Source organism: Planococcus sp. 1R117A (assembly GCF_051417975.1).
Lineage (GTDB): Bacteria > Bacillota > Bacilli > Bacillales_A > Planococcaceae > Planococcus > Planococcus shenhongbingii.
The window spans coordinates 1-57671 of the sequence record NZ_JBPRLO010000008.1; the positions used below are offsets into that span (position 1 = coordinate 1).

The following is a 57671-nucleotide window of genomic DNA, read 5'->3' on the forward strand; positions in this document are numbered from 1 at the left end:
TCTCTATTTCTTAAGGTAAAGCAACCAATTGGGTCTGTAAACAGCGTCAAATCAAGGTTTCTCTCTCATATAAGGTAGATATTTCTACTTTTCTACCTATGCGAGAATGAAGTCGAACTTCGCAAAGGTAGATATTTCTACTTTTCTACTTTTGTTAGAATGAACTTCATTTTTGCACGGGTAGATATTTCCACTTTTCCACTTTTGTTAGAATGAATCCTATTCTCGCAGAAGTAGATATTTCTACTTATCTACTTCTGTTATATTTACTTTCAATCTCGCATGGGTAGATATTTCTACTTTTCTACTCTCGTTAGAATGATTCTTATTCTCGCATAAGTAGATATTTCCACTTATCCACTTATGTTTATAGGAAGGTAGATTATAAAAATCATCTTCTCCTTCCAAAAGTTGATTTCTCAGTACTTTAGCTCATCTTATTTTTTAAAACATCTTCACAAAAGTAGATATTTCTACTTTCGTTCGGAAGAATTCTATTCTCGCAGAAGTAGATATTTCTACTTTTCTACTTTCGTTAGATTTAGTCATTCTCTCGCAAAGGTAGATATTTCTACTTTTCTACTTTTGTTAGATTGAGAGACATTCTCGCAGAAGTAGATATTTCCACTTTTCTACTTCTGTTATAACTATTTTCATCTTTGCAGAAGTAGATATTTCTACTTTTCTACTTCTGTTAGATTGGCTTCCGTTCTCGCACAGGTAGATATTTCTACTTTTCTACCTATGTATAGGAGAAGATGAAAATATTACAATTGTATTACATTTTATTTTTTATCCTCACCAACTTCTACTTATGTTATTATCGGATATATACACGGGTGGAAGTTTGTTAGGTAGAAAAGTGCGAAGTAGGAAAATTAAGGAGGAATTACAATGACAGCAAAAACAATTGTAGTAGGTAACTTTAAAGGTGGCGTGGGCAAGACAAAAGTTTCCGTAATGACCAGTTGGGAATATGCCACAGTACATAATAAAAAAGTCTTGTTAGTCGATATGGATCCTCAAGGAAATGCCAGCACATTAATTGCACGTTCTGCCGGGATTAATGAAATTGATAAAACGATTTTCGATGGATTCAAAGAAGGGGACCTAACAAGCGTAGTTTTACACGTTTCTGAAAATCTTGATTTAATTCCAGCAGCTGTGTCATTTAAAAACTTCTCTAAGTTTTTATATCAAAACTTTCAAAATGATATTGACCAAATAACATATCTCAAACAATTACTTGAACCCTTAAAAGCAAATTATGATTACATCTTTATTGATGTACCACCAACAATTAGTGATTACTCTGATAATGCAATGATGGCTTCAGATTACGTTTTAATCATCTTACAAGCACAAGAACTGTCCCTGGAAGGTGCAGAAACTTATGTATCGTATCTGCAGTTTATGGCTGATGAATATGATGCTGATATCCAAGTGCTTGGTGTATTGCCAGTGCTCTTAAGAGCTGGTGGACGAGTTGATCAAAGCACTGTAGAACGCGCCACAGAACTTTTTGGAGAAGACAATGTATTCAAAAACGTAATCAAACACTTAGAACGTTTAAAGGCATGGGATATGACAGGTATAAAAAATGACGATCATCACGATCGAAAAGCACATCAAATCTTCCTAGACGTTGTTGACGAAATGGAAGAAAAGCTAGCGCGCTTTGAGGAGGAAGGAGAATATGTCTGAAGCATCAAGAAAAGGACCCCTTATTCAAAAAAAACCTAAGTCCAAGACGTTGGAACGGCCTAAACCAATCATTGTCAACAATCAAAACGATTTCAAGTTTACGAATAATGAAGTAAAAAAAGAGACCCCAACGATTAAACCGCCTACTAATCAAACAAAGACTTCTAAAGTATCTGCTGAAGTGAAGGTGCCGGAAACGCAAACTTCAAAAGAAGTAAAAAAAGAGCAAGTACGAAAACCTAAGTCAGTAGTTGGCAAAAGTAATAATGTTAAGTCCATAAAAGTTCCGCTTGATCTTCATGTACAAATTGGGGTTCTAGGAAAATTCATGGATGAAAATAAAACATATGCGATTATATCTGAGTTAGTTGATTACTATGCCCGAAACGAATTGACTGATCGACAACGAAAACAATTTAACTTCATGACTGATTTTTTTAACGACACATCTGAATAATCAACAAAAGTAGAAATATCCACCTTTGCGAGGTGGATATTTCTACTTTTGCTGAATGGAACTTCAAAATTTACATAGGACGCTATTCTTTTTTACATCTGCATATGAGTATACGCGTATATGTGCATATGCTTTATGAAAAAATACAATTGAATTAGAGAATAAGAATGGATTCTATTCACCATAAGCTAGGAAGTGAGTGATTTGTCTATAACCATAGAGGAAGAAATCGTTTTTCTAAAAAAGATGCCCATTTCGAAACGTATTCAATTTGCTACGTCGATTGGCGGGATTAGTATGGGTTAGTCCTCTATGCTGTAGCTCATCGGAAACTTTGAGTTTTCATTCATGGAGTTTGGCTTATGTCTCCAATCACTGATTACAATCCTTTTATCCGCTGGCTTGATAAAGAATGGATTCTTCTGGTGCAACGCAGAAACAACATGCATGACGATAATGTGTTCATCATAGATCTGTCGGGAACGGTACTAGATTCCTTTGATGTTGGTGATGCAATAGAAGGAGTGGTTATTGGCACTGAGGGAATTTGGATCAGCTATTATTATGAAGGGTTCAAAGAAACTTTGCCGAATGAAAAGCTCTTATTGTTCAATTTGAAAGGAAAGCCAGTTTTCAGGTATGAATCCGACTTGCCAGAGAAACCAGACATTATGGAAGGGATGGCTCTGGTCAAAGGGAAAGGCTCGGCTATCTGGCTCGCAAACCGTTGGTCCAGATCTTTCCTGAATCCAAGAAGAACCCAGTTTAAGAGGAACCACAAGCATTAAATGGAGACATTTTGCCATCAACATCCTAAGGGATTTGGTGTACTTTGCTCTTGAAATAGATGGCCAAGTGTTCTGCTGTGAAATCAATCAAGCGCCTATCGGAAGACTTGAAGGCGTTTCGAGAGGGCTGTGGCCGCGAGAATCTAATCATTTTATTACGTTTTCCAGAACTGGAGAAGAAGTGAAGATCTACCGAATCCATAATGAAAAGGAATATTATCTCCTTTGATTATTTCTAATGCATTATTAGCATAAGCTAAAGGAATTCGGCATTCTATTTGATTACATGACTGCGTTCTTTAATGACAGTCAGATTAACACAAGTAGAAATATCTACTTTTGTTAGGTAGATATTTCTACTTTCGTTAGAATTAATCTTCCTCTTTGAAAGGGAACTTTAAACTATTTAGCATTTGCATACGTGCATACGCATATATGATTAACGAAAGATGGCAGCTGGCTTCCAAAAGGGAAGAGGCTGTTTTTTGCTATAACGCATCTGATTGGTCACTTTTATTCATAATCAAGCATGAGGCTGGAGGAATTCAAAGTAATTTAAGTTTAAAAATATGTATTTTTCTATAAAGGTGTAAGTGAAAATTTCACATGAGTTTTGAATTTAATATCGGTAGCAAGCCTTAGTGTATATCTCGACCAAGCAGAAGACAGACGCCAAGGTTTTTTCTACTTGGACCAGCAATCCAAGTACAACTTTATTACGGATACCTTTATCACAGCCGGGAATACCAGCGATTCCGTGCCGTACTTTGCGCGTTTGGCCGCCCAGCAGAAAAAATTCAACTTTCCAGTGGAAGCGGTCGCCTTGATCGCCGGTTATTTCACCGGACATATCTACAAAATACTCAATGAATAAGCGTTTTTGCGATCATGGGCTATATACGTTTCAAAAACGGGAGCACGAAGAAGCCCAAGCGGCTGGCTGTTTACGTATGTCGAATCGTTGGAAGCGTAAGCCTGCCCGGTGGGCTAAAAATTATCCTATACGACCACGGACCAGAAGGGCTACCGACAATATAAGAGCCGCCCAGAGGATTGTGCAGATTGCCGGCTGCGTCCCGAGTGCTTACCTGCCAAGAGCAACCAGCGAACCGTCACTCGCCACATCTGGGAAGCGGAAAAAGAAAAGGTCTGCCAGAACAAGCGGACGAAAAGCGGAAGCAAGCTTTACAAACTGCGCAGCCAAACCACCGACCGGAGCTTTGCAGATGCAAGGAACTTCATGGCTCCCGCTAAGCAACAAGGCGTCGGGGGCGCCCATCTGTCCAAGAACAGGCTTTCCTGACAACCGCCGCACAAAATATCAAAAAAACGGCCATCCTGTTGGCAAGGAGGGCCGAAAAAACCTAATTTGAGAATCGATCTTTCTCCTATAGAAAAATAGAGATTCTATAAAAATGGGTTACTCAGCAACCTGAAAAAGCTAAACTTAAAAATAAGTTTAGCTTTTTCGTTTTTTCTTTGCCAGCTTTTCTAATACTTCCTCTTTTTCTTTCAAAAAATCAATGCTTGGCTCAGAATCTGGTTGTACTTCTTCTGGTAGAGGCGTTTCGTCTGGCATAGTAAACCAGTCCGGTAAAAGTTCCTCCCGCTGAATACCTCGATGTTTGACTACCTGTAGATCAGCAAAGGTGATATTTCCACCCGCCTGATAAATTTTCCAAGCATCTCTAATTTTCGTCTTAATAAACCCAAGTGGATTCTTTATTGTTTTATCTTCATTTATATACCTGATCAGCAGTTCCAGTTCCTTTTCCACGTCTTCCTTCCAAATCAAATAGGCGCCTTCATATAATTGAGAAAAATAAACCACATCGAATTGATAGTCTACAGCTAGAGCATTTAATCTGATACGCATTTCTTCCACTTTTAGCTGATCCAACTCTTCGTCTGGAACCGGTAGAAGACTTTCTTTTTCAGCAGCACGTTGGATAGTAAATTCTATCCTTTCAACACTGCGTCCCTTTTTGATTTCTTTTATGACGATAGAAAGGTCGGTCTTCTCATTTACTTCATTAACTGCTTTTAAAAGCACCCGTGTTTTGAAATGATTATATCTGTTGTAAGAACCCTCAATTACTCCCAACTTCATCTTTAGCTCTTCAAGAGAAATCTCCCATCTTTTCAGTTGTTGCCACTTTTTCATTAATTCATATAATCGAATCGAGTAGGTGCTATTCAGCGACAAAATGTTGCTTAGGCGATAAGAAGTAAACTGTTTTTTCAGCTGTAACATATAAGGCTTTAGTTTAGGGGAAAAGGAAAGTTCTAAGACTCCTTCGCCATTAACGTATTTAGCACTTGAAATCCAATGGACCAATAACCAACCGCCATCTTCTTGCGGTATCTCTATCGTTTTGGACATGAGCGTTTTGGAAATTTCTTTGATCTCGCTATACTTCGTGCTGCCAGCAAGCCCAAGCATTTCACTGAACTCTTTTAATGATATCCGGTAATCTTTAAAGTCTTCATCAAATGGCTCAATCATGCTGGCCATTGTTAACACGATTTTCTGTTCTCTTGTTGTCAAAGGGTTATTATGTCTGGCTTCTAATAAGTTATTTGATTGAGTGACTAAGTATTTGCTTTTCATAATGGCCCACCTTTTAAAATTTTGTGGCTTTATTACTTTGAATCATACTATATAAAGCAGATAAAAGACCATAAAACCACTTGTTTTTATTTTTGTGGCTTTTCAAGATCGGAATTGGAATTTTCAAGACCGAAAGTGTGGTTTTTCAAGAGAATCGGCTCTTATCAAGAAAGAACACAAGATTCTAAGACCGAAAGTGTGGCTTTTTAAGCTATGTTACTGATTCAGACCTTAAAATCACCCATTTCAACGGATGCTTTAGGATACAAAGACCGAAAGTGTGGTTTATCAAACCGAAAGTGTGGCCTTGAAACCGTAAACGTGGCTTTAAGAACCGAAAGTGCGGCACTGGAAACCGAAACCGTGGCAGTTGGAATCGGATGTGTGGCTTTAAAACCCGAAACCGTGGCAGTTAGGACCGAAAGTGTGGCTTTTAAGTCCTTCAAAGCCAATGCTATCAAGGGTTTAGACCTCTCTAAAACAGTTTAAACAGTTAAAACAATAAAAACATTATTGTAAACACAACAACAATCGAAAAAGATGTTGGTTAAATAATGGAAGGAAAAAGGCTATAATTAAATCTCTAAAAGGATGGAGCGTTTTCTGCTGTTTCTAAATAATGAATGTATAATCTTTTGATTCTTTTTTTTAACAAACCTTGTGAAAAAGTATACTGAGGAAGAAAACAATAAAAATAAAATATCTCAATTTTTAAACCCTGATCATTCTTTTGAAATTGAAAATGTTTCTTCTAACATTTGCTATGATATTTGTGCAACGACAGTCGTATATCTGCCAAATGAAGGTTGGGATAAATACTTTGCGTTCATAAATGCAAAGTATAGGCCAAATACGTCTATTCATGGACAATTGCATTCGTTGTACACTGAAAACGAATTAGATTGTAAAATTCCTTTCATGCTGACGGTTTATCCCGGAACGCCGCAAGCCGCCACACTGAACTCGTATAATGATCATCGGGTGGAGATGTCCTTGGCATTGATCGGTTCCGGGATCCCGGGCATCCGCATCAACGATTCGGGCTGTGTTTCCAAGACCTGTCCCACGTACTTTGAATTGCTTCAGCAGCTGGGCGTTTCAGTTGAATATGTAATGTAGACCACAGTTACTTAACATATGACCGTATTATCAGAAGCTGCATGAATACAAAGGGAGAGAAGAGGCTAATTAAAGCTCATCTTCTCTCCCTTTTCGTTTATAAAATTGTATTTTTATAAATGGTTTATCTCCATCAGTAGCGAGATGTCCAAATCTTATTTTTTATACCATTTCGATTCAATCGCCACACCAGCATCGACAATTAGATTGTATACCGGACATCTTTTTTCCACTTCTTCTTTTAATTCTTCCAGCCGATCGTCGCTTTCATCTGTTGAAAATATCGCCTCAAAGCCAACACTTTGAAAATGAGGAGAAACTCCTTCAACTCCCATCATGCCACGCGCGTCTATTGTGCCGTTATTTTTAAATTCCACTCCTTGAAAAGAAAAGTTCTTCTCCTTCGCTATCAATCCGATCATTACGGATGTACAACCCGTCAATCCACCTAATACATACTCAATCGGATTCGGGCCTTCATTGGTGCCTCCCAAATATTCCGGTTCATCTACTATAAAAGGCGAAAAATCTCTAGCATAAATAGAAGTCTTTAGATTTCCATCCCAAGTTCCGTTCGTTTCGACTTTTGCTATTTGTTTTGTTGTCATTGTATCACTCCTAATTCTTAGTAAACTTATAAGATTTATTATAAATCAATAATTTTAAATTGCAAAACTATTCGATTAAAAGGATTGAAAAAGTGTAGAAGGTGATAAAAGAAAAGATGAAGCTGCATATGAAATGAACTTCAAATGGACAGAAAAATAGGGTACATATCGTCTTTCCTGCATTGAATTTTTATATGTTCGTAAAATACTTATTTTTAACGAAAATATTTAAAACCTAATTAAGCTTGAGAAAGAGAACTCCTCATTTCCATCTAAAATTATTAGTTTATGCTAAATGCATTATTAGCATAAGCTAAAAGAATATGGCTATCTGTTTGATTACATGACTGCATTCTTTAATGACAGCCAGATTAACACAAGTAGAAATATCTACTTGTGTTAGGTAGATATTTCTACTTGCGTTAGAATTAATCTTCCTCTTAGAAATGAAACTTTAAACTATTTAGCATCTGCATACGTATATGTCTGTATATGTGCATACGCATATATGATTAACGAAAAGATGACAGCTGGCTTCCAAAAGGGAAGAGGCCGGCTTCTTGCTATAACGCATCTGATTGGTCACTTTTATTCATAATCAAGTATGAGGCTGAAGGAATTCAAAGGAATCAAAATTTGAAAATATGTATTTTTCTTAAAAGGATATAAGTTAATAATTGCACTTGAGTTTTGAATTTATTCCTTAGCTTAGGAAGGAGAGGCATAAATGGAATATATCCGATTGCTTTATTCCTGGATAGCGGTAGCAGTTATTATAGTTTTCATTGTAATTGCTCTTGCAGCTTTTAGTAGAAGAAAACGAAACTAACATAATTCTCATACTCAAAATAAAACTAGTTTTGTAAAGAAGATTTATATCTTATGGAAAAAAGCAGGTTTTTTATGCTGCGTAAAATAACTGTAAGAGATAGTAGAGACAGTTCTAATTATTAGGGTAGTGGATAATGATCTACAAATGAATTACAGAATATAAACGTCTTCTAATTGCCGGTTCTATCGCTGCAGTCATTATCGGTTTCTATAGAACAAAAAAATGATTAGCTAGCTATTTAAAAACTTTGTAATATAGCGAAGTAAGTTGAAGTTCGTAAACAGATAGTGCAATACTTAGCGTACTTAGACCGAAGACTTAGAAGGAGGGGGCAAGGAATGTCATACCTACTTAGATCTTCAACCGGTGTTGTTTTGGTTGAAGAGAACACAGAAAAGATTTTCCAGACACAAGGAGAAGCGGAAGAGCACTTATCCCTTTTACGCCTAAATACAACTGAGGAATGGTTCATAATTGAAGTAAAGGAAGATTAAACTCGAATCTCATTACTCTAGTAAAACGAAAGGGGAGGAGCAAGGGAGTGAAGAAACTCCTATGAAAGAGAAGGGGAGGCGAGAGCTATGAGTGCAGAACGTGATGCAATGATAGAATCTTTAAAGAAATACGTGATACCACATCTAAGGGAAAAAGGGTTTAAAGGAACCTTTCCTCACTTTTATAGAAAATCTAAGCATCAACTTGAATTGCTCATGTTTCAATTTAGTATGTGGGGAGGCACTCTGTATGTAGAAATCTCAAAATGTTCACCAGAAGGATACAGAGATGATATTACCGGGGAACTCCGGCCACCTAACAGATTGAAAGTTTATCAAATTGGAGGAGGGTCTCCTTTTAACCGTACGCGAATCGGGAAAGAAACAAATGCTGCCTTTCAATTTAATAGAGAGAATAGTGATGAAGTTGCTCAACAAATCAAGCAATCTTTGAGCGAAGCAGAACAATGGTGGTTGTCATATCCAAATTGGTGGAGTAAGTAAAAAGAGCATTTTCCTCTTCATGGTTACTATTTCTATATCGAATTGACTGAACAGCAACAAAGGCAGAACACTTAAATGAATTGGAAGAGCCGGAAGCACATAACTATACATAAAAGAGCCATAGAAGCAGTGGTGAACCCATCACGTATTGCCATAAAACTATCTGCTAAGGAGACTTACTCGGTGAACGAAAAAGACCTGCTAGAGCTAATTAAACAAATGTCAGCAACAGACTTCATTGTTGATGAAAGAGATGGGAGTTATACAAGCGAAGATTCTCCTTCCTGGAAGGCTTATCGAAAAGCCGAGCAGTTGAATGACCCAACTGTCCTTCCTTTTCTCGATGCCTTGTTGGAAAGAAGCAAACACGCAGACCTCAGAAGGAACATTTATTTCATTCTTGAAAAAATCGGCGAAAACACAGGAGATGAACGCACAACCGCAATCCTTTTGAAATGGCTTGAAAAAGAAAGAGACAGATATGCTTTGGAGTCGATACTAAGAGGAATCGCAGAACAAAAAAACCTAATCGATTGTTCAACCGTATTGAAGTTTGTCCAAGATGAACGTGCGGGCATCAGGCATGCGGCAATCGAATCTCTACGAGGATGTAAAAGCCCTGTTGCAGAAGAGGCATTGATCCGTATCCTAAAGGATTCCGGGGATCCGTATGACCTTACGTATGCCAGTTCTGTTTTATCGGATATCGGTACAAATAAATCGATTCCTTATTTAATTCACCTTCTGGAGAACCCGAGTGGAGATGTGAAATGTTCGGCTATCTGGGCATTAAGTGAAATAGGTGACAATTCGTTACTGCCTGTTTTCTTGGAAGCATTACAAAGTCGTTCTGCCTCCGTGAAAGGTTACGCTATGTCAGCCATTAAAAAGCATGGAGATGAGACCGCCATCGTACCGGTATCTGAACGAATCAAAGTGATATTAAAACGGAAAAGAGTCACTGACAGCGAAGAACTGACAGATGCTTTAGCGTTTCTAATCCGCTTTGAGAATGAACGGGTTGAAATTCAAGAGCTATTCAATTGGATAATACAAAAAAAGTGGGACTTTCTTTTTGAAGAAGAAAAGAAGTGGATAGAGGTTAATATAACGAAGAGAACAATTTAAAACGAGAAGGTTTTCTATAGCAGAAGGTTTTTCAATGATTTAGGGTTAACCATTCAATCGTACTGTTCAATAACTAGAAGTTCCTTTGAGTGAGATTCAATAGCGTTCATCATGTAATCAGCAGCCATTGTAGTTATTAAGCATGCTTTCTATCCATGAACAGTCCTTCAACGGTTTTTAAAAGCCCGCTAATTCCAATACGAATTAGCGGGCTAATTTGAATGTTATTTCGTATTTTGTACAATTTAACTGAACGGATTATTAGCTTGTAGTCCCTTAGTCTATTAAATAGCATCAACATACTGCTTTAAATAAATCTCAAGAATAAAGGTTAATAAAAATAATTTTCTTTGTTGAAAGCTAACTTCTTTCTTAATTAATAAATTTATCTTTGTTCTATTTTATTTTTAATTTACTTTTTATAAAACCAGAGAAAGTCTGAAACACTTTTTCTCTTTCTTCTACCGAGAGCTTCTCCATACCGAAGTATTTCTCCGCTAAAGCTCCCGTCTCAATCAGCCGTTTCGTCCGCGCTTTCCGTTCTTCCCAGCTTGCCCGCCGTTTTGCTTCATGTTGAAGCCGCTTCTTTCTTCTTTCAAGGTCACTGATCTGCTGTTTCAGTTCCTCGGACTTCACCAGATTATCTCGGTTGCTGGTCATGGCCATTCCACTCTTCTGCTGCTTTTTCTTTTCCGTTTACTTGAGCAGCCAGCTTTTGAATCCAGTCAATGGCTTCCTGTTCTGATTCCACCTGCCAATATCTCAATACCTCCGCCCCAATGTTCTTTTGCATCTGCTGTTCGAGCACTTTCCGTTTCTCTTTCAACTTCTCGATCTGTTCTTCAATGCTTGTGATTTTTTCAATATTGTCCGCCATTTTTTCACCTCTTTTTTATTTATATATAAATATTTTAACATATAAATAAATTTATTCTAGAGAAAAAAGGAAAAATTATGCTATAATAAATCCGAACCCAAAGGGAGAGTGCCCAGTTATACACCACTTCGTGGTGCCTGGGAAAAGAACCTCCGGTCTTTTATTGTCGCCTTCGGATGTTTCCAGAAAACAAAAGAAGAAAAAAGAGGTGAGAGAACGTGAGCTATTTCCGTCTGCAAGCCAACATCATCAGCAAAAAAAATCAATCCGCTGTAGCCAGTGCCAGTTACCGAAGCGGGGAAGAGTTGTATTCCGAAAGGGATGGGGAGATGAAAAGCTTCCGGAAAAGGGAAGTTGCTCCGATCTCGTTCATCCTCAAGCCTGACCATGCGCCTGAATGGACACTCGACCGCGAGAAACTGTGGAACGAAGTGGAGAAAATCGAAAAAGCTTGGAATGCCCAATTGGCCCGTGAAGTGCTTATCGCTTTGCCGATTGAGTTAAACGCAGATCAGCAGCATGAGCTGGTTCAAAGATTCGTCCAAACTGAATTTGTGGGTGCCGGCATGGTCGCAGACGTCTCGATCCACCGCGATAAAGTACATAATCCCCATGCCCATATTTTGTTGACCATCCGCCCGTTCAATGAAGACGGCAGCTGGGGAAACAAGAAAGTCCGTCAATATGAGTACGACCAAGACGGGGAGATTCTTCGCAACGATGCCGGCGAAAAGGTTTTCCAAACGGTTTCCTCTACTGATTGGAACGAACGGGAGACGCTCGTCAAATGGCGTCTGGATTATGCCGAAGCCATCAACCAGGCATTCAAAGAGCATGGCATCGAGAAAACCGTTTCCGCGCTTTCTTTTGAAGAGCAGGGACTGGATCGAATCCCTGAGATCCGCATGGAGCGCAACGAATATCAGTACGTCAAACGGATGGAGAAAAAGGGATTGGAAGCAAAGACCTTCTACCACCAATTGAATCAGGAAATCCGGAAAACCAATGCCGAAATCAAACAGCTGAATCAGAAAATTACTTTCCTTTCAGCGAAGCAAAAAACAGTGGACGTCCAATCCATCCTTCACCATCATTCCATGGAAGTCATGCAGCAATTGGATAGTGACTACCAAAAAAGCCTGCGGTTTATGGAAGGCCGGTTAAATGGAAATGTGTCGCTCCAGACCGTCCACAAACAATTGGAAGGACTCTACCGCTGGGAAGAGCGAACGCTGGAACCGAAACAAGTGGAAACCAGCGTTACGCACACCATTTTGAATGCGACACACAGCGCTTACCAACGACGAGACGCTGCTATTTTGAAAGACCAGGGTTTCCCTGTTCAAAATTTCTTATCCGTCTTTACTGAACGATTGGAGGCGTTTGAAAAGCTTGGGGAAGCGGTGGACAAAGAGAAACAAACGAATGAAACCGTCACCGCTCACTTGGAACGAAGCTTCCGGGTACACAGCTTGATTGTACACAATGCCTTCAACGAACTTTATCCGGAAATAGAAGACCGCTACCAATTCAATGACCGGACCGTCGACTTCAAAGCGGAGTTGCTTGAAGCAATGAAGGATGGGGAATGGCAACGCGTTCCACCGCCTCATGAAATGAATCATCAGCTGCAGCGGCATGAATTGAAAAAGGTATGCAGCCAAGCGGAGAAAGTGAGTGACAGCATCCGGATCCAATCTCTGATGCGCAACAAATTAGGGACCGAAAAAGAACAGCTGCTGAAAACCGGGAAAGACCTGAATGCCATCTACGAGACATCGGTGAAGCTCAATACCACGCAAAAGTTGGTGGAGCGGTATCAGGAGAAAGCCACTCATTTCGATAAGCAGTTGAGCGATATGATCCGGCAGACGTTCCCGCATGCAAAAGAAAGCTTGTTGCGAAAAGTTGACGCACTGCCGCTTGAAATGAAAACGGATTTGCTCAAGCATTTCGCCAAAGAAACGGCGTTCCACAAAAAACCTACGTTCAAAGAATGCCTTCAAGCGGCTCAGAAAGAGCAAGAAAAACGCACCGCTTCTTTTGCGAATTACCGGAATCAGCAAAGCAGCTCGTTCTATCAGCGCTTGACGTCCGAACAGCAACAGACCGGGCACTTCCCGAGCGGGCAGGCAAGTACGGAATTAGTGGATGAATTGGTAAGGCAGGCCGCACATCCGAACAGTTACGAAAAGGATCTGGGGCAACTCGCCAAGCTCAACCGAAAAGGGCGGAATACCCGAATGCGTCGTCACCTGGGTTTGGAAATCAATCTGTAGGAAAGCTAAAAAAGAAAGGTGTGAACAAACATGACGAAAAAGAAACTGCAAAAAGGGGCGGGAGTAAAAATCGGCATCACCGTCCTCCTTTCCTTATTGGTTGGCTATACCGTGACTGGATTTTTGCGTTTCATTCATGAGAAAGGAAACTTGAATGCCATCCTTCTGGATGTATCCGGTACCACGTCTTTCATCACCGGGCAGGCTGACCGCCAGTCGCAGCTATTGGTTGGCATTTTGAGTCTTGTCTTCTTCGGCTGGTTCCTGTCGAAGATGCGATTGTTTGAAGAGAAATACGAGGATGCACATGATTTCGGTGTACATGGGTCGGCACGCTTTACCCAGCCGCATGAAGTGATTAACGGAAAACAATTCTCAAAGCAGAACAAGTTTTATCCTTCCCAACCGGAAAAGACCTTGAATTCGTTGGAGAATGGATTGATTGTGGGCCGTGTACCTGAAAAGAAACAAGTGCTCATCATTCCGCGTTCGACGGACATCGACAACCGGAACGTCTACATTGTCGGTTCAAGCGGAAGCGGGAAAGGGCAATCCTACGTCATTCCGAACCTCCTCAACAACAAGGAAGAAACGTTAATTGTCACAGACCCGAAGGGGGAGCTCTTTGATCAGACGGCTGCCATCAAACGGGAGCAGGGGTATCAAGTGTTCCAGATCGACTTCATCAATTTCAACCAAGACCGCTACAACCTGCTGGATTATGTATTGGATGATCAGGATGCACAAAGTGTATCGGTGACCATTGCGAAGAACTCGACAAAAGACGGGAAAGAGGATTTCTTCATGGAACGGGCACAAAAGATGCTCGCCGGATTGATCGTCTACTGCAAGTCCGAAATTCCGGGTGCGAGCATGCAGGACGTACTGGATGTCTTCAATGAAAAGGTGGCTCCTGATGAAGAAGCTTTCCGGGAATGGGTCGACGAAGAGATCGGAAAAGGCCATCCCGCTTACGAACTTCTCAAAGGGTTGACGACTCTAGGCGGCAACACGAGAGCGAGCGTCACTTCCTCGTTCGCTTCACAGGTCAGTATCTTCACCTTAAAGAAAATCAGCGACATGACCCGAAAGAGCGATTTCAATTTCCGGGAGTTCCAGAAGCAGAAGAGCATCCTGTATGTGAAACTGCCGATGGACGAGAACCCTTTCACTGCGCTAACGTCCGTGTTCTTTGATCAGTTGATATCCCAATTCTACAAAATGGCGGATGAAAACAAAGGGAAACTGAAGATCCCGACCATCTTCCTGCTGGATGAATTCGCGAACATCGGGAAAATCGAGAAATACGGACGGGTCCTCGCCACTTGCCGAGGGCTTGGATTATCAATGAATACCATCGTGCAGGACAACGGCCAGATTGAATCCATCTATGGAAAAGAAATGGCACGCTCCATTCTGTCGAACCATGATACCTTGCTGTTCCTACGAAGCAAGGACATGGAGACTATCAAGTACTTCTCTCAATTGGCCGGTGAAACCACCGCGAAGATCCAGACCGGCTCTTCAAGTCAGAGCGGCGGTTTCATGAGTGGCAAATCGAGTGCAAGCCGGAGCCAATCGGAACAATACGTCAAACGTTCCTTGATTCCGGAAGGGGATTTGGCCAGCATTTCCCGGAACGACAGCTACCTGTTCGTCAGCGGCCTTCATCCGATGAAGCTGCAGAAAGCCTGGCAGTCGGAGGTCTTCGGCAATTACGTGGACCAGTTCCAAGGAAAGCCGCCAGAACCTTCTTCAAAACCCAAGAGAATGGAAGAAGTGAGTGTTGCGGAGGAGCCGGTAGAATTGCCGAAGACCATGGTTGCAGCAGCTTCCGGCGGCACCCGGATCATTGAAGAGGAAATCGACCAATCTGAACTCTTTGATTTGGGATTTGATGAATTCGATGAGGAAGAAGTTTGGCCGCCAGAAGAAGAGAAGCTTGAGCAAAGCATCGAAGCACGACTGAAGGAGAAAGAAGCAGACAATCTACGGACGCTTCTGTAAGCAGAAAGGGGAGAAACACGGATGCTTGTGACCATCAGCGACATCATCGCAAGTGACAAACGGATCTTGAGTTTCTATGATCCCGTGCCCTTTGAGGCACTTACATACGAAGGCATCCTGGATCTTGAAGAAGATATCCGGAACTACGCCATCACCTGTTACGCACCGGTCCGAATCGACGGGCGACCTGAACCCCTTTATGAGGCCTGGTACATCAGAAAGGATGTGATTGACTATGTCGACTAAACTGGACCTGACAGAAATCAATGCCCGGCTCGAGAAGAACCTGGAGGAGCTGTTCCGGAACAACCGGTTCCAGGACATGCTGAACGTCATGGCAAGCGGCCATCACTATTCCTTTAACAACGTCTTGCTGATCGCGATGCAGCGTCCGGACGCGACCATGGTCCGCGGATTCAAGCAATGGCAAGCATTGGGCCGCCATGTCAATAAAGGGGAGAAAAGCATCGACATCCTGGTCCCTTCGTTCAAGAAAGTCGAAGTCCAGAAAATCAACGAACAGACCGGTGAAGTCCTGAAAGACGAAAATGGGGATCCGCAATCGGAAATCCGCCAAAGCATCAGCGGATTTGTCATGGGAAAAGTATTCGATGTTTCACAGACCGATGGCAAAGACATTCCCAATGTCCGGGATTTCATCCAAGAAGAGTTGAAATCACCCGAATCGTTAACTGATCTATACAACCGTTTTATCCAGCAGACCAATGAGAACCCTTTGATTGCTTTGACGATCCGGGAAGAAGCACACGAAACAGAGGCATACGGGGGCTATTACAACCGGAATGACGAGGAGATTGTCATCAACACCGCCGTTTCCAAGAGTGCGGAACAGAAATTCCGGGTCCTGATCCATGAATATGCGCACAGTCAGCTGCATCACCGGGAACAGGAGATGAAAGACTTGCCGAGAGGCCATAAGGAAGCGCAAGCGGAATGCGCCGCTTATATCGTTTCCCAGTATTACGGCTTTGATACCGACCTTGCTTCCACTGGCTACATCGCCACCTGGGCCCAAGACCTGGATTTGGCCAAACAAGCCATCAAAGAAGTCCAAGACGTCTCGCGGGTGACCATTGAGCACTTCAATTCGCTTCAAAGCGAGAAAATCAACGAGTTCTATCAATCCATCGATCCGGAGCGTGTTAAAGAAGCCGTGGAAATGAAACTCCAGCTGTCCCTGGCGGACAAACCGACCCTGCAGCTGCTGGATGCCAAAAACGGCCTGGTCGTCTTTGCGGCAGTGGAACAAAACGAACGCGACCACCAGTTCTTCCTTCGCACCAACACTAACCGGATGCTGCCGTTAAGTGAATTGCAGTACCGGTATGCGGTCTTGAACGTACTGGAGAGCAAAGGCGAGCTGGTACGGGAATACAAGAAGGTGGAAGATGTCTTGAAGGTGACGAAACTGGAAAACGGCGCCTATGCGGTGACAACCGAGGGCGGGGAAAGTACGCAGCGGACCTTCCACAAGAAAGCGGAAGGGCAGCAATTCGTGAAGAAAACGGCACTGGCCCAATCATTGAACACCGAGCGTTTCTTGAGCCGGACAGCCATCAAGGACACCCAGCACCTGCAGCAACTGAACGCGAAGCACCTGCAGGAACGGATTGGCCGCGTCCTGAAGGAAAAGAACGTGAAGGCCGACTACCGGCACGGCATCACGATCGGCTGGCACTTGGTGAAGAATCCGCAGATCCAGTCCAAAATGGAGTTGCAGCAGCACATCACTCAGCTGAATCCGAACCATTCCCAAACGAAGGAAGTCGCAACCGCCTTCAAGCAGCTGGCATCTCCGGAAAAGGCGAAAGAGATTGAACTGGAGCGGGAATAAGGGAAAGAGAGCGAACCTAAATGAAAAACACAGGAATAGTACGAAGAATAGACCACTTGGGACGGATCGCGATTCCGGTCGAATTACGGGAACTGCTTCAGATTGAGAAAAAGGCACCGATTGAGATTTTCATGGAAGACGAGTTCATTTTGCTGAAGCCGTCTCTGGCACCAGGAGCCTGTTTGATAACCGGTGAAATTTCGACTGAAAACCGGGAATATGTACGTGGCATTACCTTAAGTCCAAGAGGTGCCGAAATTTTGTTGGATGAGTTAAAATCCTAAATCGTTAACTTCCTATAAAAGGGCCTGCAAATTATTCTTGCCGGCCCTTTTTTTATTTCCTTCTTCCTTGAATTAAGTGTCAGCAAATGAAACCTGCCTTACGTAAGACGTCCTCTTAACCCAATGGAACAGCCTTGCCTCCAGTCAGGAAACCTGCTTTTCTCTTTTCCCCTTTAAACTTTTCCACTCCCTCTTTCGAATTATCCAACAGGAAGGAGGTTTTTTCAGATAAATCCTCATCATAAAAACCCTTGCGGTGTGTAACTATTACAAAATTACCGTGAACTACTACAAAAATACGGTCGTGATTTACGGCCTTATTTACGAATAAACCTTGGCTTACATGCATCCATAACCACACGTCGTTTTAATGATTACAAAATTGCCGTGAAAAACGATCGTGATTTCACTAAACCGAAATCAAAACCGTTTCGGGATTGCCTAAAGGTCTGCTCCTAATTTGTATGGCTGCTGAAAGACGCAGCTAAACATTTTAGTGCATCTCGCTGTGATCTAAACCGGCCGATAACAAGAAACCGTAACCAGTCGGCCACTTACGAAAAACGCGCAACTGGCGAACTGGAAACCGTTTCTAAGTTCCTGTCCGGTTCTTCACGCTCCCACGACAATGGCAGGGCCAAGTTCAACAGAAAAAAAGTGGAAAGCAAAGCTGGCTTTGCTGTTGTCATGCGATTTTTCCTTTTGGAATCCGAACCTTAATACATCCCAAAGGCACTAAGCCAAAAACAGACTGGAAACCTGCACCATCCTGTTTTTGGCTAAGCGCCTGAAAAAACCGTCAATGGACTTTCGCGACATATTCTCACTGCGCTCCGATATTTCACGTTCAATTGACGGTTTTTTATGGGAGTCTTCCGTTCTACTTACCAAAAGGGAAAAATCTTCCCCTTTGGGAAGAGAAGTGCTTCGGAAACCAAAAACAAAAATCAAATTCAAAGGAGACATGCCAAATGGAAAAACTAATTGAGGTCATCAGAATACGACAAGAAGTATTAGAGGTCGAGGAGAAATACGAATTCATGAAAGAGGTCACATGCAGCAGTCCGAAAAAAGTGATGGAAGCCGTACGCCAGCTGATAGGCGATGAAGACAGAGAAGTTTTTCTCGTACTTGTCTTGAATACCAAAAATAAAGTGGTAGCCGTCCATCGGTGCCATATAGGCGCCATTAACGCCTCCATTGTTGCACCACGAGAAGTCTTCAAAAGTGCCATTTTGAACAACGGAAAAAGTATCATTGTAGCTCATAACCATCCTTCATTTGACCCTGTACCAAGTATCGAGGATATCGAAGTTTCCAAACGTCTCGATGAATGCGGACAGATACTCGGGATTGAATTGCTTGACCATGTCATTGTCGGAAATGAAAAGGGCATTTCCTTGAAGGAAAAAGGTTATTTTTAAAACTGAATCAAGCAAGGGGCACGCCCCTTGCTTGATTGCTTAAAAACAGGAGGTTTTTTATGGTGGGAAATATAGTTGAAACACCTGAAAAATTAAGAAAAACGATTCTTTTATTAGCAAAAGAAGCCCTGCTGAAGAACATTCGAGAAACAAATAGGAAAATCGAATCCTTAGCATGTGAACATTCACGAAGTAAATCCTGTTTCCCTGGAGATACTAAACTTCATGCAAGGACTCTTCAGGAGTTGAATCAGCAACATTCCAATCGTACCTACTGGGAAAACGTCTTGTTGGAACTCGAAAAATGGAAAAAAGAATGAAATTAGTAAAAAATGAAAATGGGTACACCCTATCGAAAAAAACTGCTTTTATGAAGACTAAACAAAAAGCCCGTCGTCTTTCTAAAAGAGTCGTAAACTTCAGAAGCAGCTAACTCATTATATTAGCGTCAACAAGAGGTCATCTTACTATATAATAAAGACAAAATGAAGCGTGTTTCAGGTGATGCCTCTTGCTAGCAGACAGTCTGAAAGAAAGGGATGGAATAAAGGAGCGGGAAACCAGGGGGGATCTCCCTCTCCTTCAATTCCATTCGCCTCCATAGCGCCTATTGGAAGACAAAATCTCTCTTCTCTTTGCTACTTGAGTGACCTGGAACACAGAAAGGAAATCATATGTATTTCATGGACAATGAACACGAAGCCAATTTTTCCAGTCTGATTACTTTTTTTGAAAGAAAGGGGACAGACCCTCAATACCGGGCGAACCTTTATATTGCCAGCATTCCAGCTATCTATAGATTGTTAGACAAAACGGAGATCCATTCGGGAGGCGGTCCATTGGCTTTGTTGACGGAATACAGCGAAGACAAAGGAAAGCTGATTCCCACGCATGAAGGGTTGACCGGATCTACCCGAAAACTAGTGGAAGTCGGCCTCAGTTTGTTTAACGGCAATGAGGTCAGCTTGGATTTTAGTTATGGCGATGAAACCAATAACGCGGTATTGCAGGCAATGAAAATCCGCTTTCAGGGCATTTAAACGTAGTTTTCAACTAGATCCACTAATAGAAAGAAAGGAGCTATCTCCTATGAGTATCGTGAAAACCATTCAAGAGAAAATTAATCAACTCAAAAAAGATGAAGAAAAGATGTATGTAGGGATTCAGTTTGAGAAGCAGTTAAATGAAAGAGTAAAGGAACTGGAAATATTGGAACAGGAAATCGATAAGGTTCTCAAAGCAAAGTGAAATTTTCTGAGGCTTTCCCGGAATCGGGAGGGCCTTTTTTATTTCAATCAATAGACTTGTTTCAGTAAATTAAAGAGAAAGCACCACTACTTTTTTCGTTCGTAAAAGTGTACTTTTACGAACGCTTTCATTCCCCAAATTATGCATCTACCATTTAAATCTTGAGGGATGCAAGTTAGATTAAGTACAGGTACATTTAAAGTTAAGTTAGGTAACATGATTTCTATTGATGGAGTGACTTCAAGTAAGTGACAATTTTACAGGTACAAAAACGAATTCACAAATGAAATAACTAATTTCTTCCCTGTAATAGAACAAACTAATTAAAGAGGTGGGCAAATGATAAAATTAGCTGAAAAATTAAAGGTTCCTCAAGAGTTAATGCCTATGTGTGATTACTACAGTCTCATTATAAAAGGACCAATACTTTTTTTAGGGGCATTAGAATCTTTTTCACAGAATCAAGGCTTTTCGGTAGACTATCACAACTGTGAGTTTTTTCATGAGATGCATCCTTTGGAAGAAGAGTACTTCACAGATGGCGTACGGTTTACAATTGACGTTTCTCACGCCTATGAATCAGAAGTAATCGTCACTTTTGAGACATTTTATAAATATCTTTTAAAAGTAAGTGACATATACCTTGAAATGCATCCTCAGGATTCACAGGAAGTGAAGAGGTTATTAGAGATTATTCATACGAATTTAAATGTCGCTTAAAGCGTAGAAAATTGTAACACTTTTTATATAGAAGAAACGGCACTGAGCCACAAAAAATAGTAGTGAAAAATGACTTTTGGGTGTTTCTTTTAAAGTCATTAGATATTTCATGAATCGAACCAATTAATAACAATGTTTAAGCAGTATATTGTTTTAGTTTACATATCACCAGATTATCGGTATCAAAATAGAAAGGGAGAGAAGGGGTTCAGTTCATGGGACACAAGAAAGTGGACACGGTTATTTTATCTTTTTTATCGAGAAAAGGCTGCTGCGCTTTTCTTGCTCGGATAGGCAGCGCCATCGGTTTCGAACAGAACCGATGGCGCTGCCTGCCAAATGATCACGAAACAAGCGTTTCGCTGAAAAGATGAAACTGCTTTTTCTCGTACTCGACCGGCGACAGGTAATCGAGTGTCGAGTGGCGGCGCTTCGGGTTGTAGAAGCTGTCGATGTACCAGCCAATGGCTACCTTGGCTTCCGCTCGTGTCTTGTAGCGGGTGCGATAAATAAGTTCTTTCTTCAGACTGGCATGGAAGGATTCGATACACGCGTTGTCATACGGGTCGCCCTTGCGGCTCATGCTGATTTGGATTTCTTTGCCTCTCAGGCAATCGATGTATTCGGTGGAGCAGTACTGAGAACCCCGGTCGGAATGGTGAATTAGGGTCGCATCCGGGTCTCGGATGATGAGGGCCTGCTTTAGAGCGGCAAGGGGCAATTCGGTTTTCATGGTGACATCCAGGCTCCAGCCAACGATTTTTCGCGAAAAGAGGTCCATGACGCTCGCCAAATAAAGCCAACCTTCCATTGTCCAGATATAGGTGATGTCGCTGACCCAAGCGGTATTCGGTGTGGCAACCTAGAACTTGCGCTCCAGCAGGTTTGGGTAGATGAACTGGTCGTGCGCCGAATCGGTGGTCACTTGGAACTTAGGTTCCGGCAATGCGCTCAGTTCCATCTCCTTCATGTAACGGCCGATGGTCCGCTCGCATATGGAATAACCCCATGCCTCCAGTTCTTCATGGATGCGTGGACTGCCGTAGATGCCACGGCTTTCGTGATAGGCCTGGGCGATCTTCTGTTTGATCTCTTCTCGCTTCGCATGGCGTTCAGACAACTGCCCGCTGACTAAGTTTGCCTGCCATTTGTAAAAGCCGCTCTTGGATACCCCGAGGACCTGGCACATCTTCACGACGTGATACTCATTCCGATGCGCCTGGATGAACGCACAGATCACGTTTGGTTTCTGGTGAAGACATGCATGGCCTTTTTTAGGATTTCGACCTCCTCATCACGTTCTCGCAGACGCCGTTCGGCGTCATTGAGCCGCTGTTGCAGTTCCTTCGTGCTCATCAGCTGTTCACCGTCCGGATTCGCCAATTGAGCTTTCTTTTCCTGATACTCGGTTACCCATCGCCGGATTGTACTCGCAACTAGGTCCATTTCATAAGCAACTTCCGTGGCTTTTCTTTCATCATCGACAATCAGTTTGGCCACATATTCCTTAAACGCCTCGTCTTTTCGTTTGCCCATATCTGACACGCCCTTTGCTTTAGTAGTTTCAGTATGTCGAAACTCATTTGGTCGTGTCCACTTTTAAGTCTAAGTCTACTATTATGCAACAAATAGAAAAAAGAATTTTAAAAAACGCGTCAACTTCTTTCTTAATAGGTATTTTCTTTCTAATTGTAGGTTTTAATGGAGAGGGAATAGCGTCTTTCGTTTCCAGGCCGTGCTATGAAACTTCTTGGTTCGTTTCTAGTGGACTTATAAATACTTTTACATATCTTCCGCTTATAATTGGAGGCTGCTTCGTCAATATAGCCTTAAGCACGAATACTACATAATAACTGCTCTTGTTGTAGTTTGAATTTCTTAGTCAATTCTATAATAGTTCTATGTGCCTCCATTTAACTTTAATTAAATAATTTAAATTCAAAACTATCATATTTTTGATAAAAATATTTACATAAATATTAATTTGTGATATAATATACAAAAATATGCTACAAGACACTTTGTGTTTAGTGGGCATTAGTGTACGGCAGTATCAGTGAATAGAAAAGTTAAACTCCTATCTGTAAGGATGCCCATGAAACAAGCACGTAATCAGACGTCTTAGTTGCTGTGAGCAATAAATTACCTTGAGAGGAGTAAGTAAAATGACACTAGAACTAGGCGACCATATTTGGTACTGGAATGGAAACATCTCATTTGACAAGAATATTCCAAGATCCCTTTGGTTCCCCGATTCGAACCCTAATGATCCCACTGATTATCTGGGTCATGGGAAGGAAATCTACAATTACGTGATCCACGCTGATGAAATTGTGCGTGGGCATCCGCAAATGCGGAATTCCATCGGCAGCTTTGCTTGGCTTAACAACAACCCTGGGAACATTACAGGTTCTCCCGGTGGTCCCGACTACGGTCAGTATCCCGGCAAGTTCAACTGGCACAACTTCTTGATTTTCCCGACATGGGGTGCTGGATTCAATGCGATCGCCTTGCTACTTCGCAGCCCAGCTTACGTGAACCTGTCAATATTGGACGGATTCCATAGATATGCCCCCGCATCAGACGGAAACAACCCGGTCGCATACGCCAATGCAATAGCTACGGCTTTATCGCATGAGGGTGTTACGGTGAATACTCGTATTGGCGACCTGACAGACGATCAGATGTTGATCATGCAAAACAAGATCCAAGATGTCGAGGGGGCCATTCCCGGCGAGAGTTTCGCGTGGGACTCGGAGGAAATACCAATAGAAATTGCGAGTCTATTGCCGGAGTCTCCCTATGAATAAACGGAGAAGCTCTTTCAACGTGGATGTATCCGCAGCTGTTAATCATTCGGGCTTTACCCATGGGCTTGGCGGTCCCCACCAAGGAGGTCATCAGGGGACAAATTGGTATGTTCAGTACGGAATGGATATTGGAGCCCACGAGGGCACCGAGATATACGCGGCATTCGATGCCCACATTACGAAATTTCAACCGCATGATTCGGCAAAGGACAACGGCAAAGAGTACGGCGCTAAAATTTTTATGCGCGCCCCGAACGACATGATGGGTGGATTCTATACACACCTCATAGACGTACCAGTTGGAATATCAGTCGGAACTACAGTCACTCGCGGCGACCTGCTCGGCCGAGTCCATCGATTTGGCGGAATTCCACCTCACTTGCACCTGGCGCTGGTGGAAATCATCGGCGGGGCGCCCGGTGGGCAGTACATTGGCGTGGATCTCTACGAGCTCTTTTTAAAATTGGAATCGGAGAAGCCTGGGAAGGTCGTTCCCGTCACGTTCTGGCAGGACGGATCTAAACCTACACCAATTACTTAACTAACGGTACTATGGTTTTAGTCTTGGGAAATTAATTAGTGAAAAGAGGACTTGTTGCAATGGACAAGTCCTTATTTATTAGAAGAATAATAAAATTAATTTTTAGTTTGTATTGAAAATTCGTCTGTGATTTGAAGTTTCTGCTTGTATTCAGAATGCTTTCTTCAACTTGTTTTACCTCGGTTTGATTAAAAATCTCATTGAATTTTATCCACTGAAAAGGTATGCCTAACCAATGCCATTGGAAAACAAAATTCAAAGATTACTCGTATTACTACAACTACATACGATCGTTTCAAAAATTAAACTGCCACTCCCCATCTGAGTATCGGACAATGGCAGCCTAGGTATTTTTTCTTGTATCTCAAATTATCGGGTCAGGTAGGCCACCAATTTAATGGCGCATTTGGAGTCATTAATTCTCTCCATAACTCTTTACCTGGAGTTAGTGCGTTAAATAACATCATCGCGCTCCCCTCAAGTCTATCATCCCAAGGCTGCGGTGTTGGCCTATCTTGGATAGATACTACCGTTGGGAGGAGACTCCAATCTGCAAGCTCAATCTTCAAAGAATTACTTTCTGAAGCTGCACTATATATTCTGGTTGATCCCTCGAATATATCAAATGAAAAGTCTGCAATAGAAGTAAATGCACTTCCGCCTGCTTTTACTTCTATTCGGTTTACATAATCTCTCACAGAGCCTGGGGTCAAAAAGTCAAAACTCATTCCATCGGGGAACTCAGGACAGTTTGCCTCAGGAATTTTGATGGGTGATTTTGTTTTCATTTTAACCACTACAGTTCCACTGACTGGAGCTATCCAAGTATAAAGGGCACATCCTTTAGGGGTGAAATAATCATCTGCTGCCGAAGGTCCTCGGTCAAAGCGATCCCAAGCTAGTAATATCCCCACCAAGCCAATTCCATGACCTAATACATCTCCAACACCTAATCCGCCAACAAAAAGTCCTAGTTGCGGCATTTTACAAATCTCCTAGAAAAATAGTTTTAATTTTTAAAACATTCATTTTTTTAATAAATTAGAGAATAAACGGAATCACAATCTTGTACCAAGTAGAATTTTATTGTTATTTTTGAATGAAATAGTGAGGCTGACCTTGATTCATTTTTGATTCAAAGAAGACCATTCAACCACTTAATTTATTCAAAGTCCTTGACACAAATTAAGCTGTAATCAATAAGACATGTTCCCCACTCTTTTCCCTACTTTTGATTTAGTGTCTCAAAGGGAACAATATCCATATACACCAAACGTTTTGCCTTTTCAGAAATATTTAGACTCGGAGCTGCACGATAAAGGCTTTCAAATTCCTGAATGACAAACCTTAACTCTTCATTTTGATATTCACTCGGAATAGCTAATGGCCCTTGCCAGATAACCACCCCTTGATCGTCGGGTGTGCTTCCTGCTAAAGAAACGGGTTCCAGCACATCGGACCACCCTATGGTGTCATCTGCAATTTCTTTCATGCGTTTTTGTATTTGGACCACCACTTCGCTTGTTGCCTGAACTGTTTTATCCAATGAGCTTTGAGCGGAATAAGTAACCCCGCTTACTGCAATGTTAAATTCGCCGGCTCCATCGGCTGTTCGGGTTACGCTAAGCATCCGATTCGGCGCCGTTTGGACGAAGTCCGTCAGTACGATGGGCGAAAGCCGGAAATCCGAGTATTGGGAAATAAGGGAATTGGGTTGGATGCGGGCAAGCGCCAATCGGATAAACGGATAATAGGCGTCTGCTTCGTTCAGTTCGATGTCGCAGTACCATAGCTTTTTTTCTTCTTCCCATTTTGGCTCATAGCCAATCACATCTGCGAATACCCCGTCTTTTTCTGCCAGCCCGACCCCTTTGAATTTGTGGCTGCTGTTGAAGTTTTCCGGCGTCGGTCTGGACAATCGCTTGGCTGATCGCCAAATCGGGTCGTCTCCCCAAAGAGTGGCATAGCTGTTCTGGAAATCTATTTCACTGGAGCCGCTTTCCAGTATGACGATACCCAGCAATTCCCCATCGCCGGATGACCACCAGGGGCGATCCAGGTAAACCCGGATGCCGCCTCCTTTTCTTAGATTTGTCATTGCCTCTTTAGTGCCGTCTTGTTGCTGGCACCAGCCAAATGTGGGGATCGTATACAGAACCCGGGGAGCAGCCGGTCTTGCCGAACTCAGGATGTCCATGACCACTTCCTTGCTTTCCCTGGACAAGTGGCTTTCTCCTAGGGGCGCAAAATATTCACGGAAATTGGAAGTGGCGGAAACCCGGTAACGCACGCGGCGATATTTCGTGTCGCCAAATTCATGACGCGTAACTTTACTGGCCACTTCGATTTTATTTTGTAAGTCCTCTGAATTCCTCTTTTCTAACTCTTGCTGAAAGCACTTTGTTGCAATCTCTGCCTTCCAGCTATTAAAAAGGAGCAGGTACTCCTTTTCAACATGCAAAGAATAGCCGTCTGGTACGCAATTTCCATCTCGCCCTTCTACTGAAACCGCTTGGCCATTGAACGTTGTCGGCAAGTCCATGACCTGTGCTTTGAATGCTACCGGCTCACAATCCGGTTCATCTTTTGTCAAATCGTCCCGCCGCTCTTTCCATTCAGCCGAAATATCAACCTTAGAAGTACTCGGAACATGCAATTCAACCTCCCCGTGGAGATAGGCCGCTGTACTTCCCTCAAAACGCTTGTGCTCAAGATTCAGATAGGGTTGAACTAACGGTTGCTGAACCGCATGGACCAGCGTGATTTCACGGTAAGGCGTAAACATCCAGTGGCGCCCATCCAAAACAACCTGTTTTAATTCCGTCAGTTCTTCTTCCGTAATTTTTTCATTTTTAATCGCATCCCTCAGCCATTGCCAAAGCCCCATCTGTTCGAGCTCTCCTCCGAACAAGGAACTGACACGGACTTTGACTTGCCCGGACTTGTGAAGATGGACCGTCAGGACCCGGGTGTCCGCATTCCACTCGGGTGATTGCCCTTCGCCTTCGGCCAGTTGAAGGCGGAAAGGTTGGGCGTCGTGCCAAGTATCACCTTTAAATTCAATAGTGAAGATGTCGCTGGGAGCAACACCCGGCAACCCTTGAAACACCACTCCTGTCGCCAAAGGGTCCGGAAGGTAAGGCAGCTCGAGTTGTTCTGCCGTATGGACCGCATAGCCTTGCCGCACGGCCGGATCATGGCTCGTCGAAACATAATGGACACCCGGCTGTGCCGCATCATTGAATGTACCCGCTTCCCGCTTCGCCAGATCATAGACTTCTTTGATGCGCTTTTTGACCTCTTCTGGAGGCAAGCCTGCAGTCTTGGCATTCAGCGCCCCGTCCAGCAGTCCATGCATTTCGATCAACCGGAGAGAAGCTTTGGGAGCGGCGACATGCCGCTCGTTCACAGGTTGATAAGCCGGATGCGCAGTTGCGTATTCAGGGGCTGACTGATCAAAATTGCTGCGGATCACCAGGCGCTCCAGCGATTCGCCTTCGGTATAGGCAGTTTCAGGTGAATCTACTTCATTTTGATACAATTGCCTCGGAATAAGCTCGGGCGGGTTGACCGGTTCAAAGCGGCTATACAATAGACTCAGTTCGTTTTTCGGCAAATACGTTTTTTCGACTTGTCCCGGCAAGACTGCCTCTAATGAGTTCGCTTCCTCGATAGTAGGGCCGTTGCCTGCTAAATCGACCGTGCGGATGCGCAGCATGTAGCGCCGGCCAAAACGGAGCCGCGGCAGTGAACCTGCCTTGGCCTCGAAACTTGTTTCTAGGCCCAGTTCGGTCATCGCATCATTCGGGACTTTCTGCGGCAGCGTTTCCGGCTCTTCCGGAACAGGCGCGCGCGGACTCCGGCTAATGCTTTTTCCGGGCAACGGCGCAGATAAGCTCCAGCCGTCCCAGGTAAAAAGCGATTCGTGAATGTACAATTCATCTGCCAGGCTTTCCTGCTTGGCGGGACTGGTCACGCTGGGCTGGGCAAAGCCTTCATCAACAATCGTTTTGTTCATGCCACTTGCATTCACTATCTGGTAGGTGCCGATGCGTTCGTGAAGTGATTTCCATGTTTTGGCCGTACCGTCGAAGATGTCAATCCGATATCCTTTACTGATATCTGAAGCAAAAAGGTCCACGAGCTGGGGAGTATCGCTTCCCTCGAACAGCCGGTTAAGCTCCGCTGAGCGATTAAAAAGACTGTTGAGATTAAAGGCATTCTTGTTTCGGACCACGGCAATTCCTGACGTGCGCAAAGTGGGTATGCCAATCTTCTTCGGAACATCAATCGGTTGATCATTCCTGCTTTTATTCATTTTCCGCAAACTTCCAGCAAAATTAAACGTTTGCAAAGCCGCTCCATCCGGATCTACCTGGACGAGGCTCACTTCATCTGTGGGCACCCAGATGCCCTGAAATTCTTCTCCATGGGAAAAGGTTTTGAAGAAATCGGGGCCTTCGTTCTGATAGTTATAATAAGTCCATGGACTGTAATCAGCGCTCCATTCTCCTTGCAGGCCAGCCTGCCGGGCAGGCAAAGAAGAACGCCATTGGGGCACAACGCGAATTTTATTCTTAGCAGGCCCCTCCTCACTTTGGGTCCAAGGAAAGGAATCGGCGTCGACTTGAAGATCAATGACCAGCCCCAGCATGCGCAAAAGGTCCGGGAAGTCACCCAGGGCGGAAAGCATTTGATGAAAATCGATGGTATCTTTAAAGTGATCATGCGCTTCCGTATCGTCGGGCAAGTCGATCGGCTTGTCTTCGGATACTCGATAATGAAAAAGCAATGAATGATAAAGAGCATCGTGTATATCAGCGACACTAAAAAAATTTCCTGGCAGAATCGGTCCTTCTCTAATATTAGATTCTTTTCGTCTTAACGCTTCTTCACGAGCAGCCTCTAAGGAATATTTTAAGTTGTTGCTCCATTTGCCATCAGGTGCGTTTTCCGAATGAAATCCGATTAAATCTGCGAATTCTTGTTCCAGACTCAACTGCCCCTCTTGAGCATCTTTTTCTCTTGCATAAGGAAGATCTGTAGCGGATTTGATGGCAATGTTCTGATAGCGGTCTTTGATGTAATTCAGAATTTGGTTTACCGAAAAGCTTACAATGGGCCGGTTCGATAAATCGTCTTCCTTAAACTGATACGGCCTTACCGGTATATTTGGATGGAAAAGGGTTTGCCAAAGCACAGCATCAGGAGGTGCACTGGCAATATCTGCCGGAACCTGGTGCACCGCGTGCCCATCATCCACTTCAATTGAAAATTCGACATTGCCCGGCTGCATCAGCTCTCCCCATTTGAGAAAGTCAGGAAAAATAGAGAGGGTGGACCCTTGATCGGTATATAGACGCGGATTAACGAAAACGGACAATTTCAGCTTTTTGACGTCTTCGCCCGGTTGTACGCCATTCGGCAATGCCATCCAGAGCAGGTGTTGGTTTATCGCCATCGTATCGGCCCCTTTCAAATACATTCAGAATATCAGCTTTGTTTTACTCTCATGCAAAAGCACTGCAATATTTATCCCACTCTTCCGGGTATTCCCCTTCGGTATCCGGCCCCATCAAATCGGCGAAAGTCGGGTCACCGGCTGCCCCTGCAAATCGGCGTTCCACTTTCAATGTGACACTCTTACTGAAGAAAGCGATCTTTACGCCTATCGTCAAAGAGGCTTGGCCCCAGACTTCGCCTCGTCCTTTACCTTTGTCTAAGTAATCAAAACCAAGATAAAACTCCACCGTTATCGAAATCAATCCCAATACATTCAAGTGTCCCCCACAGCGCAAATAGCCACTGAGTTTTACTTCGTTACCATCCATTGCGAAATAGATGCCGGCCATGATTTGAACGCCGCCGCTTGCGACGCCCAGATTCAGGCTGATATTCCCTCCGAATTCAATAGCCGCCTCCACTTCCTGAATCCCTTTGGCGCTTAGCACAATGGAGAAAAATCCACTGCCGCCGAACAAGCCAACCGTCACAAGAAACGGTTTTTGCCGTTCGGAGATCGAAAACCGGATTCCAGCGGGCTGGTCAAGAAACGGAAGTGTCAGCCCCGCGTTCAGGCTCAGGTTTTGCAGGTTGAACACGCCAACTCCGACACTCGGTATTCCCAGCGTGTAACCCGCGCGAATGCCGGAAGCCGTGACATCCAAATAAGGCGGATCGCTGAACCCGTCGACCGGCAGGATGTCTTTGAGTGTATTGACAAACGTAAGCGGTCCTTGAAATTTAAGATCCATCCCTTGCGCATCAATCTCCATCTTTCGTCCGTTTGCCGAACGAAAACGTAATAAAGTGAACGTAAGTTTCATCGCCCCGACAAAATCCAAAGCAAACTCTTTTAAATGCCCTTCAAAATTGAAGCTGGCTGATGATTGATTATCAGTTCCAAATGGTGTAACTAACAATGCGTTTATCGTCAGCTGCGTGTCACGGTCAAAATTCGTATCAGCGGCTTTTGTCAGGAAGTAAAAAAAAGATTTGGGTTCACTAGGATAATTTTGAAGTATAGGTTTCCATAAAAATCGGGTTTCAATGACTGATGGGTTATTTTTAGGCTTGGTTTGAGTTGTCAGCATGGGCACCTCGATATGGAATTCTGGATCTTCTAGATTTCTCATTAATTCACCTAGTTCCATCGAGGCTGCGGACTTAATCTTATCGATATCAAATGACTTAATTTCTTGAAGGATATCTTTTAACGTAATCCCTCCAAGAAAACGGGCTTTATCAAATACGTTAAGGTCAAATGTCCCTTTTTTGAGGTTTTCAATATCATTGACAACGCCAAGTGAGCGGGATAGCCCTTCAATCATCGAATCCGGTTTGATCAAGCCGCCTGCTTTCTCTGCCGATATTGCTAAATTTAGCGGTTCCGTGAATTTCATAAAAACTTCGCCTTTGTTCTGCACGGCATCAAAACCATGGTCCAGGTAATTTTGATCAAACTCGATCTTCGTGGGAAACGGCCGACCTAAAAGCTCTTTGACTGATGGTAAATTGATCTGAGCAGAGCGCATACATGGCAGAAGCAGTGGAATTTCACTCGTCAAGACATTTTTCTTTTCCTCTGTAACGGACTGGATTTCAAAATCCAGGCTTTCTACATTCAATGAAGTCTTTCCCAAACTGTCAGAATCCGTTTCACCAAATGCGATGGATTGTTCATGCATAAAAACCGAACGATGTACTTGCTTATCCTCATTGTAATATTTTTTAACATCTTCCCAATTCAGATTTTCATCAACCGGCACACAATACAAGGGGCTTTCAAAAAAAACTGTATTTCCTTCTACATCTTCTCCAGTCATTTGAAAGTGAAAAAGTTGCCCATTAACCATTGGCCAAAACGGTTTTTTAGAAAGATTCTCCAACGCAGGTGTAGAAGTCGTGGTGATATGAATCTTTTTTAAAGGCATTTCTCTGCCTTCATGAGTAAAAGCTTCTTTGAAGCCACTATAATCTTTCATAGGTTCTTGCAGTTCCAATGTATCGGTTTTCTTCAAATAAGCTCTGAGCTTATTGCCGTCTTCGGCATCCACGTGAAATTTCCTTTCTGTAATCGTCACGATAGACACGCGATGTCCTGTGGGGATTAGAAATGCCTTTGTGACTGTCTTAACGTATTGATCCCGTGCCTGCGCTATGATGTGCTGCCACTGTTCAAGATTAAATATAGGGTACCCTAAGTTATCATTTACTTCTTTAAGGATAGTAGGATAATTCCAGGAACTTTCCAGATTTGCCCAGGCTCCTAAAGAAGATAGCATGAGTCTTCTTGAAGTGATCGGATTAGGAACATATTTCAATGGAAGATTTTTTTCGGTTAGCAACTGCCGCCAATGCCGCCAAATAAAATCAGGATCTGGAGGATACTGCAGATTAGGAAAAGGAAACTGCGGCAACGAAAAATCGGATGACAATCTGGTAATCTGATTGCGTTCCTCGTTCGATAAAGCTTCAGGAAAAGGAACGTCCGGCTGCGTGGTCCAAATGATCCTTGCTGTGCTTCCTTCGGTCTCATGCTTTTTCGAATGAAGTCTGGTGTGCCAGAGTTCAACCCGTCCCTCGTGTTCAACAGGAGCAATGGAATGCAGCCATTCGCCATATTTGTCCGGAGAAAGATACAATCCTGTAGGGATTTCAAGCGCTGTTTCTTCCGGAGCAGGCGCCTTGCTCTCGGCAGAAATTTCTTCACCTGGAGGCAGAGCCTGAGCTGCCAGTTTCGGCTCATAAGCTTTCCAGTTCAAAAGCGTCTCTACTGTAAGCGGCCACTCATTCTTCGTATTGGGAAGTTCGAACACCAGCCGGCTCGTGCCTGCCAGTATAGCCGGTACAGGTGATCTGAAGATAGGCTCTTCACGGGTGGAAGGATCCCTTTTTCCAAAAACCTCTTCTATAATATGTTGAGGCGGAAAGTGAACAATAAGCAAAGCGGGTTCTTTTTTATCAATTTGTACTAAACTTAGTGGTTTTTCCTGAATTCGTAAATTAACCAATTCAAAGGTCAGATCGATCAAATCATCCTTACGCAAAACACGTAATCTTAGACGTTCCGGTTCTGTTGGCATAAGTTTTCCTCCCGTCTTTCCATCTTTAGAATCTGAAATATTTTCCTATTTTTTATCAACGAAAATATTATCGGTAATACCGCCTTTTTTATATAACGTACTATCGATGAATGAACTGAACTAACGTTAGCTTCTTCTATTTAAACTTTTAGTTAGTTTTCTTCTTAAGTGCCTAATAGCAAACTCTCTATGAAGTCATTTTTGTATCGCATTCCTGTCTAATGAAAAAAACTTATGCATATCCTTATTTTTGCTTATAAAATAGAATTCAAAATACTTCAAAATTATAGTTTCACCCCCTATAAAACCATCTAAATCTTTGATAATCTGGCTGCGAAGGCTCTGCTTAAAATTAGAAGGATTTATTAAATAGTAATATTTTGATTAAATATAAAAATTTTGATTTTATGTATATGAATAAATGAAATTATATCACAAATTTGATATTTTTCAATAAATATTTTAAAAATTCAGAATATTTAAGTTGGATTATACCCTTAATTTTTATGCTCTTGTTTTGGCTTGAAATAGGAATTAGAAAGGGGAACGAACTGTGCCATACATAAAGACAACCAGATTGATGTTAGCTACTTTTATTGCAGACATGATGAAAGCTCCCCTTTCAAATAAGAAGGGCTTAGAAAAAGTAACTGCTTATCGAGTGCCGATGAATATCCTCTGGAAGTGTATAAAAAATACTTTCTTATAAAATCAAGCGTTTTAGCCAGTACACTAATGAAAATGAATGGGAGGGGATCATCATTCATGCTGCAGGTCATACTATTATAGGGGACATGGGATTCAGATGTAGTACTGAATCTAAAGGGGAGCTCGAGCTGGGCTATGGCATCGTTCCCAGTTACCAAGTTCATGGATATGCAACGGAAATGGCAAAAGCGATAGTGAGGTAGGAGCTGGAACAGTAGAGTATAGAGAGAATTATGGCCAGGTGTGATAACGATAACTTTGCTTCGATTCGAGTGTTAGAAAAAGTCGGGTTAAAGGAATTTGAAGAAAAAGATGATAAAATTTACTGGTTCATCCAAATGGAATTAATTACAAAAATATAAAATCAAGTTTACATATGAGGAATTACCGGAAGTGACATTAAACTAAAAGCTATATTTACCAGAAACAAATAGGCGATTATAAACTGTACTTTTTCGTCCTTTAAATGAAATAGTTATGTCGTGAGTGTGAAAGATCTATACCGCTTGCTTAATGTATATACGTCGTATATACTTGGAGTGTAAATAGTACTCTGAGGAGTTGAATCGTATGCCGCAAATCAAGCGAAAAATTAGTCATCGAGAGGCCAGACTTCAAAATTGGGGCAACAGTAAAGCAGTTCGTCTTACAAGAGATATTCTAGAAGAAGCTGGATTTAATGAAACGGATGATGCTGTACTGGACGTAGAAATTGAACCAAATCGAATTTCTTTGGTTCGAAAAAGCAAGTTGACGCCATTTCAAAAGTTATTTGTTGGATACAATGGCGGAAAGCCTGAACCAGAACCTCTTTGGGATGAAGTAGAGCCGGTTGGAAAAGAAGAATGGTAAGCCATTAATAAGTTTAAAGGCCATTTGCCTGTACTCCATTCCTCAATGGAAAAGTACAGGCCCTATTTAATTGGAGGAGTCATGATGAAAAGATATTTTAAAGTAGGCGACATTATAAAGGTTGATATGTCCCCGGCAAAAGGGCACGAGCAGCAGGGTTATCGACCAGCTATTGTCGTTTCAGAAGAAAATGTACATAAAGAGACCGATCTAATTTGGGTCTTACCCATCACCAATACGGATAAAGGTTACCCAACTCATGTGCCGGTAAATGGAAGAACAAAAAATAACCAGATAAGTGATAACGCCAATCAGACTACTGGTTTTGTATTGTGTGAAAAAATAAAGGCAATTGACCCATCGGCTAGAGCAGCGAGATTAACAGATGAGGCCCATGAGGATCTCGTTGAAGATTGCAAGGCGATTATTGACGCGATAACTTATATAGGATGAAGGGACCAATCACAAGGATTGGTCTTTTTTGATACTTTCGTTACTTTTCTGTTCGCAAAAGTGTACTTTTACGAACGGTTTTATTTCCAAAGTTGGCTAGTTATTAAAAACTCTATGAACTAAAAGTCGACGATACGAAGAAAAGCCAGATCCATGGGTACTATTCCTTGGAAGAACGAGTAAGGCCTATAAAAAATGGCAGATTCTGCTGAACCAGAAGGTTTATGTCGACACTAGATTAAGATAGACACGCGCTCAGGATTGTCCGAACTTTCTGGATATGTTTTTGGAGCGCCGTTGTTTACCGGTAGTCAGAGGATCGCCACTTTCCACTTAAATTTGCTAAGCAAAACTCAATAATTACCTTTTTATGGTACAAAAGAATGTTAAATTACTTAAATATTCAGAATTTTTAAATAACATAATGACATTTTCTTGTCATTATTGTATAATTCTTTTAAGAAATTTTAAATACATTCTTACATATATTTTGAAAAATATCCAACTTCTTTAAAGCGGTTTTATCCAATTTTCTACGCACCTTCTTACCACTACCGGAGAGAAGGAGAAGGAAATACAGAAGGGAAATTATTTTTTACTCTTTTTAAAGCGATGTAACAGGAACCTGTGCCATACTATTAAATCAATCCTTGATGTCAATCAATCGAGAGAGGAGCAATATGCATGAAAACAGTACTTGCAATAGACGGAGGTGGTATTCGAGGAATTATACCGGCTCTTATTTTAGCTGAAATTGAAAAGTGTACGGGCAGAAATATTTCAGATCTTTTTGATATGATTGTCGGCACCTCCACCGGTGGAATCCTTGCCCTCGGACTAGTTAAACCTAATAATCTAAAGAAGCCACAGTATACCGCAGCTGAACTAGCAAAGCTTTACGAAGAAGAAAGTGAGAGGATTTTCGATAAACAATTCATGCACTTTGAACTTAGAGGTCTGTTCGAAGAACGTTATTCAAATGAAGGCATTGAAACTGTGCTGGAAGAGTATTTTGGAGATTCAAGATTTTCCGATTCCCTTACTGATGTGATAGTTACTTCATATGAGATAGAAAGTCGTACACCTTACTTTTTCAAGCATTTCAAAATGCAACTCCCAAATTATACTAATCAAAATGGGGATGTGTTCATGAAAGATATTGCACGAGCAACTTCTGCTGCTCCTACTTTTTTTGAACCTAAAAAGATTCTAAGTGGAAGTGAATCACTAGCATTAATAGACGGTGGAATTTTTTCAAATAATCCAGCAATGTGTGCATACGTGGAAGCAAAAACTAGATACCCTGAACAGGAAGATCTTGTAGTTGTTTCTCTAGGCACCGGCGAACAAACTGGATCCATTAAGTATGAAGAAGCTAAAAAATGGGGAGTAGTAAACTGGGCTCCAGCGATACTGGATATTGTTTTTGACGGCGTAAGCAAAACTGTAGATTACCAGCTTAGAAAGCTCCTTCCTCTTCAGGAAGGAATTGAAAGATATTACAGATTTCAGGATCCACTCACTAAACCGGATGATGATTTAGACAATATTACAAAGGAAAACATAGAAAAGTTAAAGAAAATGGCCTATCAAATGATAAAAGATGATCAAACTAAAATCAACAGTTTATGTAAAGTCTTGCTAAAAGCTAAAAAACAAGTGTCTCTTTAAAATGGGAAACCAACAGAATTTAACATAATGAAAATTCTCCAAAGTATCCCTTGAAACTTGCAACTAGAAATTTTTGGATTTCTAAACAAAAGAAGAATGAAATAATTGTAGAGTCAACTTTAAGTGATTTAAAAGTGTAATAAAAGACTGATAATCCCCCCAATCATTTCTAGTTTAATTTCCGTAATAATTCGATGCTTATATTTAGGCTTAAGCTAACCGTTATATTAATTTAAAATGTGTGCAGCTAAATAAAAATAAACGGATATCGATTGCATCATATTATTGTAAAGCACATCCCCACTCAACCGGTACTCTGATTATTAAGGAGGATTAATTTCATGTCTATGGATCTGACTGTATCAAGCGGGACAACATTGACACTAGACACTAACCCACCGGACAATTTGAAAAACAGCTTTGAGAGAATTCAAATTAGCAAATTAGAAGATCTCGTCACTGCTGGTTTCGTGCAATCTACAGATAAGCTGGATCATCTACTTGATTCTGCAAAGATAGCAACCACACACGCGTTGTCTTTGAGGAACGAGCCTCTACCTGCAATAACCGGGGTGCACAGAGTCGATCTGCGCCGTTTTGGCAACTTTATACTATCAAATCAAAACGCAACTTTTCACGAACAAAAAGTTTTTTGGAATATTTTTCGCGAAATTCCTCCTCATTCGGCAATTAACATCGATGTGCAAACGAAACTAGGAGAACTTGTTAATACCAATCTTCGTCACTTAAATTTATATCGCTTTTTAGATATCACTGTAGAATCAAAAGCAACTTTGGAATTTACGAAAGAGGTCAACACATGTCTCTGCAATAATTTAGTAATTAAGAACACAGGCCGAATCGTCGTCCAAAGAGGAAGTTTGCATATCAATGCCACTTCTATTGAAGGTGAGCAATAAGAAAGGTAAAGAGGAGGGAAAATTATGATTAATATTGTAGCGACCGGTTTAAACGGAGATGATGCTCCTAATGGTCCGGACGGCCTCACGCCTGCTCAAGCTCGGAACGGGCAAGACGCCGATTGTGGCATCTTAGACGATCATGACCCTACCCGTGGACAAAATGCTGCTCGCGGTGGCGATGCTCCGGAAGCCGGATCCGGCGTTTCCGGTGGGCAAGGCGGATCCGTTACAATTCAAGTTACGGAATATCGTGGCGGAATTGAAGCGGATTGCCGTGGAGGCAATGGCGGTAAAGGTGGAAATGGAGGCAACGGAGGGCAAGGCGGCAAAGGCGGAGACGGAGGTTGGGGCAACAATTGCGAACCGAACGCATTCGGCGGTCGAGGTGGGGATGGCGGAAATGGTGGCCCCGGAGGCCGTGGAGGAGACGGAGGGAAGGGTGGCTCGTTCTTCTTATATTTTAAAGAAGATAAAAGCGGCGGAAACCCACCGAAATGGGACGTAAGCGGCGGCAAAGGAGGATTAGCAGGTACAGGTGGATCGGGAGGTTTGCCTGGTGAAACCGGAGAGACCGGAAAAAACAAAAAATCCGAATACGGTCATGCCGACTATAAACCAGGCGATCCTCCCGACCCCGCTAAACACGGCCAGCCGGGAAAAACCGGCGATCCGGGCAACCCTGGACCGGCGGGCACATCAGAATTCAGACCGTTTTAAGAGCAGTCAACTAATAAAGAGCCTTTTATAAGCTTATAAAGGGCTCTTTATAGGGTTATGGTACAAATACAATAACAGGTTAAAAACCAAATATATTCCTTATGAAGTCCTTCTTTATGCTGTAAGCGCAAATAAAATGGCATATAAATTCTTTCAGTTTTTTAACAGACTGCTTCCAGAAGAAAACTTGTTTCTTTCGAAGGTTTTTCCATGCCAATTCCCCTTTTCAAAATACTAGTATTAGTATGTCGATGTTTACTTTATTTTGGCTCTAAAACCCAATCAAGCTATCAACGTATGGTGGTTCGATGAAGTCTACTATTCTTAGGACTGTACCGCTCTCCTCCAATGAGAGTCGCCTGACTCCACCTGCTAAATGTAGTTAAAGTTCAGGATGGAGATGAGGCTACGAAGCAGCAGAGAATTGGAATTTTAGGTCGATGTTATTAAAAACTTGGAATGCGAGCTCTAATTGATTAGTTATATACTTATTCGAGTATTGCCTCCAACTATTTTGATGTATTTGACCATAATGCATATTTGACCTATTAAGGAGGAATCAATGTATCATGGCTGAAAAAACACTGATTGTTCTCCAGGAAAATACTGGGAAAGTCGCTTTTCCATTTGATCTTGGCCCTACAATTGAAAAAGCTGCAGAAGACATTATTGATCTCGTAGCAGAAACCTTTGAGGATATGAAAACTAACCTGCAAGCCGCAGACAGCTATAATAAAGTTTATCTGTTAACGGATATTGGATGCACTCGTGAGCGGTTGCTGGATGTTCTTGTTGCAGAGGCTAAGATAAACCGAATCGTTGATCTTCTTGTTATCGGACATGGCAGAAACGAGGAACTGCTCCTACACAATAACAAATCCTTGACAGGAACCAACATGGGCAACATTCGATCGCTAATAACAGATGCAAAGGCGCTAGGTGCTGCATCGCTCGATAACTTGCGTATGGTTTTTATGTGTAACTGTTATGGGGGAAGTCTTAACGACGATTGGCTGGCTATCGGCGCTAAAGTTTCTGTAGGCTCCATTAGAAATAATTATATGCCAGAGCCTATGATCACCTTCTTTATGAAAAATTGGATTAATGGCCAAAAAGCTAAGGATGCAGCGAACAATGCTTACGAAACCAGTAAACCTTTTTGGTTACCACTTTACCAACCTACTGTTCAGGTGAAATATAAAAAAACCAAGGTGCCATACCCTTGTCCAACTTGGAATGATCCATTAAAAATGTGCGAGTACGAAGCGGAAATTCCCGATGGCATGGATATTACCGAGAATATAAAAATAACGGATTCACAGTTAGTTGTATCGGGAAATGGAGACCTTCAATTCTAATTGGTTTATTAAGTGTGTATATTTTTTCGAAATAATCATAGAGCACTTCTTTTCCTAGTTGATCTGTCAATTTAACGATTACCATTCCTTAGAATTTGAGATATGCTCTATATTTTTACGATGTTAATTATAGAACACTGCTTATTAAATCGAGAAAGAAGTTTACGAGGACTTGAAGATGTTAATCGAGACTGAAGGGTCTTCTTTTAAATAAAAGCCATAATAGGAGTTAGTAGAAAAGGGGAAACAGCTGAAAAACCGATAGAATCCCCATGAAGCTTATAAAGTTTATTTGGTATAGAATCGGCTAATATTAATGTTAGATATAAAGCAGAACTTCCACAAATTAGGAAGTTCTGTTTTATCATTATTGGTTTCTTAAACTAAAGCACTCGTTAGTTTAACAAGCAGTTCTTGTTCATAATCACTTTAAACTACTGGATATAAACATTGAAGTATCTTGATTCATAAAAATATAATTCTATAATGGATTTGAATATTTTTAGCTGAGAGTTTTTAAGATTGTTTGGTTAATGATTTTCGTCCGCCTATTTTAATCAAGAATACTAGAAAGTAGAATTTTAAAGTAAATTCCCTATTATCTCTTCTCTTTTATCCTCTCTATGAGGCTTTATTAATTTTGTTGTAAGATTACTGATGTGTAGGACCGACCTGCATATGAATGTGATTCTGATGATCGCGTCTTAACTGCTGAGCAGGAGGTGGGTGGTCAATGTAATCGGGATGTAATACATAGCCACCTTTATCGCCGATTTCCTTTGGAGGCCATTTGTTTGCTGGTCCGATACCGTTGCATTCACATTCAAGGGTGGCAAAACTGAATACCGTTCGAAAAAAATCATGTGCCAATGAATCCTTAGTTGGATCCAAGCGCAATGGAGTTCCTGATATGACCGGTTTATTCCCCCAGTCTTCCTGGATTTTACGTTTAAAAGGCATCCCTGAGCTGGACCCATCAATTCCAGAAAAATCCAATGCTCGTCCATGATTGTGGCAGTCGGTTGGATCGTCTCCACCATGACCAATTCCCATATGCCGAATAACAGTAACATCTGGCCCTATAGCTTTCATTCAACGCGTCAGACGGTAAAGGCAAACTAACATACGCTGATCTAGATTGTCGATCAGCGAAGCAGAACTGGCTGTATGGTAAATAAAATCAACCCCAGTTAATAGTAGAGAAGAAGGGAAGATAACAATGGATACCGGTCATCTTTCTTTCTAGGTTTCTATTTGTTCGCAAAATCTTAATTTAACGAATAAATGTAAAAGCTACCTGAGAACGAGGGAGAGAGGAGAATTCATATAGCGATCTCGAATTTTAACTTTACGCTAAATACTAGTTTAGTTTAAAGTTGCATTTTTAAAACGTAAATATGGTAAAATCAAGTAGTAAAGTATACATGTATACCAGTTGCCTGTAAAATTAGCTTAGCTTTCAAGTTACGCATATAAAGGCCATCAAAACGGATCGATAACGATGGATAACTCATCAATAAGGAAAAGCAGGTGTGTGTAGATGAAAGAATTTGCTTACATAGATTCATTAAAAAAAGAGCTGGATCAATTCAGGCCGCTTCCTTCCGCTGCAGTAAGGAATTTGAAAGAGGTCTACCGCGTGGAATGGACGTACAATTCCAATGCCATCGAAGGAAATACGCTTTCGTTGATTGAAACAAAAGTCGTGCTTGAGGACGGATTGACGATAGGCGGTAAGCGGCTCCAGGAACATTTGGAAGTCATCAATCACTCAGCAGCCATTGATTTTGTGGAAAATCAGGTCAATCAGACCGGAGAACTGGATGAGAGAACCTTAAAAATGATTCACTACTTGATTTTAAAGAACATTGATGATGAAAATGCCGGCGTTTACCGGTCCATCAACGTCCGGATTTCAGGCAGTCAACACACGCCGCCGCATTTTTTACAAGTGCCGCAGGAAATGAACGACCTTTTCACTTGGTATGACCAGGAAAAAGACCATCTGCATCCCGTTGAACTGGCGGCATTGTTCCATTTCAAGTTTGTCTATATTCATCCCTTTGCGGACGGAAATGGCCGGACAGCCGGCCTCCTGATGAACTTGATCCTGATGAGCCACGGCTTCCCTCCCGCTATTGTGAAAGCCGAAGATTCACAGCGGTTGCATTACTACGAAACCTTGGAACTTGCCAGTGTCCATCACAATACAGCGCCCTTTATTGAGTTGATCTCCGCTTGTGTAGAAGAAAGCTTGCTCAATTACTTGCAAGCCATTAAGTAAAATCAGCTACTCTACTTGCTTTCAAACGAACTATTGTCCGCTAAAATTGGATTTAGCGTAAAGTTTGACCTTCTTTGACTAATCGGGTTGAAAGCAGGTGTTCAGATGAACTATTGGCGATACATCGAACTGGACGACGGGATTGGCCATGGCCGGACAGCAGACGGACTTCCCTTCTGGGAAATGGAAATCCAGGGCTGGAACGACGATGTTACCTTCACGGATCTGACCGACCTCGTGGCCATCCGGGCGGTGTTGCCGGATACCGACTCGGAAGCGGAAATCAGCGTGGCCTATGCCCACCCCGAGCTGCAACAAGACCTGATGATAGGACAACTCGTAACTCAGGCCATAGCCGATTTGCGGGCGGCGGCTTCCGCCTTCCGCCAGGCGGACTGATCCGGTTATTTTGTGTTACCCTTACCAACTATTTTAAAGGACGTGATCCCTTGCCAGCCCCAACGAGAAAAACCATCCTAGCCGAACAGCACATCGAACAGGCACTTCAGGACATGCCCTTCTATGTCGTGGAATATGTCCGCGCCAAGAAACGCGCGACCTATTCCGTCCGCACGCTGAGCGGCTACTTGCACGACTACAAGCGCTTTTTTGACTGGCTGCGGCAGGAAGGCTTCTCCGATGCGGAGAAAACCGCGGATATCCCCTATACTGTCTTGGAATCCTTGAAAAAGAAGGACATGGAACTGTTCTTTGAAAGGCTCATGGAGGAAAAGATCGAGAAGCGCGAAGGCATTTTCATTACCCGCTCGATCGACAGCACCACCCGCTTTATCCAGTCGCTCAAGTCGCTGTTCAACTACTTGACGTCGGAAAGCGAGGATGACGAAGGCGAATGCTACTTCTACCGGAACGTCATGGCCAAGATTAAATCACCGAAGAAAAGCGAATCGACCGCCCGCCGCGCCAAGCGGATCAGCGCCAATACGTTCAACCGCTCCGAAATGACGGATTTCCTGGACTTTATCCGGGAGGACTATATTCTAACCTTGAATTCCCGGCAGGCGGCCCGTCATGAATACAACCGCCTCCGGGATATTGCCCTCATCTCCCTGCTCCTCGGAAGCGGGATGCGGGTAAACGAAGTGGCCGGCCTGCTGATTCCGGATATCGACCTGATCCATGGGGACGTGCATGCCTTGCGCAAGGGCAACAAGCTCGATACCGTCAGCATCACCGACACTGCCATGAAAGACCTGAAGAACTACCTGGACGAGCGGGAGCGGCTCTACAGGCCGGACAGGAAGAACCAATTCGTCTTTTTGACGAAATACCGCGGCAAGGCCAATCCGATTTCGGTGGAATCCATCGAAAAGCTGGTGAAGAAGTATTCGGAGGCATTCATGGACGGCAAGCGGCTGAGCCCGCACAAGCTGCGCCACTCCTTCGCCAAAGGCTTCCTGGACGAAGGCGGATCCCTTGTCGCATTGCGGGATCAGCTCGGCCACCACACCATCGAGACCACTTCCCTCTACACGAATCTCAGCCAGGAAGAGCAACGCGTCATTCTGCGCAAGATGGATAAGAACGAGAATGAATAAAAAGCAGAGCGGGAAATGAAATCCGCTCTGCTTTTATTTTTTTACCAATGAAACTGGGCAGAAACGCCATGGCCGACCACCTCTGGTTCAAAGAGCAACCACTTACGTGCTAAGATTTATGATCGACTCTTCAGAAGTTCTCATTCCCTTCAGCCTAGTATGTTTCAAAGGCCACCACTCCTTGTGGTATGGCGTTACTTCTAAAGAGGCTTTTACTTTTACTTCCGTCGCCTCTTGGGGGACTCTAAGGATAACGATAACCTGAATGTCTTCCTCTGCTTGAACTTCATCAAAATTCCAGTAACATTCAGTATCTTCAATGCCAACTGCCGAAATTAGGGTGTTATTGATCTCAATAGGTGGTAAGGTCAATTCTGTCGATGAATCGATTCCTGTAACAACATTCGCGTCTCCCTCAATGTAACCAATAGGCAACAAAACCTTCGGAATTTCCGCTTTCACTGTACCATTTGCAGTGATGGCAATTCTAGCCGTTGTATTGCTTTTGAGCAAATTTTGGTAAGTGTTGTCCGGAACCATGGAAGTGACGACGGTTTCTCTCTCTTCATTGTCATAATTGTCTTTGAACTTTAATTTTAAATTCACATTTTTCAGCAAGACATGCTCTTCCAATTCGCTATGAAAATAAACTTTTACTTGATAGAAATTGTATTTTTGTTTTTCGTGCTGCAGTTTCATCTCAGCGGGTATTGGAACTCCTTCTTCTGCATACTTCGGGATGAGCGGTACCGTAGGGAAATTTCCGGGGATTTTAATCCCATTTCTATACATCCTGTCTACATCGCCTCTGAGCCATAAAAGCCATCTTCTAAACGCGCTTATTTTTTCATCATCAACAGGGTTCCATACTGGAGCAATACCGCGCCATGAACTGGGTAATTCTACTGGTGATTCTACTTCTGGCCATTTGGTTTCGATAAAATTATCCACTTTGCTTGCCAAATCGACTAACTCAACAGATGAAAGTTTTATTGTTACTTCTTTTCTCTCCTGCTCTTGCATGATTCTTCCTCCTTCCTGTTATATTTATGTATAAGATTGTATGTCTATTTTACTAAATTTTTTATTAAACATCAAATAAAAATCACAATTTTCTGATAATTTATCCTAGAATTAAGAAACGTCACTTAACTTTCAAAGATGATTAACGATGAACTTTATTTCTAAGGATCTTAAGAGCTTTCTGCTTTCCACTCACAAAAAAAGCCAGGATTTCAGCTCCCAGCTTTTCCTTTCCATTCAATTTCTCATACCAATAGTCGAGTTGAAGTCTTCTATAAATCTTGGACGACTCACCAGGTATCCTTGTATCGCATCCACTCCCATTTTCTCCAGCAATGCGTATTAAGATTCCATTTCCACGCCTTCAGCGACTACTCTTAAATTCAACTTCTTTGCCAGATTGATGATGGATTCCACTATGATGGCTTTCCGGAAGTTGGAAGATATCTGCCTTATTAAAGAAATGTTCAACTTTAACACATTGAATGGCTTAGCCCCCAGGTACTCATAAGGTTCTTTTGTGATGCCATTTTGTACCGTAATTCAATCACACCTGCGTCTGTCACAAAATCGAAGGAACCCTTCTTCATTCGATAGGACATTCCTTGTAATTTACTACTAGAAAAACTACTTCTGATAATCCCTCATATGTAAACTCAATCTTTTATTTTGGTTTCCAGAAGAATAGTATAAAATAGCGTTACTCCATTTCTATTATTTGGTATATTTGGAGTAGATACTATCTCATGTACTAAAAATACTCCCCCACTTTAGTAGCCCAGAAGTGCAATGAGACAAATTCTTTTGTTATTAACTGCTGTAACCAAGAAGTTCTTTATACAATTTTCCTTGCTATTCTATCTTAGGATTGCGAAAAGGAGCGTAGTACAATGAAGAAACATTGGGTGTTAGTTTTATTCAGTTGCCTTGTTCTCTTTGGCTGTCAGAACAATTATGCTTCTTTTCCGGCAGCCGATACGATTATAGAAAGAAATTTAGGTAATGTAGAGAATTTAGACCGCTTTCATGATTTTTTAGAGAACTTCGCTAACAAGCAAGCTGATCATATACTGATTCAAACTTATACCACGGAGGGAGATCCTATCTATCTAGAGCTCCAGTATGATGAGAAGGCCATTCATTTCACAAGAGACTTGACTGAAGATAAATATGGTTCATTTGAAGTGACCGAAACGGTATGCACAGAACTGCGCAAAGAGGAGTCAGATAAACGAGTGGATTATCTGTTGGGCCATTGCGAAGACCAAAGCCAGGATACTGTATTGGTTGTTGTAGAACAATAAACAAGCCGCTTCTCGTTTTAATCTCCATTTAAATATTAGTCATTCGTCAAAGTGGATCTATATAGTCAGTAAGTGGAAGGGCAACGCTGACTTAGCCCTCCCTTCCTTTTAGTATTTGAGATTTTCATATCTTTTCCTTCTGATAACTCCTGATATGTAAACTGTTTGCTCGATTTATCTTCGCTGCTCGCTATCTTTCTCAGTTTCCGCCTTGAACCTCTTCTACAGTTCTGCCGTCTATCGAATAGACACTGCCAACTAACGCCTCGGCGGGGTCTTTCGGAAAGGACCAACCGCCAATTACTTCGCCTTTATTCAGATAAACAGATACCAGTGTTGTCTTTTCATTACTGATTTCTTCCAAAGGGTGGTTGTCAACCTCAAATTCCACAACAGCTATTTCTTCACCTAGGTATGAAGCAGGGCTGAAAGATTGTACTCGCCAAATTTGTTCATATCCTGGATCTGTCAAATAATCTTCTTGAATAATAATGGCATCGTCTTTGATCATTGAAACGGGATCGTACCCCAGATCTTCTAAGTAAACACTAGCTGCAGAAGCATTTCCGCTCAATTGTTCGGCCTCTTTACAACCTGTCAAAATAATTGTTAAGCACATAAGCGAATCTAGCATCGTTCTCAAATAGATCTCCCCCTTCGAATTTATGTAGATCTTAATAATTTATGATTCTATTAAGAGAAATATATAATTCCTATATACCTTATTACATATTTCGTTTTCGATTAGACGGGACAAAACTTCTAATGTTTCATTTCTTAATTAAACTTGAACGAACCAGTCTATTTTTTTATTCAGAAAGGTAGTTCGAACTTATAACCGTTCGTAAAAGTACACTTAAACGCACAAAAGGAAAGAAAGAAGCTAAGTCTAGCACTTCTTTCCTTCCGATAATTTGAGAAATGTAAACTAGCAGTACAATACTCATTCACTCTCTTTTTACGATAATGATTTTACTGTTTCCAAGCTGTCGCAATCAGCTAGCCAATACCTACCATTCCAGAACACTGACAGTTGAGGGAAGTGCTTTTTGGAAAAACTCCCTTTGACTCTTATCTAAACCGATGCCCACAAATTCGGTCCCGTAATGTTCAGAAGAAAACAGCAGATTCCCTTTCCGGTGAAGAAAGACCGAAAACCACTTCAGGTGGCCCGTTGCATTCATCGGATGCGAAAGGAGAAAGTTCTTCGCTCTGTCGGTCAGCTCCCCTCCAACGATGAGGACACTGCCTTCCTTTCGGCAAGCTGCGTCGTTCAGCGCGTTTAGGATTTCATCAACCGTTGCTTGTTCATCTTCCCAACAATGGATTTCAAATGCATCCGCTTCAACAAGAAAATAGTCAATCAGAGGGATCCAAAACGAGTAATCTGTTGCAAAATTTATCCCGTTATTTGATTCGATAAATGTTGTTATCTCGAAGTGCATGTTATATGTCGTCATCAACATCCTCCTATGATTACTTTCTCCTCGTCCTCTTCAACGCTTCAATTTGGATTTTACTGGAGTTATTTTCATTTTTTAAATCATACGAATAGAGTCGGTACACTTACATCAACTATACGGAGGACTTTAAACAATAGCTAGATAATTTTGGAAATAAAACCGTTCGTAAAAGTACACTTTTACGAACGCTTCAAAAAGGGCTAAAAAGGGCCTAAAAAAGCGTTCGTAAACGTGTCAAATTACTTTACGAACGTTCGCGAAATTGCACACACTTTTACGAACGCTTTTGAGGTATAATGAGAGGAAAGAATCGTTCTTAGAGGTGAATTATGGAACATCGCAAATTTGGCTACATACGTGTCAGCAGCAAGGACCAAAACGAAGGCCGTCAATTGGAAGCCATGCGGAAAATCGGCATCAATGAACGGGACATATATCTGGACAAACAAAGTGGGAAAAACTTTGAACGGGCGAACTATCAATTACTAAAACGGATTATCCGAAAAGGCGACATTTTGTACATCCACTCTTTGGACCGGTTTGGCCGAAATAAAGAAGAAATCCTTCAGGAGTGGAATGACCTCACCAAAAATATTGAAGCTGATATTGTGGTGCTGGATATGCCGTTATTGGATACGACTCAATATAAAGACAGCATGGGGACATTTATTGCAGACTTGGTGTTGCAGATTCTTTCCTGGATGGCGGAAGAGGAACGGGAACGCATTCGGAAACGGCAGCGTGAAGGAATCGATTTGGCATTGCAAAATGGCACCCAGTTCGGCAGACCGACCGTTTTTGTTTCAGAGGAATTCAAAGAGGTTTATAGAAAATGGAAAACTAAAGAGTTAACAGCAGTGGAAGCCATGCAGGAAGCTGGAGTTAAAAAGACTAGTTTTTATAAATTGGTAAAAGCACTCGAAGAAGAAACAGCTAAACTACTATAATAGAAGAAACTCAAAAGAAAGGGAGAAGATTCTATTCTCCTCCCTTTCTTTTGAAAGTCGTTTAAGTATTTTTTTGATTACTATTAGGTCTTTGCCCACGCGAACGTTTTCCACGTGATTTGCTATTTTTCTTTCGAGGTGAATGTGCTTTTGAAATTACAACTGGAGCAGGGATGGAAGAGGGAATGACCTTAACGCCAAAACGTTCCTTATTATTTACTGTCCCATCATAAAGAAGATTTTTTAAAACTCTATTCATACCGTATATTTTTGGTTTGCGATGAGTTTCTTTTCTTGCAAACTGATTAGGTAAGAAATCAGCTAATTGAACACATGCATTGTTTGCTGTTTTTGGGATAAATGTTATTCCCTTTAAATGATCTTGAATTGCATGGCGAGAAATAAACATAGACCCGATTGAAAGAATACTAGAGTAGTGCTGTCTTACTTGCCGATCAGCTGAATGCAAACTATTATCAGTGACTGAATCTCTACTTTCAAGAAAAATTTCTCCGGTTGCATTATTTTTAATTAAATATTGCACAAAGTTCTCTATAATGCTTTGCATAGCCGTAAAGTAACAATCGTTCATGTTTCTTTGCGAGTAATATAATTCTAATTCACTCGTGTTAATACATGAACCAATAACTTTAACATCCAAATTATTAAAGGATTTTTCGATTTCTATGTACAGTAATTTAGCTACAGCATTATGTTCAAACCTTTTATACTCGCTACTGATTTTGGTAGTTTTAGCATATCCATCTCTATTAACCTGAGTTATATCTTTTTCATGAAGTACAATGCTTGTTGGATTTGCGATATCACTCCAAACATTACTTTTTATACGATTTACTTCTTGCTCTGCATCTTTGACTTTTGAAGAACTAATTATGAATCCAGCCACACAAAACATAGGAGGTGCCGTACTTTCATCTAAGTACAGATGATAATGGTCAGTCAAAATTTGTCGCCTCCCTTTAAATATTCAAATTGCTACTTTTTAAAATCACCATCTGTATTCTATTATAACTTAAATTTTTAGAAACAAACTCGTTGATATTTTAACTAATACTGTGTTATTATAATTAGTGCAAGGGATTGAGAGACAATCTTAATATATGTGATGGTGGGTTTTTTCCCCCATTGAGTAGCTCTCCGCTTATGCGTGATAGAAGATACTCGTTGTCGTCGGCAAACCCTTTACTTACTATTATAATTGTTTGAATTTATAAAAAGACCAGCTCAAAATGAGCTGGTCTTTTATTTTTATTTAAGAATTTATATCACTTAATATATTTTCATCTTCCTCTTTTCCTTTTCCTTTTCAAAAGCCTTCGGGTTGATCAGTTTACTTTAATTCGCTCTTCTTTCATTAATATAAAATTAGTAAAATAGGTAATTAATATATGCTTAGTGTCTTTAATTCTGTTAATATATTGAAGAATTAATATTTATTTCAATCTTTTTAATTATAGTAATTGTGAGATTATGGAGGCGTTAAAATGAGCTTTAGAATAAAGAAAAAGGAAAAATTAACTTTCGATTCACCACAAGAAATGTATAGAGATTATAAAAAAAGATCTATAAACGGACCATTAGATTATCAATCAAAAATGATCGATTTATACCTAGAAAAAGCCAGCGAAAAAAGTGATGTTGCATTTGAATTACCTACTGGAAGCGGAAAGACACTTATAGGGTTATTAATCGCTGAATTCAGAAGGAAAAAAAACAAGGAAAAAGTAATCTATCTATGTCCGAATAATCAGCTAGTAAATCAAGTCGTGGAAAAGGCTAACTCCGTATATGGTATGAAAGTATACGGCTTTACTGGCAGCAAAAAAAACTACAACCCGCAATCAGTCTCTGCATATAATAGAGCCGAAGGAATTGCTGTCACTAATTATAGTACTTTATTTAATACAAACTCTTTTTTTGATGACGCCGATATTATTATATTTGACGATGCGCATAGTTCTGAAAGTTATATTGCTTCAAACTGGAGCTTAAGAATTAATCGATTTGAAGAAAAAGAATTATTCCTTTCTCTAGTCGAATCATTAAAAGATGTACTAGAGAGTTCTCAATATAATCATTTGACAGAAAATGAAAATGATAGAGATAAAAATTGGTTCGATAAACTTCCGAATTTAAGTCTGGAGAAAAAAATTGATCAAATAATACCTATAATTGAAGCACATACTCAAAATACAGCTTTGCATTATTCTTGGCAGAATCTAAGAAATCATTTACATGCTTGCAATATGTTTTTTAGTAGTAATGAAATTTTGTTAAGACCTTATATTCCACCGACGATGACACACCATCCTTTCGCACAAGCTAAGCAGAGAATTTATATGTCTGCCACTCTCGGTGAAAGTGGCGAGCTTGAAAGAATAACAGGTGTTCAAGACATTTATAGGTTGCCTATAGTAAAAGAATGGGGAATTCAAAGCATAGGCAGACGGTTCTTTTTATTTCCAAACGCTTCATTTAAAGAGACTGAAACACAAGACCTTCTAATTAGAATAAAAAAACTACAAAAACGAGCACTTATACTTTCGCAAAACGACAAGAGCGTAGAAACCATAAAAAAACTTATAGAAAAAAAGTCGACTTCAGAAGTTTTCTTAAGCAAAGACATTGAAAAAACACAAGAAAGTTTCATTCAATCTGAAGATGCAGTTGCAATACTCGCTAATAGATATGACGGTATTGATCTAGACGGAGAAAAATGTAACCTGCTTATGCTACTTAGCCTCCCCAGTGCTACACATCTTCAAGAAAAATTTTTAACAAGTAGAATGGCTGCTTCGATATTATTTGATGAGCGAGTGAAAACTAGAATAGTACAAGCAGTAGGAAGATGTACACGTTCTGACGTTGACTATGCAGCTGTAGTTATCTTTGGGACAGAATTAGAGAATGCATTAATGTCTCCTAGAAAAATTGTTCAATTCCAACCTGAATTAAGGGCTGAACTGGAATTTGGTTATGCCCAATCTGAAAACCTCGATGATCCAGAAATGCTTATTGATACCTTGAAGTTATTTTTTGAAAGAGGAGAAGAATGGGAAGATGCTGAAGAGGCCATCATTAATTCAAGAGACGAAATTGAGGAAGAAAATATACCAAATGTGAAAAAACACTTTGATAAATTAAGAATGGCAGCAAGTCACGAAGTCCAATTTCAGTATGCACTATGGAAAGAAGATTACGAAGAAGCTTTGAAACAAAATGAAAAAGTTTTGAGTTTTTTAGAAGAGGATGTTCTAAAAGGTTATGCAGGCTTCTGGAATTATAATGCAGGGTATATAGCTTATCAAATCTACAAGACTGGATTTGAGAAATATCTTGACGTATCAAAAAAGTTTTATAGAAATGCATCTGATTCCACAAAAACTATCAACTGGTTCAATAAACTTTTAGACCAACGAGATTCAATATCTACTAGTATAACCGATGACGGAATCAGTAATTTATTAGAGAGACTTGAGAATCAAATTGTCAAAGACGGTGTTAAAACATCTACACTCTTTGAGCAAAAAGTAAAAAGTATTCTTACAGATTTGCATAGTCAAGACGGAAATCATTTCGAGAGAGGTCATTTAGAGTTAGGAAAAGTTTTAGGATACATTTCTGAGAATGCATCTGGAGATTCTGATCCCGATCCTTGGTGGATGTTAAATGAAGATTTCTGCATAGTTTCAGAAGATAAAATTTATCAAAATGAAAGTAAGGCAATTCCTACTAGACACGTTAAACAGGCAGGCGGTCATGAAAAATGGATAAGAGAAAAAGTGAAGTTTTTGCGAAAAAATGCTTCTATCTTTACTATTATGATGACCAACTCTAATTTCATTGAAAAATCTGCCATTACTTTTGCGGATGACATCTTCTATGTTAACCGAACTGATTTTATAAATTGGGCTGTTTCAGCTATTGAAGCTGTAAGAAAAATGAGAAGGAGTTTTTCACAACCCGGCGACGTAGTATGGCGTTTAGAAGCTGAGAAAATACTAAGGGATCATAATTCAACTCCTACAGACTTAGTTCAATTTATGAAGAATAAAGAATTGAAAAGTATATCTATTAAAGAATAAAACAAAAGAAGATGCCACCGTGCATCTTCTTTTGCGTTATTCTAAAATTCGTAAGCCAACCTAACTTCAAAATAAATAATAATGTTTTATAATCCCGAATTTTTTAATTTCAAATCGAGTGATACCAAGCTACCTTCTTTAATAGGCTTTAAAGTTCCAGGATTTAATCCTATGACATGTTCCAATTCATTTGCTTCCATAGACAGATGATAATCCTTTGATAAAGAATTTGCTATCTGGGCGCCTGATAAAACATTATGCTCAATTAACAATTGTATAGCTTGTTTTAAGGCTGTTGGTTCTTCTACAGACAGTTTGTCATCTAATGGTTCGAATTTACGCCAATTATTTGAACTTATCTTCCTTTGAAGCTGTTGATACTGAGGTAATGTAATGACTCCTAACTTGTAAGCTCTCATTGTCATAGCAGAAATAGAAACCTTCCACTTTCTTTTCAAATGAATATAATTATTTAAATCAGTAGGATGGGCTAAAATGTCATGTACAAATGCTTTTTGAGGTAAGAGAAATGCACCTGCAAATTCATGTGCTTCTACTTCCATTTTCTTGTACTGTTCTTTGGTTAGTTCATCTGAGTCTACAATCAAATCATGCAATAAGAAATGTGCTAATTCATGTGCTGCATTAAATCTTCTACGTACCGATACCTTACTATCATCACTTAAACTTATCACATAGCTATCAAATTGCTTTTTTCTAATTACGGTTGTTTGTTTTCTGCCAAAAGCATCAATTCCCGCATTTTTAAAAGAAAATGCATTAATAATGAAACCTTTACTCTCTAGTAGCTCTATCATATTCGGAATAGGATTTTCTCCTAAATCCCAAAATTCTCTCAAGTAAGTTGCAGCTTGTTCAGGAGAATAAAAACCTTCACTTTCTATTTTATCCAAAGGTAATTGTATTTCTGGAAACTCAACATACTCATCTAACAAGATTTTCATCATACTCACAATTTTTAAAGGGTATTGCTGTCTTTCTTGCTCTCTTTTACTAATAGAAAGAAGTGAACGAAAAAAAGTATTTCCAACTTTCAACTGAACAAAATCACGCTCATAAAAAAACTGTTTAGGAAAGTTTAAAATCATCATCAATTTTGCAACAGTTTCAAAATTAGGATTAGCTAATCCATTTTCATATTTAGACACCATTTGTTTCGTCAGGTTTAATTTTTCAGATAGTTGATTAATAGTCATTCCACGATATATTCTTGCTTCTTTCAAGCGTTCTCCATTAAAATTCATTAAATTCACCTCCATTATAGCTGGAGAATTTCAGATTAATCCTCATCAGAATTATTAGGTTTATATTTTTCCCTTAATTTAATAACATTATTCTTTTTACTAAGAGCTACTACATTCTTAGGCTGATCAGGTGTAACAGGACTTTCAGCATTTTCAGCAGATTCATCAAGATATGGTAAGTTAATAAATTCTGACCAATCTTCCTCAGCTAACGCCACCATCTCTTGACTATATTTAATACATGTAACCTTTGCTACGGCTCCATGATGATTTTTGAAGGAGACCACGACGTGTTGCTTTACCTCATTGAATCGATCTCCTACTAATTCCATTTGAAGTTTTATAGTTTTTCTATTCCATTCTTCATCCTCCGATAATGGCAGTAACTCTCTTTGATAACTCATAGGATGCCCCGATGGCATTTCATTTATACTTGGATTAAAGTTTGAATAGGCGTGGATATAGTGAGGCTGCTTGGTCTTTCCGAATTGGATAGCTCTTCTTTCAAGATTGTTTTCATTCATTAAAGTTATCATAGTGCCACTTATAGGTTCGAATAAAGTGACAAACTCCCAGCTGCTTCTTTTATTTAAAAAAGCAATAACATCTTCTACCTCGCCATTTAAACAACTAGTATTCAACTTATCCCATTTATAAAAGTGAACACCATTTGCTGAACGGAAATTATTACTTTTTAAGTAATCATTCTTTAAGTCTGAATGTACTTGTACTAACAACTCGACCAGTGACTTCTTAAAATTCAGCGACAACCCAGAAAGACTAATATTCACGAATCCACCTACTCTCCATTTTTTCTAATTATACTACATTTTTTAAAAATTTGTCTAATAAAACTAATGATTTTCAAATAAAAGTCTTTTGGTTATAGATAATCCTCTATTGTCCATGTTTAAATTATTTACGGAAACTAAAAAAAGATGACTCCGGCAGAATACCGAAGTCATCTAATCGCAGCCTAGCTGCAGGATACCTTTTTATAAACTGTCCATTAAACGGGTCGCGGATCAGTTTTTCCTATCCCTTTCTCCTTTTAGCTCCCTTTTCAATTTTGATGCAGTCCCTTTTTTCTTTTGCGGGCTGAATATGGAAAGCGTAACGGCACTTTTTTTATGGGTTTTGCCAATGATTTGATGCAAGTTTTTCTCAATATAACGTAGTTGTTGGTGATTTATTTTTTTTGCAGCAACGATATCGTATCCCCATATAGGTGGCTTTAAAATATTTACATATTGATTGCTTTCTCTAACGCGCTTGAAGTGACGGTGCAAATGATCCCATACGATATAATGCTTCTCATACGTGCCCTCATGTTCGTTCTTAAGACAAGGCAACACGATATATACGTCTCCTTTTATCCCTTGAGTTCGCTGATCATGTATGTCAGCCGTTGCGGTTTGCCACGTGATATACGCTATACGATTTTTGTAATCCGAATTCGTCTCTTCTGCCATTTGCTTCGGATAAGTTGGTTTTTGTTTTCTCGGAAATAATTCGACAATGATAAAAGAAAAATCCTCATCAGAATGAGACGAAAATCGCTTCTCCATATGCCTTACATCAATCCACTTTCCCTTTGTGTCTATATCCTTTACCATATCCCGCACAATCAACACAGCGGTGGATTTATTACTTTTCACATATGCAATATAGGCGACATCGTATTGTTGACTCTTTATCAAGGGAGGTGGTTTCGCTATATTTTGACCTTTTTGCTCTGCTTTACACGTAGCATAATCAATATATTTCTCTATGTAATAAGCTCGTAATTCTCCTAAAGGCTCCTGTTCTCTTTTATGACGTAATGCTTTTCCTAGTTGTTTCTTACGCTTTTTCTGTTCCTCTATTTTTTGTAGAACTTCAGAATTACCTACAAGATTTTCATTCGTATACGATTCACTGCAGTCATAACAGATTTTCCATTGTTTAATCCACCGATGCTTTACATCTAGTTCGCTGGTTGTTTTCAAATAATCTTTCACTTTCTTTTGCAACCGATTGTTTTCATTTACTACTTGTTTCCCACAAATGATACAGTCCATCGTACACCTCCAATCGTTGCGTTAGTTGAAGAAGGAAAGAGCTTTGCTCCTTGTTCCAGTAAAGCACCCATTTAAAAACCACATTATAAATAATAATTACATCGATCATTAGAAAAATTAAGAACACTATGCATTTTAATACGAGCCAGCTAAGAGGCTTTTTTTTATATTATCATTTATTAGTAAATTGTTACATATTCACCAAGGATTCCTCTTTACTTCCCTGTTTTTATATCATTAATGTGCATTAATTCCGTTTGAAGGTTGGTAATTCATCAAATCTTCGAAAACCAGTAAAAACCAAAACAAAAAGTCCTTTATAATGAATAGGTCAGGTAGTTCCTGTCCAAATCCACTAAAAAGGAATTATGGGATGGTTTGACTTCACAAACAGAATTTAAAATCCCTCTGCCGGCTGACAGAGGGATTAATTTATTGGGCGATAGCTCCATTGCTTTGATACCCACTCATACGGATGAGAATATCAATGGCGGACAGATCTGGTAAATCATAAACAAATTTTTTAGCACCTTCGAGGTCACTAAAAGCAAAGGCCTGCAGTTCCGTCTCAATCACCCAATCTTCATCTTCCATCGTGATTAAGTAAACACGCACAACCGGCTGGATAGCTGTTTCTTTATAATTCTCCCCTGCAATAATCACTCCGGTATTCGGTTGCATCGGACTGATCAATGTCTCGATTAACACCATTCCATCCAGCTCTTTTGGCAATTTCATTTTATTTTTCATAATGTTCTCCCTTTCTTTGCTGCAGTTGTTTTTAATAGATTACCGAATACAGAGAAAGAGCACAAAAAGCCGTTTTGGATGTTTCAACCGAACATACTGCACGTTTTAGTGTGGCAAACATCACGTTTGATCAGTTAAACGTGATGTTTCCCATCAAAAATCGATACGTTTGATGATTTATTTAAAATTTTTTTCTATCGATAATACTTTATTGTTTTAACGAATACACGTACCAAAAATTAAGCAAACACAAGAAACCACAAGTAATCTTTTTTATAAGACCACTTGTGGTTTCTTGTATTCACTGATTCAAAAAACTAAATTTTCTTTCCAATCGCTTACGTTCATTTAGGAATTTACAATTGACTCTACTCTATTTAGAAAAAAATATTTATTTCTTCTTACTTAAATATTGGTTTACTTCTTGTTCGTATTTCTCTACTACCACATTAAATGGAGAAGGAGCATCAGCAGACAGCTCGACATTTTCCAGGTCAATATTGTACTTCTCAGCTAAGACAGGAAGTAATTTATCCCATATTACCCATTTAACATAGAAATCGCGATCGTACGAGTGATTCATTTCTTCAAGAGTAAGACCTAAAGCTTTCGCTTGAGCTTCCATTGCAGGTACTGGGTACATATCGGGACCATTTTTAATCCACTCGTCCACTTCTGCATCAGTGTAAGTAATTTTGTATTGCTCAGTGGCAAGTTTCAACCAAGCTGTTTCAAAAGCATATTTTTTCTTAGCGGCTTTTACTACATCGCCCATATTAGCAGTATTACCTTCTACCGACTCTTCCATAATGCCTCTAATAATCCATTTTTGAAGTTGATTGTCGCTTTGTTTTTGCCCGTTTGCCATATTAATAGCATTTTTCCACATTTCTTCCGTCGGTTCCAGTAAAATTCTGCCCCCATTTTGTACTTCTTCAGCAACTTTCTTTTCTGTTTTCTTAGGAGCCATTTCAGTCGAATCAGCACTAACGTTAATTTTTGCATCAAAAACGTTGCTGATTAAAACAAAACTCAAAAACCCTAAAGCGATCAGACCAACTAACTTCTTTTTTCGAGATTTCATCTGTTTACCCCCTTTTATCTGATATAGCTCCAATGAGCCTTAGAGCCACCATGAACCCAACCTGATTTATATACCCACATAGACATAGTGGTTTTTAAATTAAGATAATAATTAATATCTGAACTGATATCTGCCGAACTTATTTTCGAATAATTTGTGGCGTTTCCATCACTATATTTGGCCCAGTAGCTCCCTGATGACATCGTCGTACTACTTTGTCCAGTAATATGTGATCCATCACCACTATTGTAGTAATTGTTACTAAATCT

General features: G+C 40.8%; 56 protein-coding genes and 2 pseudogenes (1 of these 58 running past the window's edge). 35 read left to right on the top strand and 23 right to left on the bottom strand.

From position 1 onward, the window contains the following. Window positions 1–894: 894 nt before the first annotated feature. The 5 genes and pseudogenes from ACSFXN_RS18075 to ACSFXN_RS18095 form a co-directional block, all read left to right on the top strand. Window positions 895–1704 (top strand): AAA family ATPase, encoded by an 810-nt coding sequence (locus ACSFXN_RS18075; protein WP_437151600.1) that lies wholly within the window; start codon window positions 895–897, stop codon window positions 1702–1704. After that, complete coding sequence (locus tag ACSFXN_RS18080) at window positions 1697–2161, top strand: hypothetical protein (protein WP_437151601.1); 465 nt, start codon at window positions 1697–1699, stop codon at window positions 2159–2161. The genes ACSFXN_RS18075 and ACSFXN_RS18080 overlap by 8 nt, the downstream gene beginning before the upstream one ends. 362 nt (window positions 2162–2523) lie before the next feature. Then, the gene (locus tag ACSFXN_RS18085; protein ID WP_437151602.1) at window positions 2524–2949 is read left to right on the top strand and encodes a hypothetical protein; all 426 of its coding nucleotides are present in this window, start codon (window positions 2524–2526) and stop codon (window positions 2947–2949) included. A gap of 613 nt (window positions 2950–3562) precedes the next feature. Continuing rightward, window positions 3563–3823: a hypothetical protein gene (locus ACSFXN_RS18090; protein ID WP_437151604.1), complete on the top strand. Its 261-nt coding sequence runs from the start codon at window positions 3563–3565 to the stop codon at window positions 3821–3823. A gap of 138 nt (window positions 3824–3961) precedes the next feature. Further along, window positions 3962–4252: pseudogene (locus ACSFXN_RS18095) on the top strand (transposase); the annotation flags it as partial. A gap of 156 nt (window positions 4253–4408) precedes the next feature. Here the strand turns inward: ACSFXN_RS18095 and ACSFXN_RS18100 are convergent. After that, window positions 4409–5560, bottom strand: coding sequence for a replication initiation protein (locus ACSFXN_RS18100; protein WP_437151605.1), 1152 nt, complete (start codon window positions 5558–5560; stop codon window positions 4409–4411). 879 nt (window positions 5561–6439) lie between these two features. Here ACSFXN_RS18100 and ACSFXN_RS18105 point away from each other — a divergent pair. Continuing rightward, the gene (locus ACSFXN_RS18105; protein ID WP_437151607.1) at window positions 6440–6679 is read left to right on the top strand and encodes a hypothetical protein; all 240 of its coding nucleotides are present in this window, start codon (window positions 6440–6442) and stop codon (window positions 6677–6679) included. A gap of 155 nt (window positions 6680–6834) precedes the next feature. Here the strand turns inward: ACSFXN_RS18105 and ACSFXN_RS18110 are convergent, their stop codons facing one another. After that, window positions 6835–7287, bottom strand: coding sequence for an OsmC family protein (locus ACSFXN_RS18110; RefSeq protein WP_437151609.1), 453 nt, complete (start codon window positions 7285–7287; stop codon window positions 6835–6837). A gap of 1170 nt (window positions 7288–8457) precedes the next feature. Here ACSFXN_RS18110 and ACSFXN_RS18115 point away from each other — a divergent pair. The 3 genes from ACSFXN_RS18115 to ACSFXN_RS18125 all read left to right on the top strand — a co-directional run bounded on the left by ACSFXN_RS18115 (window position 8458) and on the right by ACSFXN_RS18125 (window position 10245). After that, window positions 8458–8613: a hypothetical protein gene (locus tag ACSFXN_RS18115; RefSeq protein WP_437151611.1), complete on the top strand. Its 156-nt coding sequence runs from the start codon at window positions 8458–8460 to the stop codon at window positions 8611–8613. A gap of 87 nt (window positions 8614–8700) precedes the next feature. Then, a complete protein-coding gene (locus ACSFXN_RS18120; RefSeq protein ID WP_437151613.1) occupies window positions 8701–9117 on the top strand; it encodes a DUF4304 domain-containing protein in 417 nt (138 codons plus the stop codon). 183 nt (window positions 9118–9300) lie between these two features. Continuing rightward, window positions 9301–10245 (top strand): HEAT repeat domain-containing protein, encoded by a 945-nt coding sequence (locus ACSFXN_RS18125; RefSeq protein WP_437151614.1) that lies wholly within the window; start codon window positions 9301–9303, stop codon window positions 10243–10245. 396 nt (window positions 10246–10641) lie between these two features. Here the strand turns inward: ACSFXN_RS18125 and ACSFXN_RS18130 are convergent, their stop codons facing one another. Together ACSFXN_RS18130 and ACSFXN_RS18135 are read right to left on the bottom strand one after the other, a co-directional pair. Beyond that, window positions 10642–10905, bottom strand: coding sequence for a hypothetical protein (locus ACSFXN_RS18130; protein ID WP_437151616.1), 264 nt, complete (start codon window positions 10903–10905; stop codon window positions 10642–10644). Then, window positions 10886–11122: a hypothetical protein gene (locus ACSFXN_RS18135; protein WP_437151618.1), complete on the bottom strand. Its 237-nt coding sequence runs from the start codon at window positions 11120–11122 to the stop codon at window positions 10886–10888. The genes ACSFXN_RS18130 and ACSFXN_RS18135 overlap by 20 nt, the downstream gene beginning before the upstream one ends. Before the next feature lie 218 nt (window positions 11123–11340). On the opposite strand from ACSFXN_RS18135, the gene mobQ reads away from it, so the two are divergent. Genes mobQ through ACSFXN_RS18160 form a run of 5 tightly spaced genes read left to right on the top strand, consistent with a single transcriptional unit; the run spans window position 11341 to window position 17547 of the window. After that, on the top strand, window positions 11341–13401 hold the full coding sequence (mobQ, locus tag ACSFXN_RS18140; protein WP_437151620.1) for a MobQ family relaxase: 2061 nt from the start codon (window positions 11341–11343) through the stop codon (window positions 13399–13401). A gap of 30 nt (window positions 13402–13431) precedes the next feature. Continuing rightward, entirely contained in the window at window positions 13432–15408 is a 1977-nt protein-coding gene (locus ACSFXN_RS18145; protein WP_437151621.1) for a VirD4-like conjugal transfer protein, CD1115 family, read from the top strand. 21 nt (window positions 15409–15429) lie between these two features. Beyond that, window positions 15430–15654: a hypothetical protein gene (locus tag ACSFXN_RS18150; protein WP_437151623.1), complete on the top strand. Its 225-nt coding sequence runs from the start codon at window positions 15430–15432 to the stop codon at window positions 15652–15654. Further along, a complete protein-coding gene (locus ACSFXN_RS18155; protein WP_437151625.1) occupies window positions 15644–17263 on the top strand; it encodes an ArdC-like ssDNA-binding domain-containing protein in 1620 nt (539 codons plus the stop codon). The genes ACSFXN_RS18150 and ACSFXN_RS18155 overlap by 11 nt, the downstream gene beginning before the upstream one ends. A gap of 20 nt (window positions 17264–17283) precedes the next feature. Next, window positions 17284–17547, top strand: coding sequence for a hypothetical protein (locus ACSFXN_RS18160; protein ID WP_437151627.1), 264 nt, complete (start codon window positions 17284–17286; stop codon window positions 17545–17547). A 115-nt stretch (window positions 17548–17662) separates the two neighbouring features. On the opposite strand, the gene ACSFXN_RS18165 is transcribed toward ACSFXN_RS18160, so the two are convergent. Next, a complete protein-coding gene (locus tag ACSFXN_RS18165; RefSeq protein ID WP_437151629.1) occupies window positions 17663–17896 on the bottom strand; it encodes a hypothetical protein in 234 nt (77 codons plus the stop codon). 622 nt (window positions 17897–18518) lie between these two features. Between ACSFXN_RS18165 and ACSFXN_RS18170 the strand changes: the two genes are divergently transcribed. From ACSFXN_RS18170 to cdiI, 5 genes are all read left to right on the top strand, one after another. Beyond that, a complete protein-coding gene (locus ACSFXN_RS18170; protein WP_437151631.1) occupies window positions 18519–18971 on the top strand; it encodes a JAB domain-containing protein in 453 nt (150 codons plus the stop codon). Window positions 18972–19030: 59 nt separating this feature from the next. After that, window positions 19031–19291, top strand: a complete 261-nt coding sequence (locus ACSFXN_RS18175) for a hypothetical protein (protein WP_437151633.1) — start codon at window positions 19031–19033, stop codon at window positions 19289–19291. A gap of 354 nt (window positions 19292–19645) precedes the next feature. Further along, window positions 19646–20011, top strand: coding sequence for a hypothetical protein (locus tag ACSFXN_RS18180; RefSeq protein ID WP_437151635.1), 366 nt, complete (start codon window positions 19646–19648; stop codon window positions 20009–20011). 49 nt (window positions 20012–20060) lie between these two features. Next, window positions 20061–20219, top strand: coding sequence for a hypothetical protein (locus tag ACSFXN_RS18185; RefSeq protein WP_437151637.1), 159 nt, complete (start codon window positions 20061–20063; stop codon window positions 20217–20219). A gap of 339 nt (window positions 20220–20558) precedes the next feature. Further along, window positions 20559–20939, top strand: a complete 381-nt coding sequence (cdiI, locus tag ACSFXN_RS18190) for a ribonuclease toxin immunity protein CdiI (RefSeq protein ID WP_437151639.1) — start codon at window positions 20559–20561, stop codon at window positions 20937–20939. A 343-nt stretch (window positions 20940–21282) separates the two neighbouring features. Here the strand turns inward: cdiI and ACSFXN_RS18195 are convergent. The 3 genes and pseudogenes from ACSFXN_RS18195 to ACSFXN_RS18205 all read right to left on the bottom strand — a co-directional run. Continuing rightward, window positions 21283–21786, bottom strand: a pseudogene (locus ACSFXN_RS18195) (IS3 family transposase); the annotation flags it as partial. A gap of 15 nt (window positions 21787–21801) precedes the next feature. After that, entirely contained in the window at window positions 21802–22128 is a 327-nt protein-coding gene (locus tag ACSFXN_RS18200; protein WP_437151715.1) for an IS3 family transposase, read from the bottom strand. Between the two features lie 47 nt (window positions 22129–22175). Next, window positions 22176–22475 (bottom strand): transposase, encoded by a 300-nt coding sequence (locus ACSFXN_RS18205; protein ID WP_437151641.1) that lies wholly within the window; start codon window positions 22473–22475, stop codon window positions 22176–22178. Between the two features lie 629 nt (window positions 22476–23104). Between ACSFXN_RS18205 and ACSFXN_RS18210 the strand changes: the two genes are divergently transcribed. The 3 genes from ACSFXN_RS18210 to ACSFXN_RS18220 all read left to right on the top strand — a co-directional run bounded on the left by ACSFXN_RS18210 (window position 23105) and on the right by ACSFXN_RS18220 (window position 24637). After that, entirely contained in the window at window positions 23105–23749 is a 645-nt protein-coding gene (locus tag ACSFXN_RS18210) for a hypothetical protein (RefSeq protein ID WP_437151643.1), read from the top strand. Continuing rightward, the gene (locus ACSFXN_RS18215; protein ID WP_437151645.1) at window positions 23742–24290 is read left to right on the top strand and encodes a M23 family metallopeptidase; all 549 of its coding nucleotides are present in this window, start codon (window positions 23742–23744) and stop codon (window positions 24288–24290) included. Before ACSFXN_RS18210 ends, ACSFXN_RS18215 begins: the two co-directional genes overlap by 8 nt. A gap of 224 nt (window positions 24291–24514) precedes the next feature. Then, window positions 24515–24637 (top strand): IS3 family transposase, encoded by a 123-nt coding sequence (locus ACSFXN_RS18220; protein WP_437151647.1) that lies wholly within the window; start codon window positions 24515–24517, stop codon window positions 24635–24637. 30 nt (window positions 24638–24667) lie between these two features. Here the strand turns inward: ACSFXN_RS18220 and ACSFXN_RS18225 are convergent, their stop codons facing one another. From ACSFXN_RS18225 to ACSFXN_RS18235, 3 genes are all read right to left on the bottom strand, one after another. Then, complete coding sequence (locus ACSFXN_RS18225; protein ID WP_437151649.1) at window positions 24668–25273, bottom strand: hypothetical protein; 606 nt, start codon at window positions 25271–25273, stop codon at window positions 24668–24670. 242 nt (window positions 25274–25515) lie between these two features. Further along, on the bottom strand, window positions 25516–29751 hold the full coding sequence (locus ACSFXN_RS18230) for a hypothetical protein (protein ID WP_437151651.1): 4236 nt from the start codon (window positions 29749–29751) through the stop codon (window positions 25516–25518). Between the two features lie 49 nt (window positions 29752–29800). After that, window positions 29801–32875 (bottom strand): hypothetical protein, encoded by a 3075-nt coding sequence (locus tag ACSFXN_RS18235; protein ID WP_437151652.1) that lies wholly within the window; start codon window positions 32873–32875, stop codon window positions 29801–29803. Window positions 32876–33636: 761 nt separating this feature from the next. Between ACSFXN_RS18235 and ACSFXN_RS18240 the strand changes: the two genes are divergently transcribed. The 7 genes from ACSFXN_RS18240 to ACSFXN_RS18270 all read left to right on the top strand — a co-directional run bounded on the left by ACSFXN_RS18240 (window position 33637) and on the right by ACSFXN_RS18270 (window position 39557). Then, the gene (locus ACSFXN_RS18240) at window positions 33637–33786 is read left to right on the top strand and encodes a GNAT family N-acetyltransferase (protein ID WP_437151717.1); all 150 of its coding nucleotides are present in this window, start codon (window positions 33637–33639) and stop codon (window positions 33784–33786) included. Between the two features lie 367 nt (window positions 33787–34153). Further along, window positions 34154–34435, top strand: a complete 282-nt coding sequence (locus ACSFXN_RS18245) for an AbrB/MazE/SpoVT family DNA-binding domain-containing protein (protein WP_437151653.1) — start codon at window positions 34154–34156, stop codon at window positions 34433–34435. A gap of 84 nt (window positions 34436–34519) precedes the next feature. Beyond that, window positions 34520–34888, top strand: a complete 369-nt coding sequence (locus ACSFXN_RS18250) for a type II toxin-antitoxin system PemK/MazF family toxin (protein WP_437151655.1) — start codon at window positions 34520–34522, stop codon at window positions 34886–34888. A 684-nt stretch (window positions 34889–35572) separates the two neighbouring features. Further along, entirely contained in the window at window positions 35573–36559 is a 987-nt protein-coding gene (locus ACSFXN_RS18255) for a CBASS cGAMP-activated phospholipase (protein WP_437151656.1), read from the top strand. A 341-nt stretch (window positions 36560–36900) separates the two neighbouring features. Continuing rightward, window positions 36901–37479 (top strand): hypothetical protein, encoded by a 579-nt coding sequence (locus tag ACSFXN_RS18260; RefSeq protein WP_437151657.1) that lies wholly within the window; start codon window positions 36901–36903, stop codon window positions 37477–37479. Between the two features lie 24 nt (window positions 37480–37503). After that, window positions 37504–38199, top strand: a complete 696-nt coding sequence (locus ACSFXN_RS18265; protein WP_437151659.1) for a hypothetical protein — start codon at window positions 37504–37506, stop codon at window positions 38197–38199. 569 nt (window positions 38200–38768) lie between these two features. After that, window positions 38769–39557, top strand: coding sequence for a hypothetical protein (locus ACSFXN_RS18270; protein ID WP_437151660.1), 789 nt, complete (start codon window positions 38769–38771; stop codon window positions 39555–39557). Window positions 39558–40208: 651 nt separating this feature from the next. Here the strand turns inward: ACSFXN_RS18270 and ACSFXN_RS18275 are convergent. Then, a complete protein-coding gene (locus tag ACSFXN_RS18275; protein ID WP_437151662.1) occupies window positions 40209–40649 on the bottom strand; it encodes a hypothetical protein in 441 nt (146 codons plus the stop codon). Between the two features lie 448 nt (window positions 40650–41097). On the opposite strand from ACSFXN_RS18275, the gene ACSFXN_RS18280 reads away from it, so the two are divergent. The 3 genes from ACSFXN_RS18280 (at window position 41098) to xerS (ending at window position 43400) form a co-directional block, all read left to right on the top strand. After that, window positions 41098–41841 (top strand): Fic family protein, encoded by a 744-nt coding sequence (locus ACSFXN_RS18280; protein ID WP_437151664.1) that lies wholly within the window; start codon window positions 41098–41100, stop codon window positions 41839–41841. Between the two features lie 105 nt (window positions 41842–41946). Further along, a complete protein-coding gene (locus ACSFXN_RS18285) occupies window positions 41947–42240 on the top strand; it encodes a hypothetical protein (protein ID WP_437151666.1) in 294 nt (97 codons plus the stop codon). Between the two features lie 50 nt (window positions 42241–42290). Next, window positions 42291–43400 carry a tyrosine recombinase XerS gene (gene xerS, locus ACSFXN_RS18290; RefSeq protein WP_437151668.1) on the top strand — a complete coding sequence of 370 codons (1110 nt, stop codon included), beginning with the start codon at window positions 42291–42293 and terminating at the stop codon, window positions 43398–43400. A gap of 102 nt (window positions 43401–43502) precedes the next feature. Here xerS and ACSFXN_RS18295 read toward each other — a convergent pair whose 3' ends face one another. Both ACSFXN_RS18295 and ACSFXN_RS18300 read right to left on the bottom strand, forming a co-directional pair. Next, on the bottom strand, window positions 43503–44423 hold the full coding sequence (locus ACSFXN_RS18295; RefSeq protein WP_437151669.1) for a hypothetical protein: 921 nt from the start codon (window positions 44421–44423) through the stop codon (window positions 43503–43505). Window positions 44424–44765: 342 nt separating this feature from the next. Continuing rightward, window positions 44766–44966, bottom strand: coding sequence for an EAL domain-containing protein (locus ACSFXN_RS18300; RefSeq protein ID WP_437151719.1), 201 nt, complete (start codon window positions 44964–44966; stop codon window positions 44766–44768). Between the two features lie 347 nt (window positions 44967–45313). On the opposite strand from ACSFXN_RS18300, the gene ACSFXN_RS18305 reads away from it, so the two are divergent. Then, window positions 45314–45727 (top strand): DUF4362 domain-containing protein, encoded by a 414-nt coding sequence (locus ACSFXN_RS18305; RefSeq protein ID WP_437151671.1) that lies wholly within the window; start codon window positions 45314–45316, stop codon window positions 45725–45727. Window positions 45728–45926: 199 nt separating this feature from the next. On the opposite strand, the gene ACSFXN_RS18310 is transcribed toward ACSFXN_RS18305, so the two are convergent. Together ACSFXN_RS18310 and ACSFXN_RS18315 are read right to left on the bottom strand one after the other, a co-directional pair. Then, the gene (locus ACSFXN_RS18310) at window positions 45927–46370 is read right to left on the bottom strand and encodes a hypothetical protein (RefSeq protein ID WP_437151673.1); all 444 of its coding nucleotides are present in this window, start codon (window positions 46368–46370) and stop codon (window positions 45927–45929) included. A 367-nt stretch (window positions 46371–46737) separates the two neighbouring features. Next, window positions 46738–47187, bottom strand: coding sequence for a hypothetical protein (locus tag ACSFXN_RS18315; protein ID WP_437151675.1), 450 nt, complete (start codon window positions 47185–47187; stop codon window positions 46738–46740). Between the two features lie 332 nt (window positions 47188–47519). On the opposite strand from ACSFXN_RS18315, the gene ACSFXN_RS18320 reads away from it, so the two are divergent. Further along, window positions 47520–48137 carry a recombinase family protein gene (locus ACSFXN_RS18320; RefSeq protein WP_437151676.1) on the top strand — a complete coding sequence of 206 codons (618 nt, stop codon included), beginning with the start codon at window positions 47520–47522 and terminating at the stop codon, window positions 48135–48137. 61 nt (window positions 48138–48198) lie between these two features. On the opposite strand, the gene ACSFXN_RS18325 is transcribed toward ACSFXN_RS18320, so the two are convergent. Next, complete coding sequence (locus ACSFXN_RS18325; protein WP_437151677.1) at window positions 48199–49101, bottom strand: DUF3800 domain-containing protein; 903 nt, start codon at window positions 49099–49101, stop codon at window positions 48199–48201. A 541-nt stretch (window positions 49102–49642) separates the two neighbouring features. Between ACSFXN_RS18325 and ACSFXN_RS18330 the strand changes: the two genes are divergently transcribed. Next, the gene (locus tag ACSFXN_RS18330; RefSeq protein WP_437151678.1) at window positions 49643–52243 is read left to right on the top strand and encodes a DEAD/DEAH box helicase family protein; all 2601 of its coding nucleotides are present in this window, start codon (window positions 49643–49645) and stop codon (window positions 52241–52243) included. 86 nt (window positions 52244–52329) lie between these two features. Here ACSFXN_RS18330 and ACSFXN_RS18335 read toward each other — a convergent pair whose 3' ends face one another. From ACSFXN_RS18335 to ACSFXN_RS18360, 6 genes are all read right to left on the bottom strand, one after another. Then, on the bottom strand, window positions 52330–53508 hold the full coding sequence (locus tag ACSFXN_RS18335; RefSeq protein WP_437151679.1) for a helix-turn-helix domain-containing protein: 1179 nt from the start codon (window positions 53506–53508) through the stop codon (window positions 52330–52332). A gap of 35 nt (window positions 53509–53543) precedes the next feature. Further along, entirely contained in the window at window positions 53544–54299 is a 756-nt protein-coding gene (locus tag ACSFXN_RS18340) for a DUF5986 family protein (protein ID WP_437151681.1), read from the bottom strand. A gap of 234 nt (window positions 54300–54533) precedes the next feature. After that, on the bottom strand, window positions 54534–55568 hold the full coding sequence (locus tag ACSFXN_RS18345; protein WP_437151683.1) for a hypothetical protein: 1035 nt from the start codon (window positions 55566–55568) through the stop codon (window positions 54534–54536). 432 nt (window positions 55569–56000) lie between these two features. Next, window positions 56001–56318 carry a hypothetical protein gene (locus ACSFXN_RS18350; protein ID WP_437151685.1) on the bottom strand — a complete coding sequence of 106 codons (318 nt, stop codon included), beginning with the start codon at window positions 56316–56318 and terminating at the stop codon, window positions 56001–56003. Window positions 56319–56709: 391 nt separating this feature from the next. Then, window positions 56710–57402, bottom strand: coding sequence for a hypothetical protein (locus tag ACSFXN_RS18355; protein ID WP_437151686.1), 693 nt, complete (start codon window positions 57400–57402; stop codon window positions 56710–56712). A gap of 14 nt (window positions 57403–57416) precedes the next feature. Further along, a protein-coding gene (locus ACSFXN_RS18360) for a hypothetical protein (protein ID WP_437151688.1) crosses the window boundary here: on the bottom strand, window positions 57417–57671 show its 3' end. Its footprint extends 270 nt past the window's final position; only the last 255 of its 525 coding nucleotides appear in the window; the start codon falls outside the window, past its right edge; it ends in the stop codon at window positions 57417–57419.

Bases quoted from the DNA above. Each gene is read 5' to 3' on its own strand.
- ACSFXN_RS18355 (WP_437151686.1), bottom strand. From the start codon at position 57,402: ATGAAATCTCGAAAAAAGAAGTTAGTTGGTCTGATCGCTTTAGGGTTT.
- ACSFXN_RS18255 (WP_437151656.1), top strand. From the start codon at position 35,573: ATGAAAACAGTACTTGCAATAGACGGAGGTGGTATTCGAGGAATTATA.
- ACSFXN_RS18170 (WP_437151631.1), top strand. From the start codon at position 18,519: ATGGAAAAACTAATTGAGGTCATCAGAATACGACAAGAAGTATTAGAG.
- ACSFXN_RS18335 (WP_437151679.1), bottom strand. From the start codon at position 53,508: ATGAATTTTAATGGAGAACGCTTGAAAGAAGCAAGAATATATCGTGGA.
- ACSFXN_RS18100 (WP_437151605.1), bottom strand. From the start codon at position 5,560: ATGAAAAGCAAATACTTAGTCACTCAATCAAATAACTTATTAGAAGCC.
- ACSFXN_RS18320 (WP_437151676.1), top strand. From the start codon at position 47,520: ATGGAACATCGCAAATTTGGCTACATACGTGTCAGCAGCAAGGACCAA.
- ACSFXN_RS18145 (WP_437151621.1), top strand. From the start codon at position 13,432: ATGACGAAAAAGAAACTGCAAAAAGGGGCGGGAGTAAAAATCGGCATC.
- ACSFXN_RS18235 (WP_437151652.1), bottom strand. From the start codon at position 32,875: ATGCCAACAGAACCGGAACGTCTAAGATTACGTGTTTTGCGTAAGGAT.
- ACSFXN_RS18215 (WP_437151645.1), top strand. From the start codon at position 23,742: ATGAATAAACGGAGAAGCTCTTTCAACGTGGATGTATCCGCAGCTGTT.
- ACSFXN_RS18080 (WP_437151601.1), top strand. From the start codon at position 1,697: ATGTCTGAAGCATCAAGAAAAGGACCCCTTATTCAAAAAAAACCTAAG.
- ACSFXN_RS18315 (WP_437151675.1), bottom strand. From the start codon at position 47,187: ATGACGACATATAACATGCACTTCGAGATAACAACATTTATCGAATCA.
- ACSFXN_RS18350 (WP_437151685.1), bottom strand. From the start codon at position 56,318: ATGAAAAATAAAATGAAATTGCCAAAAGAGCTGGATGGAATGGTGTTA.
- ACSFXN_RS18295 (WP_437151669.1), bottom strand. From the start codon at position 44,423: ATGCAAGAGCAGGAGAGAAAAGAAGTAACAATAAAACTTTCATCTGTT.
- ACSFXN_RS18155 (WP_437151625.1), top strand. From the start codon at position 15,644: ATGTCGACTAAACTGGACCTGACAGAAATCAATGCCCGGCTCGAGAAG.
- ACSFXN_RS18205 (WP_437151641.1), bottom strand. From the start codon at position 22,475: ATGGGCAAACGAAAAGACGAGGCGTTTAAGGAATATGTGGCCAAACTG.
- ACSFXN_RS18085 (WP_437151602.1), top strand. From the start codon at position 2,524: ATGTCTCCAATCACTGATTACAATCCTTTTATCCGCTGGCTTGATAAA.
- ACSFXN_RS18210 (WP_437151643.1), top strand. From the start codon at position 23,105: ATGACACTAGAACTAGGCGACCATATTTGGTACTGGAATGGAAACATC.
- ACSFXN_RS18245 (WP_437151653.1), top strand. From the start codon at position 34,154: ATGCCGCAAATCAAGCGAAAAATTAGTCATCGAGAGGCCAGACTTCAA.
- ACSFXN_RS18165 (WP_437151629.1), bottom strand. From the start codon at position 17,896: ATGCATGTAAGCCAAGGTTTATTCGTAAATAAGGCCGTAAATCACGAC.
- ACSFXN_RS18150 (WP_437151623.1), top strand. From the start codon at position 15,430: ATGCTTGTGACCATCAGCGACATCATCGCAAGTGACAAACGGATCTTG.
- ACSFXN_RS18305 (WP_437151671.1), top strand. From the start codon at position 45,314: ATGAAGAAACATTGGGTGTTAGTTTTATTCAGTTGCCTTGTTCTCTTT.
- ACSFXN_RS18225 (WP_437151649.1), bottom strand. From the start codon at position 25,273: ATGCCGCAACTAGGACTTTTTGTTGGCGGATTAGGTGTTGGAGATGTA.
- ACSFXN_RS18200 (WP_437151715.1), bottom strand. From the start codon at position 22,128: ATGTGCCAGGTCCTCGGGGTATCCAAGAGCGGCTTTTACAAATGGCAG.
- ACSFXN_RS18110 (WP_437151609.1), bottom strand. From the start codon at position 7,287: ATGACAACAAAACAAATAGCAAAAGTCGAAACGAACGGAACTTGGGAT.
- ACSFXN_RS18135 (WP_437151618.1), bottom strand. From the start codon at position 11,122: ATGGCGGACAATATTGAAAAAATCACAAGCATTGAAGAACAGATCGAG.
- ACSFXN_RS18160 (WP_437151627.1), top strand. From the start codon at position 17,284: ATGAAAAACACAGGAATAGTACGAAGAATAGACCACTTGGGACGGATC.
- ACSFXN_RS18120 (WP_437151613.1), top strand. From the start codon at position 8,701: ATGAGTGCAGAACGTGATGCAATGATAGAATCTTTAAAGAAATACGTG.
- ACSFXN_RS18250 (WP_437151655.1), top strand. From the start codon at position 34,520: ATGAAAAGATATTTTAAAGTAGGCGACATTATAAAGGTTGATATGTCC.
- ACSFXN_RS18265 (WP_437151659.1), top strand. From the start codon at position 37,504: ATGATTAATATTGTAGCGACCGGTTTAAACGGAGATGATGCTCCTAAT.
- ACSFXN_RS18180 (WP_437151635.1), top strand. From the start codon at position 19,646: ATGTATTTCATGGACAATGAACACGAAGCCAATTTTTCCAGTCTGATT.
- ACSFXN_RS18275 (WP_437151662.1), bottom strand. From the start codon at position 40,649: ATGAAAGCTATAGGGCCAGATGTTACTGTTATTCGGCATATGGGAATT.
- ACSFXN_RS18230 (WP_437151651.1), bottom strand. From the start codon at position 29,751: ATGGCGATAAACCAACACCTGCTCTGGATGGCATTGCCGAATGGCGTA.
- ACSFXN_RS18220 (WP_437151647.1), top strand. From the start codon at position 24,515: ATGCCTAACCAATGCCATTGGAAAACAAAATTCAAAGATTACTCGTAT.
- ACSFXN_RS18075 (WP_437151600.1), top strand. From the start codon at position 895: ATGACAGCAAAAACAATTGTAGTAGGTAACTTTAAAGGTGGCGTGGGC.
- ACSFXN_RS18280 (WP_437151664.1), top strand. From the start codon at position 41,098: ATGAAAGAATTTGCTTACATAGATTCATTAAAAAAAGAGCTGGATCAA.
- ACSFXN_RS18260 (WP_437151657.1), top strand. From the start codon at position 36,901: ATGTCTATGGATCTGACTGTATCAAGCGGGACAACATTGACACTAGAC.
- ACSFXN_RS18270 (WP_437151660.1), top strand. From the start codon at position 38,769: ATGGCTGAAAAAACACTGATTGTTCTCCAGGAAAATACTGGGAAAGTC.
- ACSFXN_RS18185 (WP_437151637.1), top strand. From the start codon at position 20,061: ATGAGTATCGTGAAAACCATTCAAGAGAAAATTAATCAACTCAAAAAA.
- ACSFXN_RS18330 (WP_437151678.1), top strand. From the start codon at position 49,643: ATGAGCTTTAGAATAAAGAAAAAGGAAAAATTAACTTTCGATTCACCA.
- ACSFXN_RS18345 (WP_437151683.1), bottom strand. From the start codon at position 55,568: ATGGACTGTATCATTTGTGGGAAACAAGTAGTAAATGAAAACAATCGG.
- ACSFXN_RS18130 (WP_437151616.1), bottom strand. From the start codon at position 10,905: ATGACCAGCAACCGAGATAATCTGGTGAAGTCCGAGGAACTGAAACAG.
- ACSFXN_RS18115 (WP_437151611.1), top strand. From the start codon at position 8,458: ATGTCATACCTACTTAGATCTTCAACCGGTGTTGTTTTGGTTGAAGAG.
- cdiI (WP_437151639.1), top strand. From the start codon at position 20,559: ATGATAAAATTAGCTGAAAAATTAAAGGTTCCTCAAGAGTTAATGCCT.
- ACSFXN_RS18285 (WP_437151666.1), top strand. From the start codon at position 41,947: ATGAACTATTGGCGATACATCGAACTGGACGACGGGATTGGCCATGGC.
- ACSFXN_RS18175 (WP_437151633.1), top strand. From the start codon at position 19,031: ATGGTGGGAAATATAGTTGAAACACCTGAAAAATTAAGAAAAACGATT.